The organism is Microcoleus sp. w1-18aA5 (assembly GCF_036701705.1).
In the GTDB taxonomy this organism is placed as follows: domain Bacteria; phylum Cyanobacteriota; class Cyanobacteriia; order Cyanobacteriales; family Microcoleaceae; genus Microcoleus.
In genome coordinates this window covers 1-57,671 of record NZ_JAUPTE010000011.1, presented here as the reverse complement: position 1 = coordinate 57,671, position 57,671 = coordinate 1, and the positions used below count along the sequence as shown (strand labels likewise).

Sequence of the window (57,671 nt, the reverse complement as noted above, 5' to 3'; positions counted from 1 at the left end):
ATCGCCGCCGTAAACTTTTGGTGGCGGGCTGTGGGTCAAAAACAGCTAGCTGTCGCTCAAACTCAGCGAGCGGAAATCAGTACCCTGACAGCCGCTTCTGAAGCACTTTATTTCTCAAACAACAAATTTGACGCCATGATGGAAAGTTTGAGAGCTGGTAAAAAGTGGAAACAGATCGAACACTCCCAACAAATGTCTACTCTCAAAGACACCGAAATTCTGATTTCTGCCGCCCTGCAGCAGGCAGTTTATGGAGTTAAAGAACGCAACCGCTTGGAAGGACACGGCGATGTAGTTTGGGGTCTTAGCTTCAGTCCAGACGGCGAAACAATAGCTTCTTCCAGTGTAGATAAAACAGTCAAACTTTGGCGGCGCGACGGCAGTTTGCAGGCAACTTTCAAAGGCCACACTAACAGTGTCTCCTGTGTGGCGTTCAGTCCCGACAACAAAAGCATAGCCTCGGCAAGTTTAGATAAAACTGTCAAAATTTGGCAAAATGACGGCAGTTTGCTGGCAACTTTCAAAGGGCATACTAATAGCGTTACCAGCGTTGCTTTTAGCTCGGACGGTCAAACGATCGCCAGTGGCTCTACAGACAAAACTATCAAACTTTGGAAAACCGATGGCACGCTGCTGCGAACGATCGAACAATTTGCTCCCGTAAATTGGCTAAGCTTCAGCCGCGACGGCAAAATAATCGCTGTGGCGAGCGATGACGGTACTGTGAAACTGTGGAGTTCTGACGGCCGGTTGATCGCTAATTTATGGCACAGCGAAAACAAACAACCCTCGAAAATTTACACCGTCAGTTTCTCCCCCGATGGTGAAACGATCGCCAGTGCGGGTGAAGATAAAACTGTAAAAATCTGGAGCATCGCTGCACTCAAACACCCACCAACAGAAAATTCAACACCAGCTAAAAAAGGTGAACTGCTAACCACTTTGCGGGGACACAGCAAGTGGGTATTTGGTGTCAGTTTCTCCCCCGATGGTCAAACACTTGCTTCGGGAAGTGCAGACGGGACTGTCAAACTCTGGAATCTTGCTGGTGTTGGCGACAAACGCCCAACCGATGCTAGCAACATTAAACCAGAGAGTCGCTTACTGAGAACTTTTGAGGGACACGCCGATCGAGTTACTCAGGTGAGTTTTAGCCCGGAAGGCAAAACCTTGGCTTCGGCAAGTTTTGACAAAACTATCAGGCTGTGGCGACTCGATGACGTGCCGCTCAAAACCCTCGACGGACACCAAAACCGGGTGCAAGGCGTTACTTTTAGCCCCGACGGCCAAAGGCTGGCTTCTGCTTCTACGGACAAAACTATCAAACTCTGGAGTCGCACGGGAGTTTTGCTAGAAACCTTGGAAGGACACACTCAGAGAGTCGCCAGCGTCAGTTTCAGCCTCGACGGCCAGCTACTTGCTTCTGGGAGTTACGACAAAACGGTGAAAGTCTGGAGTTTGACAGAAGATGGCATGAATAATATTCTGCCTTGTCCTTCGGCTCCGCTATTCCCGTGTTCGCCTTCTGTGCTGTTCACTCTCGACGCCCACGCCGATAGCGTGATGAGCGTGAGTTTTAGCCCCGATAGCGAGGTTCTGGCAACGGCTAGCAAGGATAAGACTGTGAAACTCTGGACTAGAAACGGCAGGCTGATTAAGACTTTGACGGGACACACAGGCTGGGTGACTGGGGTGACTTTCAGTCCCGACGGCTCGATGCTGGCTTCTGCCAGCGATGATGGTACTCTCAAACTCTGGAATCGGGATGGTCGTTTGCTGAGAACTTTTGAAGGAGCTCACAACAGTTTTGTGTTGGGGGTTGCTTTTAGCCCTGATGGCAAAATGCTGGCTTCGGCTGGTTACGACAATTCGGTGAAATTGTGGAAGGTAGATGGGACTTTGGTGGCGACGCTGCTGAAGGGTTCTAGCGACAGCGTGACTAGCGTGGGTTTTAGCCCGGATGGTTTGTTGGTTGCTTCGGGTAGTTACGATCATAAGGTGAAGCTTTGGAGTCGCAGCGGGACTTTGCTGAAAACTTTGACGGGTCACAAGGATAGCGTGATGAGCGTGAGTTTTAGCCCGGATGGGAAGGTTCTGGCTTCTGCGGGCCGAGATAATCGGGTGATTTTGTGGAATTTGGATCTTGATGATTTGTTGGTGAGGGGCTGCGACTGGGTGGGGGATTATCTGAGAACTAATCCTAATGTGAGCGATCGCGATCGGGGTCTTTGTGAGGGGGTTGGGGCAAAACCAAATCGATTTTAGATTTTCGATTTTAGATTTTCGATTGGGGGATTCAGTCGATTTTCGATTTTCGATTTTAGATTTTCGATTGGGGGATTCAGTGCATTTTAGATTTTACTCACCCCCTTGATGAGCTCGATCGCTACTTTCTCCCTCTCTCCCCCCCTCCCCCTCCCCCTTTCTCAAAAACTATTTTTTCCTTCCCCTTGCTCTCGGCTTCCTGTAAAGTAAATAATTGTAAAGAAATATGAGTTTTCTCTTATCCTCTGGTTAAGACCACCAGCTAGCATTCACAATTAAGACCCGGATTATAAGTTCCTATGTCACAGCTTTTCCCGCGAAAATTTCTAGCATCTGTTGTCGCATTTTGTCTGGCTTTGTCCGTGTGGACGATCGCACCAGCAGCCCACGCTTTCAATAATCCCGATTTGTTGCCGTCAACTCAGACGCCGATCATTGATTTAGCTAAAGCCCTCACAGATATTGAAGAACAAAATTTGGCAAAAAATTTAAAGGCATTTGAAGCCGAAACCGGCTGGAAACTGCGAGTGCTGACTCAGTACGATCGCACGCCCGGTTTGGCTGTCAAAAGCTATTGGGGGCTAGATGACAAGAGTGTGTTGCTAGTTGCTGACCCCCGAGGGGGCAATTTGCTCAATTTTAATGTGGGCGACTCGCTGTATCCGCTGCTGCCGCGCACTTTTTGGGTGGAACTGCAAACCCGCTACGGTAATCAATTTTTTGTGCGGGACAATGGGGAAGATCGAGCAATTATTGAATCTTTGGAGTCGATAGAAGGCTGTTTGCGTCAGGGCGGATGCCGCGTGGTTCCCGGTTTGCCGAGGGAACAGTGGGTTCTGACGTTAATTACCTCGGTGGTTGGCGGCGTCATCTGCGGGTTTGCGGCTCAACCTCGGAAGCCGGGACAGGTTGTGGCTTGGCAGTGGGCGCTGATTTTTTCGCCGCTGTGGGGCATTCTGTTTTTCGCCTTCGGACTTGGGCCGGTGGTGACTCGGACTTCTGACTGGTTGCCTGTGGTTCGGAATGTGGCTGGTTTTGCGATCGGAGTTTTGGTGGCATTCCTGACTCCGGTGTTGGGCAAATCTTCTTCATCGTCGGAAACTTAGTTTTCAGTTGGCAGTTGGCAGTTGGCAGTTGGCAGTTGGTAGATGTTACTCACCAGTCAACAAATGACTAAAAGCTGGTAAGCTGATACCTGACAACTCAGAGGCGACAGCTATCCAACAAATGGAATGGCACGTAAGCGATGCCCAGAGTCTGGGATTAATCGATAACGAAATTGGCGACCACGGTTTTTCCGCGGCGGAGTACGAAATAGTCCGCCGCGTGATTTATGCTACTGCTGATTTTGAGTACAAGTCTTTAATTAGTTTTTCCGATCAGGCTTTGCAGGCTGGGGCGGCGGCTTTGGCTGCTCGAACTACGATCGTGGTAGATGTGCCGATGGTGCAGGTGGGCATTACGCCACAAATCCAAAGTACCTTTGCAAATCCGGTTTACTGTTCGATGGAGGCTTTGACACGCCCCCAAAAGGAAAGGACGCGGGCGGCTTGGGGGATTGAAACTTTGGCAAGACGCTATCCTGAAGGGATTTTTGTGGTGGGCCAGGCTCAAACTGCTTTGTCGGCGATCGTGGATTTGATTGAATCGGAGGAAATTCGACCGGCTTTGGTGATTGGGACTCCTTCTGGGTTTGTGGGGGTGGACGTGGCTAAGTCGCGACTGCATGATTCGATGATTCCTCACATTCGGATTGAGGGCCGCAAGGGTTCTGCGGTGGTGGCTGTGGCTATTGTTAACGGGCTGGTGGATTTGGCTTGGCAAGCTTACGGCCAAGAGGGAAACAGTTGATCGAAAAGTTAGTCGAGTTGAGATGTTAGATTGACTCGACAGATGAATCTGAAACCTGGAACTAATACTAAATTCGGTTTCAAAACCCCCTTGGTAAGACTCGGTGGTTGAAACCCATCCTAGACTTGCCTTGCGTCTCTCTCTAAGAGACTAAAAAATAAAGGGGGTATTTAGAGCCGGATTTAGGATAATTTATGCTCTTTGAAGCCTCGATTTTTATCGAGAAATAGAGGATTAATCCAAAATTTGGTAAGTTGCCGATCGCGCGTAACATGAATGTGGGCGGGTTCGCCTCGATCGGAACTAAAAAAGATGAAACTGTAGGGGCTAACCTGAAAAACCGCAGGCATTAGCCGCTATCTTGTGAATTTTGTCAGAATTTTAACCTGCACTCGCTCTTAAATTTGTGGCTACTATCAATATTAATAATCAGCGGGCGATCGCCTTTTTACATCTCTGCTTTGATTAGTGCGATCGCGGTTTTTTTTCCTACCTTTTTTAATTTGCTGGCTCATCTCGACAAACAAATCTCTGCGTAAATAAGGATAGTCGCTCACCCACACGTCACGGCTGGGAATATAAATATCTGAAACTTTGGCAATTCTGCCTAAATCTTCTTGATTTGACATAATTAACATTAAAGCAGCTTGGCCGGGGACAATGCCTTGATGATCTTTCCGCAATGGAGCTCGAAGTGTAGTAGTAAATCCGGTTTTGTCGCCAACTTCTAAGTTGATTCGTGGTTCTAGGTTGTCAACTATTACGAGTTGTCCTTTTTGATTGACTGTTTCTTCTTGACTTGTGACTTCATCTGTAATATATATATCCAAAACTCGTCCTTGCCAAAAACCGCAGTATTGATATTTGCGGCATTCTGCATTCCGCAAACTCGCCCACAAAATCGGCCCCCACAGCCAGTACAAACCAGCTATCAATCCGGTGATTAAAACTAGCGGCCCGACATCGGAACCGACGAAGTTATAAACTACCAGGAGGAAAACTACGGTGACGGCAGAGATTAACATTCGCCTCAAAAAATCGGGCGGTTTTCCCCAGATATATTTATATTGCGCTCCCGTGGCGACGGCGGGAATTAGTTCTTGAAAGGTTTCGCGGGTTAATGGAATTAGCATAATTAGTCATTTTGCAGTTGGCGGTTGGCAGTTGGCAGTTGGCAGTTGGCAGTAGTAACAAATTACCAATTACCAATTACCAATTACCTACAAGATTTTTTCCAGACCGTAAACGAGCGATCGCAATTCAATGACTTTGCGTATAGACAGCAAGACTCCGGGCATATAACAAGCGCGATCGCTCGTATCGTGTCGTAAAGTATAAACTTGACCGGCACCGCCAAAAATTACCTCTTGGTGGGCAATTAAACCGGGTAAACGGATGCTGTGAATGCGAATCCCTTCATCCGCCAGTGAACCTCGAGCTCCGGCTAATTTTTCGGTTTCCTCAACTTCTGGAGGATTGAAAGTTTTTCCCATCTCTGCTAACATTTGGGCAGTTTGAATTGCCGTACCGCTGGGAGCGTCGGCTTTTTGATTGTGGTGCAGCTCGATAATTTCTACGTGTTCAAAATACTGAGATGCCGTGACGGCGGCTTGTTGGAGCAAAACCATGCCGATCGAGAAATTGGGTATGATCAAACACCCTGTGCTCGCTTTATCAGCAAATTCAGCTAAGTTTTCAATTTGCTTGCTGCTCAAACCAGTAGTGCCGACTACCGGGCGAATACCGTAAGCGATCGCCGATCGCACGTTTTCATAAACAGACGAAGGGTGCGTAAAATCTACCATCACCCCTAACTGCTTTTCCTGAGCTGCTAAGACCAGCATTCCTTGCAAGTCGTCAGTGATGGGAACTTCTAACGGGCCGCATCCGGCTAATTCCCCGGCATCGGCGTTGAGGCACTCAGGAGAGCGGTCTACAGCCCCAAATAAGGTCATGTCACTAGCATGGGCGATCGCCTTAATTACTTCGCGGCCCATTTTGCCTGCAGCACCGTTAACAATCACCGGAATCGGAAGTTGATTCGCCATAATCTCAAAAATATCCTGAAAGTTTGATCGACTAAATTTTAACGCTTGTGGGAATTTGGGTAAACAAGGAATGAAAGACAGGATTGGTCGGCCAATCTTCCAAAACCCGGTTCAGATTCGAGAAATATTTTGCCAAATCGAGTAATTAGCTTAAAGAAACTCGGTGGCGGCAGAAGTTCTGAAAAAATTACATTCAATCTCATATTAAGCTCAATTCTGTAAGAACAGACTGCAAAGCTAATTTGCACCGACATATTTTTTCTGTGACTGCCAAATTCTCTCGAAATCTTCGATATGTCATGTCTGTCGCAACTGGTCTCAACCTGAGTTCTCAAAACCGACGGGTTAGGATTTTGCCTGCAATGCTTGCGGGCGCGACTGTAACGCTGCTGAATATGGGAGTTCGGCAGTTGGGAGGCCTGCAAAGCCTGGAATTGGGGAGTTTTGACTCGTTAGTGCGCTTGCAGCCAGATTCGGGCCCCGATCCGCGACTGCTGGTAGTGGGAATTTCTGAGGCCGATATTCAAGCTTTAGGGAGATTTCCGATTTCCGACGGTGTGATCGCTCAAACCTTGGCAAAACTGCAAAAGTATCAGCCAAAAGTCATCGGTTTGGATTTGTACCGGGATTTGCCTCAACCGCCGGAACACGAAGAATTGCTGGCCGCGCTGAAAGCACCGAATGTGGTGGCGATCTATAAATTGAGCGATTCAGAAAGTCAGGGAGTGCCTGCACCTCCGGGGATACCGCCCGATCGGCTCGGTTTTAACGACTTCGTACTCGATCCTGATGGCGTTGTACGCCGCAATTTGCTTTCAGTCTCGCAACCCGACAAAAAGATTGCTTTATCGTTTTCTGTGCAAGTGGCTTTGCTGTATCTCAAAGACAGAGTACAGCAGAAAAATAGCCCTGTTCATCCCCACCAAATCAATTGGGGAAAGGCAGAATTTGTGCCTTTAACTTCTAACAGTGGCGGCTATGCAAATCTCGACGCCAAAGGCTACCAAATTCTGCTCAAATACCGTTCTGGTAAGGAGGTGGCGCGACAAGTCAGTATCAGGCAGGTATTGAAGGGAGAAATTGACCCAAGCTGGGTTAAGGACAAGATTGTGTTGATTGGGACGACGGCACCGAGTACCAGAGATTTGTTTTTGACGCCCTACAGCCCGGTTAAAAAGCAAAGTCCGAAAATGCCGGGGGTGTTGCTGCACGCACAAATGCTCAGCCAAATATTGAGTGCGGTTTTGGATGGGCGATCGCTATTTTGGGTGTGGCCGGAATGGGCGGAAATTTTGTGGAACGGTGCTTGGGCGATGATTGGCGGGGTTTTGGCTTGGCGGATTCAGCATCCTGTGAGGGCGGGATTGGCTGGGGCTGCGGGATTGATGGGACTGTTGGGGATTAGTTATGGGATTTTTACTGGGGGTGGGTGGATACCGCTGGTGTCGCCGACTTTGGGTTTGGTTGTGACTGGTGTGAGTGTCAGTGCTTACAGGAAGCTTTACGATGCTTTTCACGATTCTCTAACAGGTTTGCCCAACCGGGATTTGTTCGTGGATTGTCTGGGGCGGGCGATCGCCAATACTAGGGGCCGCCGCAGCTATCTGTTTGCGGTGCTGTTTCTGGATTTAGACAGGTTTAAGGTGATTAATGATTCTTTGGGTCATTTGGCGGGGGATGAACTGCTGATGGCGGTGGTGTTGCGGTTGAGGACAAGTATTGGTCGCGCCGATACGGTGGCGCGGGTGGGGGGTGATGATTTTGCGATTTTGGTGAGGAATGTTGATGTTGCTACTGCGGTGGATTTGGCCACTCGAATTCACCAAGCTTTAATTGTGCCTTTTGAGTTGAAGGGGCAGGAGGTGTTTTTGACGGCAAGCATCGGGATTGCGCTGGGGGGCGAACCGGCTGCTACTGTCAGTGAACAGCCGGAACACTTGCTGCGGGACGCCCACACGGCGATGTACCGGGCAAAGGCTTTGGGAACGGGAAGGTATCAGGTGTTTAATGCTTCGATGCACGATTTGGCGGTGGAAAGGTTGCAGTTGGAAACTGATTTGCGGATGGCCCTCAAGCGTCAGGAGTTTTTGCTGCATTACCAGCCGTTTGTATCTTTGGCAAGCGGGAAGATTATTGGGTTTGAGGCTTTGGTGCGTTGGCAGCACCCGCTGCGAGGTTTGATTTCGCCGATGAAGTTTATTCCGGTGGCTGAGGAAACGGGGGCAATTGTGCCGCTGGGTGAGTGGGTGTTGGAGGAGGCTTGCCGGCAGTTGGAGCTTTGGGAGGGAATGTTTGGTTTCGATCGAGCTTTGATTATGAGTGTAAATTTGTCGGGAAAGCAGTTTGCCCAGCCAGATTTGGTCGATCGCATTCAGGTGATTTTGGAAACAACGGGTTTGAATGCCGAGAGTTTGAAGTTGGAGATTACTGAGAGTGTGGTGATGGAGGATGTGGAGTCGGCGATCGCGGTTTTGAAGCAGATGAAAGCGTTAAATGTCAAGTTGGGAATTGATGATTTTGGTACGGGTTATTCGTCGTTGAGTTATTTGAGTCGGTTTCCTACGGATACTTTGAAGGTTGATAAGTCGTTTGTGGGGCGGATGGAACTCGAAAGCGAGGGGGAGAATGTGGCGATCGTGCGGACGATTGTAGCGCTGGCTCATGCTTTGGGTATGGATGTGATTGCTGAGGGTGTGGAGACGGCGGCACAATTAGCTAGGTTGAGGTCGATCGGCTGCGAATATGGTCAGGGTTATTTTTTTGCTAAGCCGTTACCGAGCGAGGCTGCGACTGCTTTGATGGCTTCCGATCCGCAGTGGTAGTTGTGGGTTATTAGTTATTAGTTATTGTACGTTAGAGCTAAAATTAAAAGTCCATCGGGTTCCCAAAGCAGCTCTCTAATATGTTAGGTGCTAAAATTACTGCTAGGTAAACCTGAAAAAATTGTCAGCTATCTCGTTATCGCTCCTCGAAAATTAACAGAGTATCCTCTTAATTTAGATAACGCTCTCGGTAGCGATAAAGCTGTAATATTTCAGGGTTGTTTAGGATTAAATCAATAAAACTATGACTTACTGTTAGCACAGATTTCAATTAAAACTCTTGATGCTGAAGCAATTACTTGTTATTCTACAGATATTGATCATTGCCCGATCGCCCTTAGCTCAAAAAGGTGTTTCTGCCTGTAAGTGCAGCTTTTCTCCCAACTGCGGATGCTCAAACGAAAGTTCCCGCGCGTGCAAGTGTAGGCGATTCGCAGCAGCCCGACATCCGTAAAGTCGATCGCCCAAAATCGGTATCCCTAACCCTCGAACATCCGCTGCATGAACCCTCAATTGATGAGTGCGTCCCGTCAGCGGCAAAAACTCGACGCGAGTATGATTTCCCTCTTTCACCATTACCTGAAAACGAGTAACACTGGGTTTTCCGCACTCCCAATTGACTTGCTGGTAAGGGCGGTTTTCTGGATCGCCCCAAAGTGGGAGAGCGATCGTCCCCGCATCAACTTTTACAGTACCCGAAAGCACCGCTTCATAAACTTTGTGAACCTGATTTTTTGCAAATTGCTGTCTGAGTTGACTGCTAGTTTCTTTGTCCCATGCCAAAAGCAAAATTCCCGATGTTTCCCAATCTAAACGATGCACGACTGTCAAATTAAAACTATCAGGTAACAAGTTACGCAAACGACTAAAAACACTATCTTGATTTTCAAAATAACGACCTGGAACTGACAGCAATCCCGAAGGTTTATTGACCGCAATCAACCAATTGTCTTCATAGATAATCGGTAGCATTTGCGTAACGAGTAAGATGCCCGTTCCACAAGAAAAATTATTGCTTGTGGGGAGTAAGGGTTGGGCTTCTAGCCCGCCCGTCAAACCCCCATTTATATTAGAAACAATCGGATTTTGAGCTAATCCTGACAGCAAAAAACCCATCAACGGCTGACACCGATCGCCACAAGCACCGTAAAATTCTCCCTGTATCTTATCCCCCGATGGCGGCCCCCACCAAAACTCAGCCATTGCCAGCGGTTTCAGATTGTGTACTGCAGCACAGTGAAGCAATTTTGGCGCGCAACAGTCGCCGGTGCCAGTGGGAATAGAATTAGTTGGCATCAATGAGGAGATCGATCGCGATGTCCCCAAAAAATTCACCAGAGTGTAAGCCGCGTGCATTTGCGTCTGAAGTTCGCGGGAAAGTTCTTTTCGCCGCTGTTTCAGCGCCCGCATCCGTCGATCCGCAGCTTCAATTAATTGTTTGAGTGGCTGCAATGTTTCATCCCGCTGTCGTTTCAATTGCCTGCGTTCAATTTTCTCCAAACGGCTTTCTTGATTCAGTTGTTCCAGGGCAATTTCTAGTGTTTCTGCTGGGAGAGTTTGACACAGTAACTGGCGTTTTTCATCTCGCTGCTGCTTGCAATTGCGATGCCGATCGCTCAAAACTTGCATTTGCACTTCAAACTCCCGAAATAAGGCTGCATACTCTTGTCGCTGCGGGAGTTGATTGAGTGCAATAAGTTCCTGTTTCATCGCCTCCAATTCAGTTAAGGTGCGGGCTTCCTCGAAAGCAACACGATCTCGTCCCGGAATCGGTGGCACCCAGCCCTCAACAATGCTGCAACCGTTCAGCAGCCCGGAAAATGCTTTGAGTATCCCCTGTTCCCCCGAAGGCATCTCCACCAGTAATATGCCGTACATCTTCCCTTCGCGATCGTAGGAGTCGTCAGCCGCCAGGTATTGCATCAAACCCCGCGCGAGATCCTCGGAAATTAGAGTGCGCGGCAGTCTCAGCAGTTCGCCACTTTGAGGACAACGGCCTTCGTACCAATAATTCGGCTGCGAGTCGATCGACTCCCAATGACAGTCCGTGACATCTAAAAGCGCGTGCATTTCTAACATATTAAATTTGGTTTGAAATCTGAATTAGGGCATATCTGCTTGTATTCTGGATGCTTTCGGTCAATCTATTTTAGATTTTAGATTTTAGATTTTAGATTTAAGCATTGACCCAGCACAAAAACGGATACGCTGCCACGTACAGGAGTCGTGGAAAGATAAAAATTTTCGACCCTAGTTCAAACTCCCAGATTTATCTGTGGGGTAAATCGAGAATCGAAAATCGAAAATCGAAAATCGAAAATCGAAAATCGACTGACCCCACGGATAAATTCGGGGGGCAAGTTTCATCGGATACAGGTTTTTTATTTCTGGGTCCTGAGTCTGCTTTCGGAATTAATCCGGGGGCTTGTATCCTGGATGCTTTCGGTCAATCGAAAATCGAAAATCGAAAATCGAAAATCGAAAATCGACTGACCGTATCTTACATGGGTGTACCGAAAGTGGGAAGGGTGCATAATTTTATACCTAGTAGAATTAAGTAAAAAGGATTGGTTGCACCAAGCCTGATATGCTAAATTTGTTTCAAAACAGCAGCGAGATTAAGAAAAGCATAAGTTAATATATAAGACCGCAAGCTTGTTATCCCACTAAATTTTTATGTGAAAGGCGTATGCCAGACCTCTCGACTTCGGCTCCAGAAAACTCCTCAAACCCCCAACCAGCTCTGCTGCCGCCAATTTTAAGAATTTTAGCAGCATTTCCAGATTACGATCGGGGCAATAGATTGTACGCCGCAGGAAGGTACGAAGCGGCAGTCCTTTGCTACGGAAAAGCGGTTCAAATCAAGCCGGACTGGGCCAGGGCGTGGCTGAATCTGGGCAAAGCTTACAAGCAACTGCATTCCTACGCAGAAACCGTAGCCTGCGCCGATCGAGCTACAGCAATTAATCCCGAAGAATACTGGGCTTGGATGCTGCGCGGCACAGGGCTGTTAAGTTTGCAAAATCACTCAGAAGCGATCGCCGCTTTTGACACCGCTATTCAAATCAATTCAGAAAAGCACGAAGCTTGGTATCAGCGCGGCAGAGTTTTAGAGGAATTGCAGCAGTGGGATGCAGCCGCAACCTGTTACAAAAAAGCAACCCAACTTCATCCGAATTTACCCGCCATGTGGTATCGGCAAGGCAACGTGTTGGTTCAAGCGGAGCGCTATCCTGAAGCCGTTGCCGCTTTCGAGCGCGCGCTGAAACTCGTCCCGACTAATTGGGAAGCTTGGCTGAACCGAGGTTTGGCTTTGATGAAAGCCGAACGCTACGCTGAAGCTGTAACTTCTTACGATCGCGCCATTCAACTGCAACCACAAAATAGTCTGGCTTGGTTCAATCGAGGCATTGCTTCAGCAAAATTGCACAAATATGCAGAAGCGGTGACAGCTTATGATCGCGTACTGCAAATGCAGCCCAACGACTGCGAAGCTTGGTTTTATAAAGGGATGGCCCTCAAACACCAGTGGGCAGACGCGGCAATTGCTTGTTTCGATCGGGCAATTCAAATTAATTCTTTTTATCCCGAAGCATGGATCGGGCGCGGTCAAACACTGTCAGAATCGAGAGATTTTGAAGGGGCGATCGCTGCTTTTGACCAAGCAGTTCAAATTAATCCGAATTTTCCCGAAGCTTGGCTGGGTAGAGGCATCGCCCTGGCAGGATTGGAACGCTACAAAGAGGCAATTATCGCTTACAGCAATGCCCTACAAATTGAAGGTAATTTTCTAGAAGCTTGGAACTTGCGAGGCGAAGCTTTGGAAAAATTACAGCAATACGAAGAAGCGATCGCCTGTTTTGATAAAGTAATCTCTCTGACTTCAGAAGCAGAAATTACATCAAAAGTAGGGTTGCAGCAAGGCGCCGCGCTGGAAAAATTGCAGCGTTACGAAGAAGCCGTCACAGCTTACAACCGCGTCCTAAAAATCGTGCCAGACAATTTTGAAGCTTGGTTGAAACGTGGCAACGCTTTGTCAAAATTGCAGCAGTACGAACAAGCTCTAGCATCATACGATCGAGCAATTACTGTCTGGCCCGATAACTATCAAGGCTGGGTACAGCGAGGTCTGATCCTAGGGGAAATGCAGAACTATTCCCAAGCACTCGTCGCTTTTGACCAAGTGATTCAACTCAAGCCAGACAACTGGGAAGCTTGGGCGCAGCGGGGCGACGTTTTGCAAAAATTGCAGCGAACTCAAGATGCCATTAGCTCTTACGGAGTCGCCCTCGAAATCAAACCCGATTACTACGAAGCTTTAGTCAGTCGAGAAGAATTAAGACTCAAGGGCGCGATGTCAGGAAAGTGGTAAGTGGAAATTGACGAATAGTTTGGAGTTTTGAAATTGCTTTGTTCCTCGTAACGCAGCGCTGGGGTAAAGTTTTAACCTGAACTTCCCCTGCAAATAAGCTAATCCGCATTTAAATTGCATGGTAAAATAAATTTTAACTCTTGTGGGGAGTAGGGGTTGGGCCGGAAAGACCGCCCTCAACATACAATTTAAATGCACAATTAACAATCGAATTAAGTTGATTATGCGACAAAGATAGGGATTTTATAACGCCAGATAACTTGTGATAAGCTGATGCACCTCAGCTTAGTTTTTACTTTTTTTATATAGCATTACTCGGAAATCTCTGCTTCAAAACAGGCATTATCGGACAAGGTTTTTGCTCCTGTAAATTCTCTGGTTTGTTCCAAGTAAAAGGCCCTTTTTTCTCCGCCGCCATCCACAGCAAGCTTTTTGCTCGCGTCATCGCCACATACAGCAGTCGAAACTCTTCGGCTGTTTTCAAATAACCTGCTTGTTCCCAGGCTTCGCCTAGATTTGGTAAAGGATATTTTTCGTGCAAACTTGCTCGAATTTGTGCTCGTGCTACCTCTGCTAAAGTGAAATCTCCTAAAAATCGGGTTTGTGGCAAAACTCGCAAATTTCCGGGGATGGTTTGTTCGTGCAGAAACGGCAAAAATACACAATCCCAATCCAGTCCTTTGGCTTTGTGCATGGTAATAATGGTTAGTTGACCTTTGCTGGTATAACGTTCTTCTATTTTGTCGTCTGCATCCACAGGTTCAAATCTTTCGGAACTGACAATTTCGCTTAGTACGCCCAAAATATTGTGCATTGAATTGTTGCCGGCTGTTTGGATTGCTACCCGTTCTGCTAATTTGTCGGCGGTGGCTAATTCTGTTTGGTCGTATTGCAGCGCTAAGGCTAAGAATGAAATGATTTGGTAGGGTGGCAGTTCTAAGCTAGCTTGCAGCAAACCGCAGCAAAAATAGCGACATTTGCGAACGGGGTCTGACTGCTGGGGGTCTAGGGGGCCTGGGTAAAGGAATTGTTCGGGGCTAGTCGCAAAAGCATTGTAGTCTTGTTTGGGGATCAGTTGCCGATCGCTCAAAATCTTTAACGCTGCTTTCAGGTAGTCTGGAGAGTGCGGGCGATCGAGAAATTGCAGCAGTGTTAAGATTTCCCAAGGCACTTGAGAATGTCTGTCCCGCTCTCCCACATCCTCAATTTTAATCCCGTATTTCCGCAAATCAAAGCTTAATCCGTGTTTTTGAGGATTTTCCAGCACTTCTTTGATAAACTTGCCTTGTTTGTTTTCCCGCACCAAAATAGCCATCGATTTCAGATTTTCTAACGGCAATTTTGCACTACTTTCCCCATCGGTAGCTTCTTCGCCTGAATCGATAGCTTTTTCAGTTTTTGTAAATTCAAAATCGGCTGGTAAAAATTCCTCAACTAACTCAATTACCCGCTGACCAATTAACTCTACTGTATGGTAAATATCGCGGGGAGTATGCAATTCTAAGCCTCGACCAAGGGGAGCCGGATTTGCATTCTGCTGCGGGTCATCGCTGGGTACGGGCTTAATAGTTTGGTCGCGAAAAGGCTTTTCATGTTTCGCTAATTCCGAACCATTTACCCATTGCAACATAAAGTTAGCCGCATCGATAATTACTTGGGTGCTGCGGCCGGCACCGTCCATTGTAGCTAACTTATTCTCTACTTCGCACTCATCACAAAATTGGTTAAAATAAATCGGGTCGGCGGGAGTGAAAGTAGAATTAATCGCTTGATTTGGGTCGCCAACTCTGATAAAATTGGGAGGTAAAGTAGGATGATCGGGATCGATCGCCAATGTTTCCAAAAGCCGAGTCTGCAAAGGTGTAGAATCCTGCGCTTCGTCCTCAAAAACAGCAAATACTTGCTTTTGCTCGATCGCCCTCGCCTTCGGATTGTCCAACACCCGCAAAGCTGCTAAAATCATTTCGTCGTAATCGATGAATTCCCGACTCCTCAACAAAGCCTGATATTTTTGATATAAACCCCCAGCTACCGCTAAAATCTCATAACCGTCCCCACTATCAAGAGCGCTCATTTCTAACAACTGTTCGGGAAATAAACCAGAAGATTTCGCCTCGTGAATCACAGTTTTAGCTACCTGCGGCAAAATTTCCGTCCGCAAAACCGATTGTCGCCGCAGCCTCTCCGTTTCCTCTCCGTCGAATTGCTGTCCTTCCAACAAAACTTGATATCGGCGGGGATTTTCCGCAATCCAAAGTTCTACACAGGTGCGAATTAATCGGTGACTTTGAGTAGGAGTAACTAAGGTTGAATTTTCTAAATTTAAACCCGACAAATCAGGATGGCGCATCGCAATATTCAAAGCTAAACCGTGCAAAGTGTGCACCGCAAAACCGCCTTGAGATAAAGACAATTGGGCCAATCTTTCCCGAATTTTAGCTTTAATATTAGCAGCAGCCGATCGCGTAAATGTCACGACAATTAACTGGCGACGGCTGTGAAGCTGGTTGCGGGCGATCGCAATTGCCGACGCAGCAGCCATTCCCGTAGACTTCCCGGCTCCCGGAACCGCCGAAACAGCAAGGGGGCCGCCTTGCCAATCCGCCATGTCCTGCTGGCCCGCACGCAAGCTTTCGCGAATTTTAAGGCAAGCTTGTTCTCGCAAAACTGCCGCAGAGTCTAACCCAGAGGAAATGTTGCCAGGGCGATCGATATTGGTTGTCGATCGCATAAAATCAGAATCAAATTCATCAGTCATTATTACATCCGCGTTTATCTGCGTTCATCTGCGGTTAAAAATAAAAAAATCTGCAACCTCTACCGTTTCCATTTCGGTATCGGCTAAACTAACGCTATCTATTCGAGCTTAAATTAAAACCAGCATAAAATTCAATACCCAAGCCTTTTTTAGAGGAGTCACCCAAATGAAAACTCGCCTCAAAATCAATTCCCCGCCCCACAAGCCAAACCCAAACCCAGCCAACAACAGCACAACTCGTTTTGCTGTTGCGGTATTCTTAACTTTATCTTCCACAATTGCTTTGCCTAGCTGCGGAGGAGCTCAAACGTCCAGCAGCGCTCCAGGCGGCGCCGATTCACCCAGCATCCGTGAAAACCAAGTTACCGCATCGGCTCCACAATCAGCACCAGCACCCGAGCCAGCAGCCCAGAGGTCAAAAACTTCTGGTGCATCAAAAAAAGCAGCAGAAACAACCGCAACCCGTCCCCAACTGATTAAAAAAGCCGAACTCAGCGTAGTTGTCAAATCTATTGACGCCAGCACTAAATCTGTTACCAATATTGTCGAAAAACAGCAAGGCGATATCTTGGGTTTCCAAAATCAAAAGCCGCCGGATTCGAGTGTCCGCCAAACCGCGTCTGTGGAGATTCGCGTGCCTCAAGAACGGTTAGAAACTACTTTAGACGCTTTGGCAAAACTCGGAACTGTAGAGAACCGTGCTCTGACGGCTGAGGATGTTACCGATCAATTAGTTGACAATGAGGCTAGGCTGCGGAACCTTCGCAAATCGGAGGAAATGGTGTTAAAAATTATGGAGCGATCGGGTTCTGTCGGTGATGTGCTCAAAGCTGCTCAAGAGTTGAGCAATATTCGGGAGTCGATCGAACGCATTGACGCTCAGTTAAAAAGTTTGCGAAATCAAGTAGCATATTCGACTATTAGCTTAACTCTAGAAGCAGCAGTATCGGCTCAACAAACTCAGGAACCTTCTCTAGGTTTGCGGGTACAGGAAACTTGGGGGAAAGCAACTCATTCTGTGGGTGAATTGACGCTAGGTTTGTTTGGTTTGGGTATTTGGCTGTTGGCTTACAGTCCTTATTTTCTGTTAATTTGGGCTGCGGTTTACGGCTTTAATCGATTTAAGAAACAGCATTCTGTTCCGCAAATTCAAGAACCGAAACCGCCTCAGTAGTCAGTAGTCAGTAGTCAGTAGTCAGTAGTCAGTAGTCAGTAGTCAGTAGTCAGTAGTCATTAGTCAGTAGTCAGTAGTCAGTAGTCATTAGTCAGTAGTCAGTAGTCAGTAGTCATTAGTCATTAGTCATTAGTCAGTAGTCAGTAGTCAGTAGTCAGTAGTCAGTAGTCAGTAGTCATTCCACCCACATAAAATTTATCTATTGTGGAACAGCCGGAGAAACCGTTATTAAAACCAACGACAACTGGCAACTAACAACAGTCAACTGGCAACTAACAACAGTCAACAGTCAACTGCCAACAGTCAACAGTCAACAGTCAACTGACAACTGCCAACTGACTAATCATCAATTTGCCATCCATCTTTGGTATAGTCTTCATCCACAATCTTTTTCGGACGCATCACCAGAACAACTCGGCCCAAAATAGGAATATCCGGGGATTGTTCAAACCAGTACAATTCTAAATTGCCAGCGTTATCGGCGAGGAAATAACTGTCAGCATCCCACTGTCTGTGGGCTCGATCGGCAATAATCAAAACTTCTTCAACTTTGCCTTGCAGCGGTACCGGCAATTGATCGCTCATTTCCAAAACAGCCACCGGATCTTCAGCGTTCAAAATTACCTGCCATCCGGGAATCGCCACCCAAGCTCCGGCTCCAGAAAATTTTACCATTCGGAACGGCTCGATTTCCTCCGGCAAAGGCACTGCCAGCAAATCTGTCGTAGAAAGCGGCAATTTGCCGACAACCGGGACAACGCGCGGCAATTGTTCTTCGGTATCCAGCCGATAGACGGGCAAGCGGGGCGCTTCCCGTCTGGAAACGACGGTAAAATCAACGAGCAACTGCTCGATTTGCGCCCTAGCGGTTGGGCTGCTAGCTAATTTTAAACCGCGAGCAATTAAGCGCGATCGCTCTTGCAAATCGCTTTTCTGTCTCGCTAATTGCCAGCATTGGTAAGCCATAGCATCGCCGGGAGTGTCTGTGAACCCTTGGGGGAGACTCCCGAAGTGCGAAAACTCCTTGATCGCTTTAGCAACTTGGCGAGCATCGTCAACATCCAAATTGTGGGTTAGCATCAAAGCAGCGGCCCCGGCACGCTCTACTTGAGAGAGAATCCGAAACTCGTATAAGATATCGCTACCTTTGCCTAAAAAGTGCGATCGAACTTCCTCTGAAGCCCCAGCATTTACCATGCTGGTGTAAACTTGGGCTGCTACGCTTACTTGATTTTGCTGAATTGGCTCAAAACCAGTTTCTTCAAAAATCCTTTGAGAGTTGTAGCCAGCTTTTAGCAGTGCTGTGCAGGCCTGTCCCCACTCTACCCAAGTGCCTTCTTTGCGGCGGAGCGATCGAATTAACTTTTCAGCATCCACAGCATTGGTGGAGGGTGCAGATGCAGGAGGGGAGGAATCTTGCGGTGTATCAGTCATAATTGAATCAAAAACTAGCGCTAAGTTATGTGTTATTGGATACCGGCAAGGCTCGTGTCGCGGCAGAGCGATAGATTAATAGTAAGTGAGTTATGAGACTATTGTTACAGAATAGTTGCTCGCCTAAATTTACGAAGGGGAGTTTATCGTATTGTTATGGATAATGCCATTTCAGAGCTAGATCAAATTAAACGCCAGCTCATGACCCTACACAGACCGAAAAAGCCCAAAATGCTGGTAGTAGACGACGAACCAGACAATCTGGATTTACTCTACCGCACTTTCCGACGAGATTTTAACGTTCTCAAAGCTGAGAGCGGAATTCGCGCCTTGGAAGTCCTCGGCATCGAAGGCGAGGTCGCCGTGATCATTTCCGACCAGCGGATGCCCGAAATGAAGGGAACGGAGTTTTTGAGCAAAACCGTGCCCCAGTTTCCGAATACGGTCAGAATTATCTTGACTGGTTTTACGGACATTGAAGACTTGGTAGATGCGATTAACTCAGGACAGGTTTACAAGTATATCACCAAGCCTTGGGACCCGAACGAATTGAAAATGGTGGTGCAAAAGGCAGCCGAGACTTATGAAATTCTCAAGCAGCGGACTGAGGAATTGGATCGCGCCCAAACTCAAATACAACTGTTAGCAACAATCATGCAAACGGCTGTGGATTATCCGAGTTTGGAAGCAAGTTTAGATCCAATTGCTACTGCTATAAGTGATAATTTTTTGGCGGACTCTTGCATTTTGCAACTGGTGGAAGGAAATGTTTTAATACCAGTCCAAGGCAGTCACACCACTGGTGCAACTGTGGAAAATTGGCTGGCAGATGATCCTCTGGTTCGAGAAGCAATTACCTCTCAAACAATTCAGGGTGCTGTGAATATTGCGCTCGACACCAACCTAGCGAGTCTGCCGCACTATCAGAAATCCGGCATTCAAGCTCACCTGAGCATCCCGGTGATTCACAAAGGTCGATCGATCGCCCTGATTTCCATGCAGTGGAAGCAACCTTGTTCCCTGCGCCCCGACGAACTCACAACAGTTCACCTCGCCGCTCAAGAAGTTGCTTTGGTATTGACGAGTTTTCAGGGTCATTAGTCATCAGTCATCAGTCATTAGTCATCAGTCATCAGTCATCAGTCATCAGTCATCAGTCGGCTCTGTGTCTTGAGTCGAAAATGATAGCCAACCAATGATTAAAGACAACATATCACCGATCGCTAACAAATAAAAAAGCATTAATGACTGGCGACAGCATGACATGAATGGACGGATTAATTATTAGTTCCGGCTGACAAATCACCTTTTCCCAAATCACTTTTTCACCTTTTTCGCAATGACAAATGACCAATGACTAATAACGCCGAAGAAATTAAAACTATATTTAATCGAATTGCACCAGTTTACAACCAATTGAACGACTGGTTGAGCTTTGGGCAACACCGGATTTGGAAGCAAATGGCGGTGAAATGGAGCAGTGCGGGTCCCGGAAATACTTGTTTAGATTTGTGCTGCGGTAGCGGGGATCTAGCTTTGTTGCTGGCCAAACAAGCAGGGCCGACGGGTTGCGTATTTGGAGTAGATTTTTCTGCCGAACAATTGGCCGTGGCGGCCAAACGCGCGATACCTTTTCTCACCCCTATAAGTCCCATTTCCTGGGTAGAAGCTGACGCCCTAGACTTGCCTTTTGCTGACAATTACTTCGACTGCGCCACAATGGGTTATGGCCTACGTAACGTGACTGACATCCCCCGCAGTCTTCAGGAATTGCACCGCGTACTCAAACCCGGTGCCAAAGCAGCTATTCTCGACCTCCACCGCCCCAGCAATTCCCTAATGCGGAGCTTTCAGCAGTTTTATCTAGACAGTCTCGTAGTGCCCATTGCTCAGCAATTTGGAATGACTCAAGAATATGCTTATATTAATCCTAGTTTAGAAAAATTCCCGATCGGCCAGGAGCAAGTCGCGATCGCCAACAAAGCCGGATTTGCCACCGCCACCCACTACCCCATTGCCGGAGCTATGATGGGAGTATTGGTATTAGTCCGTTGACTGTTGTCAGTTGTCAGTTGTCAGTTGTCAACAGTCAACAGTTAACAGTTAACAGTCAACAATCAACAATCAACAATTCCCAATTCCCAATTATTGATGAATCCCTCTGACATTTGGCTGTTGTTGGCCCCACCTGTAGTGGGAGGAATTATTGGCTATTTCACTAACGATATAGCTATCAAAATGCTGTTCCGTCCCTATCGAGCTATTTACATCAAAGGGCGGAAGTTGCCTTTCACTCCAGGCTTGATCCCCCGCAACCAAGAGCGTTTAGCAAAGCGAATTTCCGACACAATTATGGGTTCGCTGCTGACGCCACAGGAACTGCAAAACTTAGCGCGCCGCCTCCTGCAAACCGAGCGGATGCAGTCGGTGATTCTCTGGTTGTTGCAGTTGGCGCTGGATCAGGTAAAAGCAGACGCAGAGCAAAAAACCGCTAAAATTCTCGCTAACATTTTGCGAGATTTGCTGGGGGAATCTGTGCCACGAATTCTCAAAGTTTTGGCACGCCGGGAAGATTTTTTAGAAGCTCAGCTAAATCAAATTTTTGATCAAGTTTTGCTGGAGATTCAGCTAACGGAAGCTCAGGCGGCTCAGCTTGCTGAGTGGTTGTTGCAGGTAGTAATACCACCGGAAGTGCTGCGGCAGGCTTTAATTGACTTTTTGACGGATCGCAATATTTCGATCATCGATGAAGGGTTTCGAGAAAAAACCAGCGGCACTTATTGGGTAGTAGCAAATTTGTTTGGTTTGCGGAACACTTTAACTCGGCTGCGGACTTTTTGTCTGGATGACAGAGAAGCCACAAATCAGCGCTTAGCAGAGTTAACTATTTCTTTGGGGATTCGCGGGCGAATTCAGGAATGGCTGCAAAATTTGTCGATGCAAAATTTACCGGTTTCGACTGTGAGACAGTTGCGAAAAACTATGCGCGACAGTGTTCGCAGCTATGTTCAACAGCGGGGTACAGATGTACTTGAGGGGTTGAGCAAATCTATTGACTGGGAAAATATTTCGCGGTTGATTCTCAATCGCTTGCAAACTTCAGCGGTGATGAGCGCTTCCCTGGAAATTGTCAGCAAAGAACTGGCTTTGGTTTTAGAGCGTTATTTAGAGCGGGATTTAGAAAATATTGTAGCTCAGGCTATCCCGATTTTGAATATTGACCAGGTGATTGTCGATCGAGTCAAAGGTACTTCTCCTGAAGAGTTGGAGTTAGCAATTCAGGGAATTGTCAAAAGTGAGTTGCAGGGAATTGTAAATTTAGGAGGCATTTTGGGCGTTTTTGTCGGCTGTTTGCAGACAGTTGTGCTTTTGCTTCAGCGGTGATTTATTTCGGCAGTTGTGAGATATTTGTTGTAGTCTAATATTCACTCAACTTGCGCCCAAAGTACCAAAAACCCGGTTTTTCCCTAGTATTTGCTACCTAAGCCAGAGGATTTTTGGTATAAACCGGATTTTTGTGACCCAATCCTAATTTACTTATTTTCTAAATCTATGCCAGCCCCAAATTCGGACGATCGCACAAACATCCCCAAAAACCCGCGCAACCTCAGCCGCCAACAATACGAGCGTTTAACCGCAGAAATGGCCACTCCCTACCGGCCTCTGCGACAGTTTGTTTACGTAGCTTGTGGCGCTTCGGGCTTTATCGGCGGCTTGGTTTTCCTCGCTAAAATTGCCTCTGGCCGGGAAATTGGTTCTGCTTTGCCTAATTTTGCCATCCAAGTCGCAGTTGTGGCCCTGATGGTGTTCCTGTTTCGCTGGGAGCAGCGCGCCGAGGGCCGATCCCCGAAGTCGAAGTAACAAAAATTTACAAATCGAGACAAATATCTATGTGACGTAAGGAAAAGTTAGAAATATAAAGAAATTATTATGAAATCCTGGTTTACCAGCGATCCCTGTAATGATAATGATGTGGGTTCAATTGGGGTCAGCAAATTTAAAGGCCCTAATCATAAACCGCTTGTAATTCGTTCAATTGGGGTCAGCTTTCATAAAGACCCTAAATATATAAAATAAATTTAAGCCCAGCGCCAGCCTTCACTGATAGAAGAGCTGGCGTTCGGCATTTTGATAGGCTCAGGAGCTGGGGAGATAGAATCAGTAGGGTGTCCACCGCGTACAGAGTCAAAATCCCGTACTAGGGCCCGGAACCGAGTTTTTTGCCTAGCATCCGATACAGGTAATACCAGTTCCCAAAAATCATGCAACTCTTGGCCGATGCTGGAAACCACGATCGTCCTCACTAATCCGCAAATCTACAATCTCAAAGAGGCCAGTAGCAGCGCCCGGAACCGAGTTTTTTGCCTAGCATCCGATATAGGGAATACCAGTTCCCAAAAATCATGCAACTCTTGGCCGAGGCGGGAAACCACGATCGTCCTCACTAATTCGCAATTCTAAAATCTAAAATCTAAAATGGTATAAGTGCTGGGGCGATCGAATAATTTGGCATTTGCCGAAGACCTGAGCCTGGGCAGTAACTAATGAGATGTGTCAAAGTCGAAGTAGAAAAAGATGTTAGGAGATTTGACTATGGGTCGATCATTTTTCAAAAAGCGGTGGACGTTATTTTTAGCAGCAGGCGCGGGAATTGTATTTTACAGTAATGCTGCGGCGGCTGCCGAAAAGGTAGTGCTCAAATACAGTGCGATCCGAATGACTTTACCCGTCAGCGAATTAGAATTTTTTGCAGAAACTGGGCAAATGTCGCCCGCGTTAGAAATGCTGCTGGGAAAAGCAAAAAAAGACCCGGAAGCGGTTCGCAACAGTCTGACGAGACCAGTGAAAGTCAGTCAAAGCTTTTTGGGTCGGACGCTTAACAGCAAGGTTGGCGAAATAATTCTCGATGAAGTGGGTCAGGTAATTCGCACTCCTTCTGGGAATGCAAATCGAGAAGCTTTGAGATCTGCCTTGGTGCTGTCTGCAACTAATGATAACGAGATTACCCTGCTGGAAGCGATGAAGAATTATCCTACTCCAGAAGTTTATGTGGAGGGCGATCGCTTAGTTGAAGCTTACGGCAAACTTGTAGCTTTGTCAGAACAATTGGGCGGCGTTTCAGAACGGCTGCAAGACATTTTGAACAAGATTCGTCTGCCTCGATTGTAGTGGATTTGGTCAAGGATGGTTGATTGCTTGGAGCGATCGCAGAATGTTGCTGAACCTGCATCAATTACAGGGGAGTTACATTTTTTTGTGCAAAATTTGCCTAATTTTTACACGAGTTAAAACAAAATCTAACTCCACCCAAGCTCCAAACCTCACGGGAATCTGTCATTCCTAATTCTAAAATTAAAAATCACAAATCAGATAACTTCGCTGTCAAATCTTTCTCTGGATAGATGTTCGACATCTTACAAAAAATTTATAGAGAAAGAAAACTTTTTCTAAAAAAATATTTAAAGTAAAAAATGCGGGTAAGAGCTTGTGTATCACCCATAAACTGAAATACGATCTACTGGACATTGCAGATTCTCTATCTTAAAATATATAAATTATGTCAGGGTCAGGCGCTTGCGAAAAAACGGCTTGTCATTAGTAAGCTTGTTATACAAAAGATGCCATTACACAAGGTATTAGCAAAAGATCTGGATAAAAAACGCTGATACTGCATTCATTAACACTTCCATTTGATCAAGTTTACTTACTGGGTAAGACTAGCAACATGAACAACAATCCTATTCGTTCAAAAGACCGTTTCTTGGTTTTCGGTGCTCCGGCGATCGAAGATGCTGAAATTCAAGAAGTGGTGGCAACCATGAAAACAGGTTGGTTGGGTACAGGCCCTAAAGTCAGGAAGTTTCAAGACGAATTCAATGCTTACAAGGGTTCCCAGTACGCGATTGCAGTCAATTCCTGTACGGCGGGACTGCACTTGAGCGTCCTCGCTGCTTGCTTGGAACCGGGGGATGAAGTCATTACTACTCCGATGACTTTTTGCGCTACAGTAAATGCCATCATCCACGCCGGGGCAACACCAGTATTGGCGGATGTAGATCCGGTGACAATGAATATTGACCCGGCTCAAGTCGAAGCTAAAATCACTTCAAAAACTAAAGCAATTTTGCCGGTTCACTTCGCAGGTCGTCCCTGCGATATGGATGCGCTTTGCGAGATTGCTCGCCGTCACAACTTGAAGTTAATTGAAGACTGTGCTCACGCGATCGAAACAGAGTACAAGGGACGGAAAGCAGGCACATTTGGCGACTTCGGATGCTTCAGCTTTTATGTCACCAAAAACATTACGACCGGGGAAGGAGGAATGATTCTGGCCGCCAGTCAAGAAGACGCCGACAGGCTCAACATTTTAGCGCTGCACGGTATGAGCAAAGATGCTTGGAAGCGCTTCAGCGACTCGGGTTACAAGCACTACCAAGTGGTGGAAGTCGGTTTTAAATACAATATGATGGATCTGCAAGCTGCGATCGGCATTCATCAATTGAAACGAGTCACGCCTTATTGGCAGCGTCGGGAGCAGGTTTGGCAGCGATACAACGAAGCATTTGCGGATTTGCCGATTACTTTGCCAGCCAACCCCGAACCGGATACAATTCATGCTTATCACCTGTACACCATTCTGGTAGATGAAGCCAAAACTGGAATCAGCCGCGACGAATTTCTCGACGCTATCAATGCTGAAAATATCGGTGTCGGCGTACATTATATGAGTATGCCGGAACATCCTGTCTATCAAAAAATGTTTGGATGGCATACCGAAGATTATCCGAATGCTGGCTACATTGGGCGGCATACAGTTAGCTTGCCGATTTCGGCCAAATTAACAGATGCAGATGTGGAAGATGTAATTGCTGCTGTTAAAAAATGTTTGGCGATCGGCAAAACTAAGAATCCAGCTTTTGCAACAGCAGGCTAAAATCCTGAAATAGTTTGCCATACAAACATCCTAGCTGTTTTTGAAGAAAAGCAGCTAGGATGTTTTTTAACTCCACAACGCCCTTTGGAAGGTAATGATCTAGCAACCTTTTCGGTTCCACCGGAGGTTTTTAATAGCCCAAACCATTGATTTTATTGCATTTACCTTCTGATTCCCCCCAAGGAGGGAGCAGGGGTGGCGAACTTCTTCCTTGTTCCTTCTGCTATACCAACTCCGGGTTTAATACCCGGTCGATGGATTTGAGATTTGAAATTTGAGATTTTAGATGCCACAAAAGCGGCCTGTACCATTTTCCGTTTGATCGGATGCCCAGATGAGTCAGACCTGATCCGCGGCCGCGATCCGGGAGCTTGTACTCTGGATATTTTCGGTCAGTGATTTTAGTACGTAATATCCACTAGGAGAGTAGGTGTAGCAGCAATTTCAATCGCCACGTTATCTAAAACGCTTGAAAAGCCCTATTTAATAGTAAGCCAAACATCTTGGAAAAATTTTCAGCGCATTCTGGATGCTGCTGTTTCATTCTTTACAGTAAAAATACATAATTTTTGGTTCAGGGCCTTGTCAGTGAATTTACTTAATGTTATGTTGTCACCATACAATCACTGTCAGAGGGCAGAATCTACTTTTCAATCAAACAAGACTGGTCTCTAAACCGAGCCTCATTTTTCTATCTCCGTGTTTAGAAACAACTAGAAAAACTTTAGTTAATTCAAGATGAATCCTATGTTAAAACTGAGTGCTTTATTCCCAATTCATTGCAATGACCGAGCCATCAGCCACGTATTTTTTTCAGTATGCAAAGAATGGCAAAAACCTGAGCTGAATGCTCGCATGGTTGTCCCGAGTTGCGATCGCTCCTGCCGCAACTCAAATATAGTTGAAGCAATTCCGTCATTTCTGACAAACTTTTATTACCGCAGCCCTAGTGCTCCCAAAATCAAGGCAGAGAAGCGTTTTCTCAAAGATATCAAAAATTTTGATGTTGCCTACTTGTGGCCCGCTATATCATTAGATACTGTAAAGAGCGTTAACAAGCAAAGTAAGCCGATTTTTTGGGAGCGAGTTAATACTTGTCAAAGTCAAGCTAAGAGTATCCTTGACGATGCTTACTCTCGCTTGGAATTGCAACCTCAACACGCAATTACCCCAGAAAAAATTAAGACCGAAGAGCAAAAACTCAAGCTAGTTGACTTTCTGTTTTGTCCCAGTCCGGCAGTAGTAAAATCATTTCAAGAAGCCGGAGTTCCTGAAGAAAAACTGCTGTTAACCACTGAAGGTTGGTCGCCGTCGCGTTTCCCCAATTATCAATCCCAAAAACCGGCCTCAGAGGAAGTTAACGTCCTTTTCCTAGGTTTTGCCTGCGTCCGCAAAGGGACTCACCTGCTCTTGCAGGCTTGGGAGCGAGCTGGGATTAAGGGAAAGCTGACAATTTTTGGCTCCCTCGAACCGGCGATTGCTCACACTTGCAGCCATTTGCTGAAACGTCCTGATGTAGTTCACTTTGATTATGCCTTGGACTACAGTTCTGCCTATCGCCAAGCTGACTTTTTTGCCTTTCCCAGTCTGGAGGAAGGTAGCGCACTCGTTATCTATGAAGCAATGGGTCATGGTTTGCCGATTCTGGCTTCACCGATGGGAGGAGGTGGTGTGGTGCGTGATGGCGTTGAGGGCATAATTCTTCCTCCTTACGATACTGACGCCTGGGTGGAGGCACTACGAAAACTATCTAATTCTCCTGATTTGCGGGCTAAGATGGGAGCCGCCGCCCGCCAGCGAGCTTTGGAGTTTACTTGGCCAAAAGTTGCGGCTAGGCGCGGAGAGCAGATTCGGCAAAAAATGCAGGCAAAATAAAAACTCAATAGGAGAGGACTGACGAAGAGTCCTTATTTGTTAAAATCTTTAAGAAACGACTCTTCGTCCTCACGACTTGCCCGATGAGGGTTATATGACAGGACTAGATAGAAGTCCTACTCAAGTTTAATTAGGTTGACCTAATTATTAACTTTGTCATGAGTTATAGGCTCCAGAAGCTAGTCGTTGTTCAAATAACCACTGTTTGCTTTCAGGAGAATCATCCAGCCAGCGATCGAGCAAGTCCGCCCATTTGACATGCAGACGCAACTCCTGCCAGGTTGAGTGAGAAGCGACAGAAAGATTGTGGTAAAGCGCTGAATCCGAAATAACTTTTTCGATACATTCTGCTAAAGCCAGAGAGTTCCCCGCCTCAAAAATCATCGAATTAATACCGTGTTTTAAGTGGGTTTTAAACATCGGGTGATCCGAAGCTACTATCGGTGTTCTAGTGCGTAAAGCGTGCTGAATTGTCAGGGGAAAACCTTCGGGATATTCGTGCCTGCTAGTAACTAACACGAGATCGGATTCTCTCATTAAAGGTTCTAAAGTGTGAGTTGGCACGATTCCCAGAAAATCTACACAATCTTTAATTTGCAGCTCTTCGACTCGCTGGGCAAAAAACTCCTCTTCACCTGTACCTGCCATTTTTAAGTGAACTGATATATTATTCCGTTTTCTTAACTTTGCTACGGCGCTCAATATATCGCCCACTCCCTTACTTTGTACTAACGAGCCAGCGTAAAAAAGTTGAATTTTTTTGATGTCCGCAGGGATGGTTTTCGGCGACAAAGAGCCGGGATTGGTCTCTAAGAGAAAGTCCCAGGGAATTATTTTATCAGCTTTTACTCCTATTTCTTTGAACAATAAAGATGAAGTAATGCCGTAAGTTCCAACCCATTCTATTTGCTCGTTATTTAACAATCGGGATAGGAAATAGTTGCGGTATTTATTGCGCCAAGTTTTTGTTGCAATAGATTCGGCAAATACAGCGATGGTTTTAATTTCCTTTTTAATGACCCACTTAAAAAGGTCGGGAAAAGTCGTCCGCAGGACTAAATGAGTCGGATTTTGCTGGGCAATTAACTCGATCAATTTTTGGGAATCAATTTTGTAATTAAATCCGCAACCGATCGCCCGCACGCCGTTTTCTAGAACCCGATCGTTAAATTCGGGTGTCATGCAGCAAATAACCGTTACTGACTCAGCTCGTTTTGCCATCTCGGTGACGGCATCAACAGAATATTTTTGAGCGTAGTATGTTTCGCTTCCACCTTTGGCTAAACGCTCAAAGGCTTCTGCGTAATCGCCGGCATACTGAACTATTACTAAGCGCATTTTCCTCTACTCTGGTTGTAGACTATTTAATAGGACTTACGGTGCAAAAAGTTTGTAAGTATGTTGATGGGGACGGTTTGATGTACCGCCACAACCGCACTATTAATTTTATTTTGCTTCAGCCTTATTATAAACAGTTCCGGCAACAGGCAGATCAATAGATAGCGGCCGCAGTCGCTTTGTATGGGGGCTTTCAGGCTAATTTTCTCGGAATTTTTCAAGTGTGTGTTGCCAGTAGAATGCGGGAATTAATCCCGACTAAGTAAGGAGAAATACTGTCCCCTGCAATTTGATCTCCGAAGTTGCGATCGACACTCACTCTCGACACTCACTATCGGCACTCACTTAGCATATTGGAGGGGATGCCAGCAGAATTGGGCTATAAAATTCACAAACCGTGACAATATTTGGTTTTAGGGTACTCAATAAGCCAAAGTTTCTAAAGTTTCCCGCAGATAGGAACGAACCTGCTGATCGATGGTGGCATTTTGCTGCTGACGCTCAAAATTGAGTTCTAGCTGCCAGCGTTGAAATCCTGAACTTGCACCGATCGCGGATTTGAGACTGCCCCAGATTTCAGAATCTCCGCACAGCTCGATCGGCTCGGCGGCTTGAGGTTCTTGTGCGATGGGTAGATAATTCGCCATATTGTTATACCTCTGTTTTAATCCCTTGTAAGGATTGAAAGCTGACCTTGACACTCTCTATTATAGATTCTTCTCTCCCAAGAGCCAACATAAAATATCCACAACCTGCGATTAAAAATTAAATATTAAGACTATTAATAATCTCTATCCGAAGAGGGGCCTTACCTATTTTTTGTACAGCATACATCTGTACAAATTAAAGTAGCTTAAACTACAATTGTCCCCCTCTTAATTTTTTATTTCACTTTTTTTCGATCGACTCTTCGGGTAGAGATGTAACGCCGTTGGTGTCAGCAGGTTTTGGGTTGACAATACTGCCGACTGACAAATTCCCTATGCTGGATGCTAGCCCAATTGACTCTGCGGGTGCAGCCACAGGGGCAGTTGTCTCGGCTGCCAAAGCCGGCAAAAGTCGATCGACTTGCCAAGGCGCGATCGTAAAATCCTGCCGAATTTTTTCTAAAACATGAGGCTTTGTCGCTGCAAATTCTGATTCCGGCGTCAGCAAAACCGCCATGACACTAGCAGACACCTGCAAAAACAGATTGCTAGCTAAAAAAGCAGCAACTGCCAACAACAATCCAGCCCACCGCCAGGAAGGAGGAAAGGGAGCCACCGAAGCCGCCAGGGGAGCCAATCGGTAAAGCTGCCACAAAATTATTGCCAGCAAAACAGCGACAAATAGAGCGAGTCCTTTATTTAACTTAGTTTTAAACCGAGTCAGAATCTGCTGCTGCAAAGAAGTTAAATTCTGCGGTTTCACCGCCACAACTAAAATACTAAAAATGTAAAAAGGGCGGAACCACTGCATCCACAGCACAGGAACAATACCGGCTACAGCCACTAAAAATATTTCTAACCAGACAGGGAGCAGGGGAGAACCCACTGCGAGTCCCAGCAAGCACAGTCCCAGGAAAATCGGCAGTGTAGCCGCCCCAGAAAGGTGAATCCACAAAAAAGGATCTGACCAAAAAGAACGCACTTTAAATAATTATGAGTTATGAATTAGGAGTTTTGAATCTTGGATTTTGAGATTTTGGGATGCACTCTTGACTCTGAAATCCGATGCCAGGAGTAAATATTTAGCTATCAAACCGAGGACTTACAAGCAGAAATCTGGTTTATTTCGGTAAGTCTTATTTGAGCGAGCGAATTTTAAATTTTAAGCAAGGGTAAAGACGATTAGGAAGTTCTTAATTCCTTCTTTATTCTTCTTTCGGTCAACTGTCAACTGTCAACTGTCAGATGAGTTTGGGAGTATTGAGTGAAGAGAAGAGTTGCGAGCGATCGGCAATTTGGTTGCGATCGCTCAAAAATTCTCTTCCCCCTCAACACTCACAACTCAAAACTATTGAGAGAGAGTCCGGCGCTTAGTAACCATCCGGTAGGCTTCAATAATATCGCCATCCGCCCAGTCGCTAAATCCGCTCAAGGAAATACCGCATTCAAAGCCAGCATTGACTTCCTTTGCATCTTCCTTCATCCGTTTTAGGGAGTCGAGGACACCTTCGTAAACGACATTGTTACCCCGGCGCACCCGCACCTTACAGTTACGGATGACTTTGCCAGAGAGTACCATACATCCAGCCACAGCCCCGCGACCGATCGCAAAGACAGCGCGCACTTCGACTTGACCCAAAGGTTCTTCCACCAATTCTGGTTCCAGCAGACCTTCCATCGCCCCTTGAATATCATCCAAGAGGTTGTAGATGATGCCGTATTCCCGCACGTCTACCCCCGCTTGGTCAGCGGCGAGGCGAGCGTCGGTGGCGAGAGTAGTATTGAACCCGATAATTACAGCATTACTGGCTGCAGCGAGGTCAATATCCGTTTCGGTAATTTCCCCAGGAGCAGATAGCAGCAGTCGGAGTTGAACTTCTTTTTGAGGAAGTTGAGTCAGAGCGCCGACAATTGCTTCGAGGGAGCCTTGGACATCTGCCTTCAAGATCAAGTTGAGTTCTTTGAGAACGCCTTCCTTAGCTTGTTGAGAGAAGCCACTGAGGCTGATCCGACCGCCTTGCAGCAAGCGGGAATCTCGTTGGGAGGTAGCTCTTCCAGAGGCGATCGCTGCCGCTTCTTTTTCGTTTGCGAAGACATCAAACTCGTCTCCGGCGCGAGGAACTTCCCGCAGCCCTAGCACTTCCACCGCGAAGGATGGAGTTGCGTGCTCTACGCGATCGCCCCGGTCATCGATCATGGCGCGCACCTTGCCCAGAGCCGAGCCTGCGACCACAATATCGCCCACTCGCAGAGTGCCGTTCTGCACCAGCAGAGTTGCCACAGGCCCCCTTGCCTTGTCGAGGTGAGCTTCAATCACAGTACCCTTAGCCGGTCGGTGCGGGTTGGCGTTGAGGTCTTCCATTTCCGCCACTGTCAGAATCATTTCCAACAGAGTATCCAGGTTTTCGCCGCGGATAGCGCTGACTGGAACCATCGTGATATCACCGCCCCAGTCATCTGCCACCAAGCCGTACTCAGTAAGCTCTTGCTTCACCCGTTCCGGCTGAGCACCCTCCTTGTCAACTTTATTGATAGCCACAACAATTGGCACTTTCGCCGCTTTCGCGTGGCTGATCGCTTCAATTGTCTGGGGTCGCACGCCGTCGTCCGCCGCCACCACCAAGATGGCGATGTCCGTAACCCGTGTTCCCCGAGCCCGCATCGCTGTAAAGGCTTCGTGACCGGGCGTATCCAAAAATACCACCTGCTGGCTCTTGCCTTCGTGTACCACATCTACGTGGTAAGCACCGATGTGCTGGGTAATGCCCCCAGCTTCTCCCTGAGCCACCTTGGTTTTGCGGATCGAGTCGAGCAAGGTAGTTTTACCGTGATCCACGTGACCCATAATCGTTACGACTGGCGGACGGCGTTCGAGGTATTCCAAATCCGCTGCGTCCAGCATCTCGATCACTTTGATAGCTGGCGCTACTTTTTCTGGGGTTTCCACCTCTACGCCCATTTCTTCGGCTACCATCCTCACCGCTGGAATGTCCAGGGTTTCGGTAATATTTACCGCAATTCCTTTAGAGAACAGCCGCTTAATAATTTCGGTTTCGGGAACTGCCAAAGTAATTGCTAGTTCCTGAACGGTCATCGGTCTGCTCAGCAGCAGCTTTTCTGGACGTTCTACCTTAGCTTCGGCTGTTTTGCCCCGGTTGCCCCGTCCCCCACTAGAACTAGAAGAACTTTTATCGTGAGAAGGGCCCGGTCTTTTATTTTTTCCACTGCTTCCGGGTGCGCCCGGAGTTGGTGTTGACTTGGGTGCTGCTTGTGACTTCGCTTTAGCTGGGCGGGCTAGGGACAGGCTGACCGTGACTGGTGCTGGCATATCCAAGCCGTTTTCTAAGTCGTCGTCATCCTCATCTATTGGTTTGAGGCGAGAACGTTTTGCCTTAACAGCCTTGGCAGCTTTGGCAGCATCTGAGTTTTCGTCATCATCTTCTTCCCAAATGACCGATGTCTTTTTGGCAGGACGAGGGAGAGAGGGCCTTTCGAGGAGAGTAATCCCCAGCAACGGCGTATTATCTTCTTCATTGTCATCAGTGTCATCCCCTGCGGCTCCGGTGTCACCGCCGCGGCTACGCAGCCCGGTAGCTGACGTTGCGGGGGCAAGGCTCCGGCGCGGGCCACCGGGCTGGGGTCGATCGGCAAGTTGAGTTTTGACTGGACCACCAGCGCCTTCCCGGCGCGGTCTTTGCGCGTCGCGAGATTCGGTAGGAGATCCCGGTGCAGGTCTGCTGGGGCGGCTCGGTTTAGCCGGCGCTTCCAGAGTTTCTGACTGTCCTGATTGCTCTTGCTCGGTTTTTGCAAGTTTGAGTACCGGCTTGTTCCCCAGATTTTGTGGGGTACGGCTAGCCGAATCGGACGCCCCTCTGACGGGCGGCGACGTGAGTTTTGCCGAGGGCGCGATCGGCGCGAGTGGCGGTTGCTGGGTGCGTTCTGGAGCCTTTTCCGACGGCGGTTGAGGTGCCGACGGTGCCTGAGCCTGAGCGATGGTTTCCGGGGCGATCGCACCTACATTTTCCGACACTTCTGACGGAGCCGCCGACACAGCGACATTTGGCTTCGACAGTACAGGTCGATTGATATTCGGTTTAGCGGGAGGCTGGAGTTGTTGAGCTGCAGGCGACTTGGGAGGAGTTGCCACGGTTGCCGCCGGCTGATTTTGGTTCTCCTCGTTGCCTGCAGGCTGGGAGTTTGCACCAGCCGATCGTACTTTTGGACTGCGTATTTCTAAAATTTGCTGCTTTTTTTGTTGGTCGTTAGGGTGAGGGCCAGATTCTCTAGATGGCGCTGCTGCTCTTTCGGGTGGAGCTGGCTTGCCGGGGGAAGAGTGGCTACTGGCTACGTATTTTTCCGCCGTTTTGCGAATGCGCTCTGCTTCGGATTCTGTAATTGTGCTGCTGTGGCTCTTGACTGAAATATTGAGCCGCTCGCAAACTGCCAAGATGTCTTTATTATCCAAATTTAGTTCCCGTGATAATTCGTAAATTCTTACTTTGCCGTTGTTCATCCACTCTGCCCTCTTTTGTGCCAACCAGTTTTTACATTGTGATTTTTTGTGCTAATGACGACATCATTCGGTGTGATTGATTCAGTGTCAGGAATCGGGGTTTTGGTACTCGCTCAGCAATTTTATCTAAAAGATGCAACTCGCTGAAGTCTGCGGTTGAAGAATTCTCAAGTCTGTTTGGGAACTTGGAACTCCGAAGTCTGAGTTTTGGCAAAACCCACTCTCTCAAGCTTCAAAGTTTGCCTTTCCACCTTGAGGATACCTCTGCTAGTACCCTACCCTTATCTAATCTGACACAAATCTTTCCAGACTGGTGGGCAGATCGGATTGGGGTTTTATAGCTGGCGCTACCGGTAATTACTGGTAGGGCTGCCAAGAGGGTTTATACAGTCGATGCCGAACTATTGTCGGTTTTTCGTCCGGCTAGGCCAGAGTAAGATGTACAGTCAGATGTGGCTAAACGCTGCCAAAGTGTTTGGTACAGTTCGTCAGACACAGACGCTTTGAGCGATCGCCCAAGTCGATTTTTTTTCTGAGCTGCTTTGAGGCATTCTGCTTCCCGACAAAGGTAAGCAGAACGGCCCATGCCACGATCTAATTGTACCTGATGAGAAGGATAGAGCCTGACTACTCGCCAAAAAGCTTCCTTAGGAGCTATTTTTCGACAACTTGCACAGCACCGGTAGTTCGGTTTCATTTCTTGTGAGAGGGGGAGTAGGGGACAAATCCTCCTTGTCTGGCGAAGATAGAAAATCTTATGACAAGGAGTCAGAAGACAGAATTCAGAATTCAAAATACGCCATGCCCCAAGTCAGGGGTAAGGGTCACGGAAAGAATTTTTTCGGCTCCACGATTAAAATCGGGGGCTTTAAAGCTCGATTCTCCATCCTGTCGCACAGAACCCATGCTGGATTCTGGCTCCTGAATTCTGAATTCTTCTTCGGTAAATGTCACAGTTTTTAGACTGCGGCTTCGGTTTCCTCCGTGGCGGCTGCCTCCTCTTCCTCAAATTCTGCGGTTTCCTCGTCGTAGTCGCCTTCTAGTTCTTCGTAGTCGCCTTCTAGTTCTTCGAGCCTAGTTGCTTCTGCTGCCAATTTGCTGTCTTCGGCGGCGCGATCGTACTTAGCAATATCTTTGATATCGATTTTCCAACCGGTTAGGCGGGCTGCGAGGCGGACATTCTGACCTTCTTTGCCAATGGCAAGACTCAGTTGGTCTTCAGCGACCAAAATGTGAGCTCTCCTGCCTTCTGGAGCAACTAAACGCACTTCATCTACTCTAGCGGGACTCAGAGCGTTAGCAATATAAGTTGCTGGGTCTGGAGACCAGCGGATCACGTCGATTTTTTCGCCGCGCAATTCGTTGACTACTACCTGAATCCGCGATCCCCGCGCTCCGATGCAGGCTCCTACAGGGTCTACGTCGCGATCGAGAGTATCAACTGCTATTTTAGTCCGGGGGCCGACGTGCCGGGATGGCGGATTTGCCTCCCTGGCTACGGCGACAATCCTCACCACCCCGTCTTCTATTTCTGGTACTTCGTTAGCAAACAGGTAAACCACCAAACCTGCGTCCGCTCTAGAAACAAGTAACTGCGGCCCTCTAGTAGAGCCTTCGCCTACTTTTTTGAGATAAACCTTGAATGTAGCGTTTGCCCGGTAATTGTCGTTGGGCAACTGTTCGCGCTTAGGGAGTTCGGCATCTACTTCTGGCTGACCGAAGCTGCTGGTAACTGCTAAAATTACCGACTGCCTCTCAAACCTGAGAACTCTTGCTTGAAGAACTGTTTCTTCTAAATCTTTAAACTCTTCTTGAATCATTTTGCGCTGTTGGTCGCGCAGTTTTTGAGCTAGAACTTGTTTGGTCTGGATCGCGGCCATGCGACCAAATTCTTTTTGATTTGGTGTTACGTCTACGAGCACAATGCTCCCAGGCTGAGCTTCCGTGGCTACTTCTTGCACTTCGGAAAGTGAGATTTCGTGATCGGGATTGATGACTTCTTCGACAATAGTTTTGTTGGCTAAAACGCGGAAACCTTCTTGTTCTGCGTCTAGTTCTACATCAAAGTTGTCGAAGTATTCTTCGCTGAAGTGATCGAGTTTTTGGGTACGGCGGTAGCGTTCGTATCCTTTGAGCAGGGCTTCTCGCAAGGCTGCTTGGACGGCGTGTTTGGGTAAATTGCGTTCTTTGCTAATACCTTCGACCATTTCTTTTAGTCCGGGCAGGGGAACCATTGACATATAAAACTCTCCTTTTTTGCTGTGGTAATAAGTAACTGGTAATCGGTAATTGGTACTTGGAAATTTTCCAGAAAAAGTGATGACAGAGGAGTGATGAGTTACTGGATAGGATTAGGGAAGCTAGGTGCAGTAACAATTTATTTGTTGTTCCTCTTCAACCCGCTGCTACAGATGTGATTGTTAAAAATTAACTCGCAGCCAAGCGTTTTCAGCTTGCTGCGAGGCAATCGAAAAACTCAAAACTCAAAACTCAAAACTCAAAATTTCCTTACATCTCCTTTCCTTCGTCTAGTTCAACTTTGACAATCTGAGGGCGGGGAATTTTAACCTGTCGCCCTTTTTGATTGAGATAAACCGCTGTTTCATCCCGGCCCAGGAGTAGTCCTTTCCACTCTTTGATTCGCGAGTCCGGTTCGGTGGTTTTGGCTGTCACGGGGAAACCTTTAAAGGTAATAAATTCTCGATCGCTGCTGAGCAATCGGGATATTCCGGGACTGGAAATCTCTAGCACGTAGGCATCGGGTATGATGTCGGCTGCCTCTAACTCAGCATCGAGGGCTGTGCTCATGCGCTCGCAGTCTGCTAAACCCGTGTCTTGTTGGAGGTTGCGGATGTCTACCCGCAAGACGGGAGGATTTTGGTTGGTGTGAAACACTGCTCCCACTACTTCCAATCCCAGTGTTTCCGCAACGGGGGTAGCTAAGTCAATGATTTGTGGGATTAGGGGATGAGTCATATCGAATACTTAAGTTAAAACTCCTAAACTCGGACACGGGCAAGGAAAAATTTGGTGTTGAGATTGCTTGGCTTTGAGGTGGTTTGATTAGGTGGCTGCGACTTTCGTCTTCAACTTTGGGACTTACCCAACATCCCAGCAGGGGATCTCAAGCGGGGGGGGTACCCCTACTAAATCAGTCCTCAACTTGCAAGTCAGACGCCCTGAGCTCTTTTCCTGCGACTAATGCAACAAAAAAAGTGGGCTTGACCCACTCCTAGGTAAAACAATTTCTTCCAAGAAGTTTGAGGACTTCTTCTGATCGAAGGGAGGCCTCAGTTCTCAGTTTAGCTCGATCGCCCGCCCGGTGACAAACCGATCGCCCTCGGCCGACTGTCCGAGGGCAGAGGGGGATAGCTGACAGGGGAAATGAGGAGGACTTGATCGCCGTTTTGGAGTGGGGCGAGGGCAAATTCCTGGTGGATACCGTGATCGGGTGCGATCGATCCTAGAACAGGGGGGGAGTGACACTCAGGCGTTTTAGGACTTGCGATGCGGAGTGGCACTCAGGCGTTTTAGGACTTGCGATATGGGAGTTTCTTTGGGAAATTCTAATTTTAGTTCGGACAAGCCCTCTGCTTCTTGATAGGTGGCGAAGAGTTTGACAGTGATGGTGATTGGTAGATTAGACATGGGCGATCGCCAAATTAACGCTATATTGACCAAACAGCCAAACTAAGATTCACCATAAAAAATCCCCATTACTAATGCTGAATAGGAAGCTCAATTACAAACTCTACCCCCCATTCGGGCGAGGAAATGCAGGTCAGCGTACCACCATGTTTTGCTTCTACAATCTCACGACTAATAGACAAGCCTAAACCTGTCCCTTTACCCACTGATTTTGTAGTAAACATCGGCGTAAATAAATGCTGCATTATCTCCGGCGTTATCCCCAGCCCATTGTCAGCAATCCGAATCACCACTCTGTCGCCCTGAAGCATTGCAGTGCAGATCCGAATCTGTGGATTGTCATTGCTCTGTTGCTTTTCCCCGCAGAGCGGACAACTGATCGTAGACTCTTCTAAAGCATCAATTGCATTCGCTAATACATTCATAAACACCTGATTGATTTGCCCAGGATAGCACTCGACCAGCGGTAATTCGCCGTACTCTTTAATAACCTTAATAGCGGGGCGAGTGCCTTTACCTTTCAATCGATGACCTAAAATCAACAGGGTACTATCTAGCCCATCGTGAATATTCACTGGCGTTAGTGCCGATGTATCCAACCGAGAGAAATTACGCAGTGACATAGAAAGATTGTAAAGTCGCTCTGTTCCGACCGCCATTGAATCAATAATTTTTGGCAAATCTTCAACAATAAAATCTAACTCAATCTCCTGGCACTTATCCTCAAATTCTGATGTCGAATTAACGTTGTGCTGGCAAAGCCGGGTCATCCCGATCAAATCGGTAATATATTCCTTGGCAATAGGGATATTATTGGAGATAAAACTAACTGGATTGTTGATTTCGTGAGCCACTCCAGCTACAAGTTGACCAAGGCAAGCCATCTTTTCACTTTGAACTATTTGTACTTGAGCTTTTTTAAGATTATCCAAAGCTTGAGAAAGTTCAGCCGTTCGTTCTTCCACCCGTTTTTCTAACTCCTGCGCGAGCTGATGTAACGCTGCTTCTGCTGCGAGCCTGTCTTCAATTTCCTGTTTGAGAAGCAGATTTTGGTCGGCGAGAGTTTTAGTCAAAGAACGCAGTGTTAAATGGAGGTTGACGCGAGCTAAAACCTCCTTTTGTTCAAAAGGCTTAGTAATGTAATCCACAGCCCCTAGATTAAAGCCTTTGACCTTATCTCCTATGTCAGACAGAGCCGTCATAAAAATTACCGAAATTTCGTTCGTCAACGGACTTGCCTTCAGGCGATGACAGGTTTCAAACCCGTCAATTCCTGGCATCATCACATCTAACAGAATCAAATCAGGTTGACTATATTCAGCCTGTTCGATGGCTGTTTCGCCATCAGTTGCTACCAATATCTCCCATCCCGAACCCGCTAAAGCTTCAGAAAGCACGTCCAGATTGCTAGGATTATCATCGACGATTAAGATGCTACTTGTTTCCATATTTGCTGCCTTCATTCTTTTTCTATTCTGTGGGATGTAATAAACTCTTTGATTTTTTTGACCTGATAGCCTTGGGCTAACTGGCGCAGCTCAACAGCAAAGGACACAAATTTCTGATCCAATTTCTCTATGTGCTCAGTGCGCTTCACAATTCCTTTCACGTTGCCTCTCATCGCCAGTTCAAGTAGGAGTTCAATTTCTCCTGGCGGGGGAGCAACTACAAATTTCGATTCAGAAAGTAATTTAGCATCAGAGTAAAAGGGAATAGTGCTAATTTTTTCACTTTTTTGTTCGTCATATATCCATTCAAGTTTTAAATACTTTTGCAACATCTCAAATAGCTCTTCTGCCTGCACTGGTTTACCGAGAAAATCGTTAGCTCCCCCCTCCAAACTTTTATGTTGATCGGTAGCAAATACACTGGCAGATGAAGCAATGATTGCCACGTCTTTATAGTGTGACAAGCTTCGGATACGGCGCATCATCTCAAAGCCATCTAATACTGGCATCACCAAGTCAGTGATAATCAGATCAAACTTACACTCTTCTATTTTTTCTAAACCTTCTTGACCGTTTTTAGCTTCGGTTACTTCAAAGCCGATGGGTTCCAGGAGATTGACAATGACCGAGAGGTTTTCCCATTTGTCATCCACAACCAAAACTTTCTGCTTTCTACCTTGGTAGCCAACCAGCTTTCTTTGCTTGGCAATCGTGGCTGTATTTGCCCAGTCTGCCGCTTCCCATAAATCCAAATCTAGCCAAAAAACACTGCCTGTTCGTGACTGACTGTTTACTTGAATGGTACTACCCATCATTTCGACAATTTTCTGGCTAATTGTTAAACCTAGTCCGGTTCCTTCCGCCTGACGTTTGCTCTCTCCTACCTGTTCAAAAGGCAAAAATATTTTTTTTAATTGTTCTGGTGTCATACCAACGCCAGTATCTTCTATTTGAAACCGAATTTTGTGAATTGGTGAGGCTGGCTTTTGGTCATTGCTTTGTACCTTTTCCTCTGTCCCCTTTTCTAGATGTTCTATCTTAAAAGTCACCCCTCCACCGTCGGTAAATTTAATTGCATTGCTCAGTAAGTTAATGAGTACCTGTCGCAAGCGTTTTTCGTCAGCGTGGATGCCAGCAGGCAGGTCAGAACTGGGTTGATAAACAAAAGCAATTCCTTTTTGTTCGGCTCGGATGCGGCAGATTTCTGCGACTCCCTGTAAAAAGGAAGGAAAATGGAAATCTTTCGCGTACAGTTCCAATTTCTGGGCTTCAATTTTAGCGAGGTCTAAGATGTCATTGATCAGGGTTAGCAGGTGGGAGCCACACTGGTGAATAATACTGATGCCTTGGAGTTCCTTCGGAGCCATCGTTTTTGAGCGTTCTAGGATTTGAGCGTATCCTAAAATTCCATTGAGTGGTGTTCTCAATTCGTGACTCATATTCGCTAAAAATTCACTTTTAGCTTGGTTGGCAGTATCAGCGATTTGTTTGGCTTCCGTGAGTTGGGCGGTGCGTTCTTTTACTCGAATTTCTAGCTCGGAATTGGTCTTGGCTAGCGCCTCAAAGGATTCGCGCAACTGTTGTGCCATAAGGTTGAAAGACTGCCCCAGAACTTCTAGTTCTTCTACGCCTTTTACCTGCACATTTTTCTCTAAGTCGCCACTGGCGATCGCCCTAGAAGCTGCGCTCAAACGGAGAATCGGGCTGGTAATCCAGCGGGCGGTTAAGATTCCCAAAACGGTAGCTAGGGCCAAGGCTCCGAAACACAACAAAATGGTAGTCTGGGTATTGGCGTTAATTTGATCCATGAAATCGCTTTCAGGAACTACGACGACGATCAGCCAGTCCAATCCTCGGCTATCCTGAAATGGCATAACTTGGAGGAATTCCCGCTGGCCGGCGATCGTAAAATCCAATTGCTGAGAGCTATTAATTTTAGTGAGGTCGCCAAAGCGTTCTTTTAAATGCGCTGTTGTCAGCCGAATTAAATCATCTGTGCTATCTAAAGCATTCAGGCGATCGAGCGTGTCTTTATTGGTGATAAATGGTTCTTTGAGAGTTGAACTGGCTACTAGGAGTCCCGAACGTTCCATAATGAATGTCTGTCCCGAACGACCGATGTTTAAGCTGTGCAGGAAGTCACTGAGGAAAGAAATCAGAAAATTAGCAACGAATACCCCGCGCAGCTCGCCACTTTCGTCATAAACTGGATGTCCGGTAGGAAGCGAGAGTGTTTTCTGACCTATAAGCGAAAAAATTTCGCTCCATGTGGGCTTGCCTAAGCGTACACTGTCTTTATACCATGAACGGCTGAGTATATTGTAGTTGCGGGAGACTGTTAAGAGCTTCGTTTGATTGCCTTTGCTATCAGATTCATAAATATGAAGTTCATTCCGATGCTCTTTGTCTGCTATTTTAAAAACTACTTTGCCATTCTCTTGGCGTTCAATGGCAATGAATTCTCCAGTTTTACTAGCAAAACCCATATTGGGCAGAGAAGGAAAGGCTTGAATTTGCTCCCACAAATAGCGTTCCGTACTCTCCAATTCGTCGGGATTTAAGTACCCTAGTCGAAGGGCATTGGCATTTAGTTGATTGACGCGAGGGGCTGTGTCTAGGTATGTGTTGAGCTGCTGCTGGATGCGGGCCGTAATTTCACTCCGCAACTGGCTGGCCACTTCGTTGACTGCTTTTTGCCCGTTGCGTAAGGATAGCCAGCCTGTCAGCCCGACGGCGACAAATATTTGCAGAACGAATGGGAATACTAAAATTAGGCGCAGGGACACCTTTTTTTTAAAACGGTTTGACAGGAAAGTGGTTGCAGAGGTCTGTGACATTGATTGGTGTTACTCCTGGGGTAACGAGTTGGCTGAAAAATCTCAGGGGAGAAGAGTGAAATGAGGCTGAGGAAATATATATTGAAAAGCAATCTATAATAGTTAGTGAAAAGTTTGAAACAGTAACTTGCTTAAAGAAGAATGGCTACTTACGTATTTTTTGTGGTATGGGTATAATAATATCTGACTAAATATACTGACGCGCCTTATTTTTTTATAGAATTGGTAAATTATTTTAGCCTTTAGAAAACCAGTTAGCAATCATATCTAATAGATTACTTGGTTTAGAGCTATGTGTAGTAGTTTTTAACTTTACTTTACAGAGGGTCTCTAAAAAGTAGAATGTCATCAAACTTACATATATATTGATATAATATACGTCTAAAAAAATTGACCTTTCTCGCTAAAAACATGACACCCCAGGCCGCTGAGAAGCCTAACGGCGGTCTAACTCACTACCGCGCTGAAGATGTGATGCACAACCCTGCAGATGACTCTGGTAGAGAATGCCGATCGCACATGAAACTTTACAATCCCAGCAAGTTTCATGTGCAGGAGTTACAGCAGGGTAATTGCTAATTGCTAATTGCTAATTGGGGACGAAAAAAATCAGTAAAGCGGTGGAGACTTGCCCTAACGCGGGGCTATCCGTTGCAGTTCTTTGGCTTGTTCTAAAATTTTCTCGAAGTCTTCTTCGCTCAACCGCTGAATGTAGTTGATTTTGAACTCTTCTAGGAAGTCGCACAGCAGCAGTTGTATTTCTTGCCAGGTTTGCTGCTGTTGCAGTTCGGTTCCTAAAGCTTGCCCGAAATGTTGAACTAGCTGACTGGAGAGTTTGATGCTTATGGGGTCTTCGCTGGCGATTTTGAAGGCTTCGTAGGCATCTTGGGGGCCGAGGGTGGCTAATTTTGAGAGTTCTGCAACTAATTGCTGTGCTAGCTGTTCGGGCAGGTTTCCCAGGCCGGGTACTTGCTTCCATCCTTGATAGAGGGGGGATTGTTTGAGGAAGCTTTCAATATTGTACCGGAGGAGGGCTTCTAGGTCTGGCTGGAGTTGGGGAAGGACTTTGTAGACGGTTATTTGCACTAGATGGGTGGCGATCGCTTCTATTTCATTGATATTGTTGATGTCTAGATAGCGCTGTTTTGGGGATTTAAAAAGTTGACGAGCGAGTTCGCCTGTGGTAATTGATTGTTGCATCTGGTTGATGAGTTGAATTACTACAACTTCGGTCAATTCTTGGGCGAAGTTGGCGACGAAACCTCGGCTGATTTGGGTGCGTATGGGTTGGAGATCCGGCATTTTGGCTTGGTGGATGCGAATTGTGACGGGTAATATTCGCAACAGGCGCCAGAATGGGAGCAGCAGGAAGATGTCGTACCATCGCCAGAGCATGGCTGCTCGCCAAGTAACGCTGCGGTGGCGGCGGCTGATCAAGTAGGTACGGGCTAGAAATTCGATCGCGAATATGGCAATGAATGGCAGGTCGATTAGCCAGAAGTTATCGGTGAATTCACCGTTTTCTCCGATCGCGCGGTAATAGTTGGTGGCGATTAATGGCTGGATTTTGGAGTCAAACCACTGGATTTCTTTTTGCCAGCCTTGTTTGTTTAAATAGTCTTGGCTCCAGAATCTTTGGAATGATTGTTTAGCGGAGTCTTGCGGATTCGGGACGCGATCGCGCATCCGGTCTTTTATTTTTTCTAGGGTGCCACTTTTTGATGCTACTCGAAAGGGATCTTCGTCGATCATTTTCGCGCTCAGATTGTTTATTTCCTGCAATTTGGCTGCTACTTGGGGAGAGGGCAACCCTGTTTGCACTACTTGAATTTTTAATTCTTCTAAGGTTTCCAGATATTGCTGGGTGTCTCGGTGGGGTTTAATTCCTTTAAATGGATCGTATACTTGAGTTATAACTGGCAGTTGCCGGAGGTAGAAATCACGTCCGGGCACGTAAGTTATGTCAAATAATACTAGGCTTAAATTTCCTAGGGCGACCAGTGCCATGAACCGCTCGAACCAAGGTACTTGTTGTGATTTTTTGCGGGAGTTTGGAGTTTGAGAAGGCTGTAGTTTTAGTGTCACTGGCGATTCCTAATTAAGTAGACCGATCGAATTAGATGTAACTGGTAATAGCTGAAAAAATGGAACAGGGAAAACTGGCTAATTGTCTTGTCGCGCTCGGATTGCGATCGCGGAAGCTAGTCTTTATTTTAACGTGCGTTTGTTGGGGGTTTTTGGATTGTTGATTCCGCCTGGTTAGGTAATAATTTATGCTGCTAAAATATTAAAGCCGATCGAAGTTGACGGAAGCTGTGGCTCCCGTTAGTGTGCTTCTCTCTGGTAATAAAATTATATCTCAGGCAGAATCCTCAGTTTTTTTGGCGTTGCAGAACTAACGCGGCTGGTAATAAATTACTATTTCTGTTTGTTCTGGTGGCTCTTTGACCGCGAAATCAAATGTATTGCACGCAGTGGAGTCTAAGGTTAGATGAGGACTTCGAGTTTGAGGTCAAACCCTCAAGAGAGTTATACTTGCTCAGGGGCAGTCTGGTGAAAGCGCCCCCTCTGATCGCGAGGGTGGCTGTCGCCTCCGTAAGGTTCGAGGTCTCGCCTCTACAAAAACCAGCTCGCGATCGGACTCTTGAATAATATAAAACCCTGAGTATAATTTTGTTCGCATTTTTTTAATATATGACATACTGCCTTAATCTCGATTGCCCAAGAGACAAGCGTCAGAACCCACCAGGCACAAAGTATTGTCTTAATTGTGGTTCAAAGCTGCTACTAAAAGACCTTTATTCAGCAACTGAACCGCTACGCGATGGGGGATTTGGCAGGACTTTCCGAGCTGTTAATCATGGAAAATTTGAGGAATTGTGCGTGATCAAACAGTTGTCGCCCCCTCAAGAGTTTCAGCGGAAGCCCGGTCATTTTAAAAAATATGTTCGATTGTTTGAACAAGAGGCAAGGCGGTTATACGAACTGAAGCACCCGCAAATTCCTCAGTTAATTTCTTATTTTGAGGAAGATGGGCGCTTGTATTTGGTGCAAGAGTTTATTGATGGCAATAATTTAAAGGATGAGTTAGATAAGTACGGTGCTTATAGCGAAATTAAAACTTGCGAACTGCTGTTAGATTTGTTACCTTTATTGAAATTTGTTCACGACCGAAATGTAATTCACCGCGATATTAAGCCTGAGAATGTGATCCGCAGATCTCGCGATCGTAAGTTAGTGCTGATAGATTTTGGGGTTTCTAAACAGGTAGTAGCTGCTGCTCCCACCAAAACTGGAACGAAGTTGGGAACTCCTGGCTACGCGGCTCTAGAACAGCGTCACGGTAGGGCTGTTCCTGCTAGCGACCTTTATAGTTTGGGGGTGACTTGCATTCGCTTGCTGACTTCTGTTATGCCTTATCTGGATATCTACGGGGACATTCACGATGACCTTTACGATCCGCTTGAAGGCCGGTGGCTTTGGAGGGAGGCTTTGCCAAAAGGAACACAAATTAGCGAGGATTTAGGTCAGGTTTTGGATAAGTTGATTCAGGAATATGTTAAAGATCGCTACAAATCGGCTGTGGAAGTTTTAGATGCTTTAAAACCTCCTGTTGTTGTTGTCCCCATGCTGGAAAAGTCGCAGCAGGCAACTGTCATTAGTCCTTCGGTTCCGACTCAACCGGTGACTGATACTCCGCTAGTTTCTGTGAATTTAGAGTCCGAAAAAGGTATTGATTATTCTCACTTGGCAAGGCTGCTGGCTGCTAAAAATTGGCGTGGTGCTGATGAGGAAACTTCTGTGAAAATGCTGGAGGTGATGCAGCAAAATTCACGGGGTTATTTGAGTGAGGAAGATATTAGGAAGTTTCCAGCTAAGGATTTGCAGACTATCGATCAACTTTGGGTGCGGCACAGTCACCGCAGATTCGGTTTTTCTGTGCAAAAGGGTTTGTGGCTCAAGTTGGGGGGAAAGCCTGGTGTTTATGATGCTACAGTTTGGGAGAAGTTTGGCGATCGAGTGGGCTGGCGGGTTAACAGCCAGTGGGTATACTATTCGGAGCTGAATTTTACTTCAAAAGCAAAGCCTGGACATTTGCCGGGGGGGACTGTTTTTGGGTGGGAAGGCGGGGTTTTGTGCGGTGTTTTGGGTTTAGGTGGGATCTGGTTTCTGCTGTCGCGGCGGGATTTGTAGAAGGAAGGTAGAAGGTAGAAGGCAGAATTTATTAGTCAGGCTGCACCCCAAGCGAAGTCGAAGTTTTAGTCATGAAAGAGTTTGAGTTGCGAATTAAAGAGTTAACAAGTTTTGAGTTTAATCATCTGTTATGTAGAAAATAGCTCTAAAAAAAGCGAAAAATAAGATATAATCACAAACCATTTTTTTTGTGCTATGTTCTTAGAGAAGGGCAAGTTTGCAAAGTCAAAAGCCAGTCCTCGGCGGTGGCCAACCATGAGGACTGGCTTTGGCTCCAATTTACCAAGGAGATTTATTTAGTATGTTGCAAGAAAAACGTCTCAAGCCGTGGACTATAGTTCGCTCGCTTCCAAATGTGGAAAAGGTGGTTGTGGGTGAGTTTCGCAGTTGGTCTGATGCAGACGGTCATTTGAAAATTCTCAAGCGGATGGTGCCGGCGGATCGATTGAGTGTTGTTTTCGATCCGGTAGTTCAAGCGTAACGTCGCTGGTAAATTGATCAGCGTGCGATCGCTCTTTGAGCTAAGCGATCGCCTCTTTTTTCACATAAGCTAATCCGCATTTAAATTGCATAGTAAAATAAATTTTTCCTCTTGTGGGGTGGGCATCATGCCCGCCCTCAACATACAAATTAAATGCACAACAGCTTACGGTTTTTTTGCATAAAAAATGCGATCGCTAAACAGGCGATCGCAACTTGAATCATTGTCGTTAACTGCGGCGAATTTCAGTAATTTGGTCGGCAACATCCAAAATTCTTTGGGGCATGGATGGCCCGGTAAAAATCATATCCAAATGATGCGGCTTGTTGTCAATCAATGCCACCACTTCGGCTTCGGGAATCAAGCCAAAATTCACCGCTAAACTCAATTCATCGAGAATAACTAAGGAATAACGACCTTCGCGCACCGCCTTTTGAACATACTGCCACAATTGTTCGATCGATCGCGTCTCCAGCTCATCTAAATCGGCATTCTCAATGCAGCGTGACAAATCGCAGCGCACCCAATCTAAATTTTGCCCCAGCCGCACCGGATGCTGATGCCCTTGATTAATTCCCCCTTTGAGGAACTGCACCGCTAGCACGGGAGCTCCCTGTCCTGCAATTCTGAGGGCCTGAGCCATGACACTGGTAAAAAAGCAGCGGTGCGGGCCTGTAAAAACTTGCACCAGCCCTTGAACTGTGTAGGGCAAGCTGTGGGTTAAATTGAGTTTAGGGGTTTGTAACTGAGCAACCATAGGGCAATATTTAATCAGCAACTAAGTCTTGAGTGCAGCTCCGACCTTGGCGTGGCTGAAGCCTGCTTGACAATATATAGTGTACGGGGCCGAGTGCACATCGGATCGAACACTAGATATACAAGTTCTCAAAAGCTCGCGGCAGTGGCATTCGCAGTCGTTTGTTCGATTTTTGAACTCAATTAGCACTTAGGCAGAAACGGGGTTTTTTAGGAAAATACGGCGTGGATCTTGACATTTATACAGTTATAGGATGAAAAACCAAGATGATGAGAGTCTTGCGGCTTCCAGGGCTTTTCAGAAAAGGTACACACATCGCGTAAAATTTGAATGTCGCGGCACTAGGAGCAGGGACTTTGAGAGTGGTGATTCTGGGAGGGCCAGGAGCGGGAAAGGGAACTCAGGCTGAACTACTGTGCAGCAATTTGAGCCTTCCTTTGCTGGCTGTGGGGGACATTCTAAGGGAGGCGATCGCAGAAGACACAGATTTAGGCAAGCTGGCGGCGTCTTATGTCGAAAAAGGGGAATTAGTTCCCGACGCAACTATGATTGAATTCTTTCGCCGCCGACTGCTGCTGTGGGATGTCTTTAATGGCTGGATATTGGAGGGCTATCCGCGAACTGCTTTTCAAGCTGAGGAGTTGGATTTTTTATTAGAGGAGTTGGCGCAGGAGCTAGATTGGGCAGTTTGGCTGAAAGTGCCGATCGATGTTTTGCTGAGCAGGTCGATCGAGCGCGATCGATCAGATGATCATCCTGAAATTTTACAGCGTCGGCTCGATTTGTTCCACGAACGCACTATTCCTCTTTTAGAGTATTACGAACACCGCAACAAACTGTTAACTATTGATGGTGATAAATCCCCAGAACAAGTCCAGCAGGATATTCTAAAAATTGTCAGTAGTTCAGTAGTCAGTAGTCAGTAGTCAGTAGTCAGTAGTCAGTAGGAAGAATTACGAATCCCCGATACTTCGGCTACGCGATCGTACAACTGTTTCAATGCCCAATGCCCCATGCCCCATGCCCAATTACTAATTAGCTTATGTCTTTCCAACGTCCCGATGGCAGACAACCAAATCAAATTCGTCCGATTAGTTTCGATCGACAGTTTACCAAATTTGCTAGCGGTTCTGTACTCGCAAAAAGTGGCGATACTCAGGTACTTTGCAGCGTTACAATCAAGCCGGGAGTGCCTAGGTTTCTGGAGAATACCGGACAAGGTTGGCTGACAGCGGAATACCGAATGTTGCCGGGATCTACACCGCAGCGACAAGAGCGGGAATTTATGAAATTATCGGGACGGACTCAAGAGATTCAGCGGTTGATTGGGCGCAGTTTGCGATCGTGCTTGGATATGCAACTATTGGGAGAACGCACAATACTTGTCGATGCGGATGTTTTGCAAGCGGACGCTGGGACTCGCACAACTTCAATTACTGGCGGGTTTGTGGCTGTGGCTGATGCTTTGAATAAGTTGGTACAAAAAGGTGATTTGGTGCGATCGCCCATTATTCGTCAAGTGGCGGCCGTGTCTGTGGGACTTTTGGAAGGTGAGCCGTTTTTAGATTTGAATTATCTTGAAGATGTGGCGGCTGAAATTGATTGTAATGTGGTCATGAATGGAGATTTGAATATCATCGAAATTCAGGGAACTGCGGAAGAAGGAAGTTTCAGCCGGAGTCAGTTAAATCAAATTTTGGATGTGGCAGAAACCGGGATTCAGGAATTGTTGGAGGCTCAGCGGCAAGCTTTAGTGGAGTAGGACTTACGCATGGGAGTCAAGAAACCGGGTTTTTACGATAAAACTTCGTTTCAGTCAGTAGATTTCGTAAAAAAAACCGGGTTTCTTTGGTGCAAGTGCGACATTAAGCCCTTTTTGGGACACGTCAATGCCCATTGATTGGTGTCAACTTAATCTGAAATATCACTTAACCCCAAATACCGCCAGGGGTTTAAACCTCTGGCGGTATTTGGGGTTTGACGTTAAGTTGACACAAATTGGCCCGGCGCCGTGTCCTATATATAATAATTGCGGTGCAACCGGAAACGATATCAAGCGATCGTGTGGTGGCGGACTCGGCATAAAAAATAGTGAAAATGGCGATCGCACTCGGAACTTGCTTGCTGGCGGGCGATCGACTTTTCCCGAAAAATCATTGATATCCAACCAATCACTAATCACTAATCACTAATCACCAATCACCAAGGACTCCCAATCATCACAAAAGCCGACCAATAATAAGGATGCGACAACTTTAAATCCGCAAACCCTTGCAGCGAAGCCGGCAACTCCACCCCCTCACCCCGACTCAAACCCCGCAATCGGCCACCCTCCAAACGCACATCTCCCCGCAACATCGCAATTTGCGCTTGTCGCAGCGCCGCCCCCTTAATTCGCGCCGTCTTCAACTGCTGGTAAAACTCACTCATCAATCCCAAAGTACCTTCATCACTCACGTACCACAAACTCCCCAAAGCCGTTTGCACCCCCGCTTGCAGCGCCAAACCCCCAAAACCCAACTCCGCCTGTGCATCTCCCACCGCAGTCCGACAAGCACTTAAAACTAACATATTCACCTGCGGATCATTCAATCTCAAATCCCGCAATTCATCCAGTCGCAGCCGACTATTCCACAACTGAATAAAAGAATTATTTGGTACTCCAGGTCGAAATTCGCCGTGAGTAGCTAAGTGAATAACCCCAAAAGGTCGGCTTTGATGCTGTCGCTTCAAATTCTCCAAAGTGAAACCCTCATTTAGAAAACTCACTCCGGGCCACTCTCTAGAAATAGCTGCTATTTCAGCAGGAACCGCAGGCAAAGGATTCAACTCGGAAAATTCCGAGGCACCCATTGCTAAAACTTGAGTATTTCTGAGATCTACGTAGCGAGTATCGGTTAAATTAATGCTGGGCATCAGGCTGAGATTGTACTTTTCCACCAAAAATTGCTGTCCGTCGTGCAAAGCAGCAAAGGGCATACCTCTCAAACCTCGATCGACAACAAAGGAAATAGTATCCGTTTCGCAGCTTTTTAAACTGTCCTCTAAAGGCGCAATCATCCACTTATAAAGCTGTTGGGAAGATGGTAGATAACTCGTAGTAGCCCGGACTCCCGGTTTGGTAATCTCACCCCTGAACTCATTTACAACTTTCAGAAGTTCTTGTCGGTTCGCTGACGGCACACTTTTGTGAACCACTTCCCCGCAAGAAGTTATCAGCATTAAATTTAATTCTTCGGGCTGCGAGAACAGATAAATTAAGCTTGGTTTCGTGCCGGTTTGTGCGCCTACCGATGCTAACTTTTTTTGAATTTCCTCTGGTGATACCAACTCGTCGCTGATGTTGATGCCTAAATATTCCCCGAATTCTTGGCTGAAAGATTTGTCCAGCAGAGACAAAGCTGCCGATATTTTGCCGGCCTCCAAATTCCTGCCGATGTCGCCGCGAAATGCTGACTGAATAACAGAATCTCTGATTTTTGAATCGATGAAATTTCTGATTCCTCTGGGAAATTGCATTCTTTCGGGCGGCATCCTGTCTCCGGGTTTTCCTATATCCCGCGATATTCTATTTTGGTTCTGTCGCTGTTGACGGCTAAAGGGTTGGTTGGTATCGGGGAAAAGCGATCGCCCTCGATTTAATGGAAATCTATCTCTTGGTGATATTGGGGGCGAATTGGGGTTATTGGGATTGATGGGATTGTCGGGATTGAGGGGATTATTCGGATTGTCGGGATTGATGGGATTATTCGGATTGTCGGGATTGAGGGGATTATTCGGATTGATGGGATTGAGGGGATTATTCGGATTGATGGGATTGAGGGGATTATTCGGATTGTCGGGATTGATGGGATTATTGGGATTGTCGGGATTAGTTGGTTGGTTGGTAGTGACGATCGCACTATTGCCTTGAGTGTAAGAATTGATGAACGATCGCCCTTGAGTAATCGTACCCAAAGCATTGCTGGCGATCGCCGCAGAAGTACCATTAGTCGTCGCATCTCCCACCGCAAAAGGTATCGGCGGATTGACATCACCGCCGCCGTGGCGGATCGTAACTGTACCCGGTTGAGTGTCGCCAAGAGTCGAGATGCTAACAGGAGTGCGGTTTTGGCCAAAAGTACCCGTCACTCGAACTAAACCCGGAGTTCCGATCTCAACATTACCGCCCGGAGCATTTATGGATGCAACGCTGATATCATTTTGAGCGTTAAGATTTACTGTAGAAGTGCGATCTGCCCTAACAACAGGATTAACATTTATTTGTCCAATTCTGATTTCGTTTGCGGCTAAAATACTCACAATTTCCGCAGCATTTATATTGCCAGTGCTGACACTTCCCCTACTGCTATTAACATCAACAGCGACTCCCTGCAAATTCCCCGTATTCACATTGTCTAACGCTCTGAAAGTGATATTTTCTGTTGCAGTGATGTTGGTCATTTGCAGATTCCCGCTAGTGCTATTGACATTCACTCTCTCTCCCTGCAAATTTCCGGAACTTACATTACCAGAAGCTGTTACATTAATATTCCCAGTGGCTGTGGTATTTGCAGTTTGAATTGTTCCAGAGTTACTATTGACGTTCACTTCCACTCCCTGCAAATTTCCGGAAGTTACATCGCCAGAAGCTGTTACATTAATGTTCCCAAGGGATGTAGTATTGCCGATCGCAATTTTTCCCCCATCGCTATTGACATCAACTGATCCTCCTAGCAAATTCACTGCATTTAAGTCGCTGGATGCTCTCAAAGCAATAGTGCCAGTGCCAGCATCGATCGATAGAACTCTAATATTAGTTTGGGCATCCAAATTTACTGTAGGAATGCGATTGCTTCCGTCTGTGCTGGTGGTAGGATTTACATTAATTGTCCCTGCTGTAATTTGCTGTCCTGCCAAAAGTCTGACATCTCCATTCGTAGCGATCGCACCCGTATTGACACTCCCATTGGTGCTAGCACTGACAGTCGCAGCGGTGAGATTGCCTACCGTTAAGTCTCTAAAAGCTGTCAAATTGATATTCTCAGTTGCTGTGATATTGACTGGTGTAGTATTAGGCACAATGGTATTGGCATCAGTCAAAACTCCCAATTCACCGGAGTTACTGGTAATATCAACATTAGACCCCTGCAAAGTCCCAAAATTCACATTGCCAAAAGCTCTGAGTACGATCGACCCGGAAGTCCCAGTATCGATCGAGCCTGTTACTATATTGCCTCGAACAGTATTCAGACTAATACTGCCGTTGATATCAGCACGAGTAATGTCATTTGTCAATATAATATTGTCATTAGCTTGAATATCAATTGTCGAACTAGACGTTAATCTGCCCCCAACTAGCACTCCTGCTTCCCTGCTTTCGAGATTTATTTGACCGCCATTAATATCTCTAGTTGTGATACTTCCCGGCGCTGACAAAATTACCGGCCCGCCAGCCGAAATATTTTCAACAGAAATCAAATTGCTTGATAAAAGTGGACTTGTAAATATTGAATCTTCACCTAAACTGTTACTAACAGGATTTAGCAAATTTGCCACTCCAGCCCGCAGAATTAAGGCCGGACTGCTGGTTAAAATAGCAATATCTGGATCACCACTCACATTTTCCCTACCCAATGCAATATCGGGGCCGGTAATTGTAATATCCTCCGCAATAATGCTCCCCTGCGCCTCGACTTTCAGCGAAACTCCGGTATAATCTCCAAAGAAAACATCTCCTTCCGAACTGATAATCGGGTCAAATAAACTGACAAAGTTTCCCGGCATTCCCGACAAATTGCGAATCGAAAAATTGCCACCCGAAACAAAGTGGGCATCCCCCGAAATAACACCGTTGCTAACCAAACTCAAATTGCCGGCGCTTTGGAATTGCGGGGGAAGAGATAAGCCGCCGATCGCATTTTGAGTGAGAATATCAATAGTGCGAGATCCCTGAATGTATAAATTCCCCCCAGCCTGCGCCAAAAAAGGATTCTGGGCGCTGTCCCTGACCCGCACCGCATCCCCACCCAGCAAACTCAAATCCCCCGTAGTTTGCAGCCTAGTGCCCGCTAACGTGAGATTTTCCGCAGCCCATAAATTCGCACTTCCCGCATTCAACTGCGGCAGCCCAGACACATTAGCAGCAATCGCCACATCCCCAGAATTCACCTGCAAACCAGAATCCACAAGCCGCACAGAACCGTCATCAGCAACCGCAACACCCGCCGCCTGATTTTGCCCAGTACCTGTCAGCAACTGCGGCAAAGAAACAGGATTCAAAGTCTGTGGAGAAATACCAAAATTTCCGCCCGTTGCTATTTCCAAACTCAACAAATGCCCCGGTTGACTAATGCGGAGTACCTGATCTCCCCCAACAGCAGCAACAGTAATTTTCCCGCCCGCCGCCGACAACTGTCCGGTACTAACAACCGTACCGCCAAGCAAAGCCAAATTTTGCCCAGGAGTCACCGATAAATTGCCAGCATTAACAATACTTCCCGGTACACCCGGACTAAAATAAAAAGCATTTGGCGTACCAACCAAGGCGCTAAAATTATTTGTACCCGCAGCATTAAACCAATTTGAACCAAAACCGACACCATTCGCAGTAGTTGCAGTAAAAGCCGCCGGCACATTCAAACTCGCGTTCGGGCCAAACACAATCCCCGCAGGATTTATTAGAAAAAGATTAGAATTGCCGCCCGTCACAGTAATTAAACCGTTAATTAGCGAAGCGTCCCCGCCAGCAATTCGAGCTAATATATTCTGAATAGCCGAATTAGTCAGAAAATTAGCAATTTGACCTTGATTCAAGCCAAACTGCCCAAAACTGTGAAAAAGATTCGCGCCGTCTCCCGACAAACTGCCACCGTTGATATCGTAGCGGTTGCCGCTGGGGGTGACAACAGTACCCGTACCGTCAGCAGCAGGCACTATCGGCTGTGCTTGCGCGAAAGTATTAAAAATTAACAAAGAAAACGGACAAATAAATAGCCCGACCTTTTTAATCTTTAAGTTGGCATTTTTCATAGCAGCAAGTAAAACTATCCTAATTGCCTTAATTATCGCACTTGCAAACAACTTACCTCTAAATGACAAATTAATTCGCTCATGACAACTCCCAAAATCAAAAGCCTCTACACAGACGGCGCTTGTTCCGGCAACCCAGGCCCAGGCGGCTGGGGTGCAGTAGTTTGTTTCGCCGACGGCAATTGTCACGAACTCGGGGGTGGAGACCCCCAAACTACTAACAACCGCATGGAAATGCAGGCAGCAGTCGCTGCGCTGGAATTTTTTGCCAATTCCGGTCAAACCGAACCAGTCACCGTTTACACCGACAGCGAATACGTTAAAAACGGCATCACTAAATGGATACAAGGCTGGAAAAATAAAGGCTGGAAAACCTCAACGGGCAAAGATGTTGTCAACCAAGACCTTTGGCATCTGCTAGACAAGCTGAATTCCCGGCACATCAAGTGGGAACACGTCCGCGGCCACTCCGGCGACTTCTACAACGACAGATGCGATGAAATCGCCCGCAGCTTCTCGCACAATCTCACTCCCCAACTGCAACAGCAGAAACCAACGGGAGACGAGGCCGGGGCGGGCACGGGGGCATCGCCCCTACACTTTGAAAACACAATTGTTTCGGAAGAAACGGACGCAACTGGTAACAAAACGATAGAATCCTATGTCATAACTTCTGACCTTCCGATCTCCAACTCTACCATGATGGATTCAACTGCCGATACCCTGGAGAACTTGCCCCGCGAGGTGAGGGTTCAAGACCTCCGCAATCTGATCGAAACGTTGCACATCGCCGACGAGGTTGCTACGAAAGGCTACTTGATTACCAGTTCTGAACTGGCTGATTTGATGGATGTAAATGCCAGCGCTGTCACCAGTCGCGGAGACAACTGGGTTTGGCGAAATTGGGTAGTGTCGCGGGTGCGGCGCGAAGGCAACCAAATTCTCTGGCAATTAGAGAGAATCGACCACGTTAGTACAACTGATTAGTGGTTAGTCATGAGTTATTGGTTGATTAATGACTGATGACTAATGACTGTCTCAAAGCAAAATTTGGCAAAGTTCCGTAGGGACACAACATGAGTTGTGTCCTTTTAGTCATCAGTTGAGTAAACAGATTACTTAACATCAGTCCCAGTTAAAAGAAAGAATCCAACTGTCTGTAAGCCCGTGCTCAAAACCCTCATAAAATCAGTGATTTCCCATCTAAAATCTCAAATTGCAAATCGAAAATAGCATGAGTATCAGCTTGCGAACAGTCACTGCTACCAGATATGTCACTCCCTTGCGCGAGGGCGGGTCGCTACCCGCGATTGTCGAAGCAGATGATGATGGTATGTACGTGCTCAAATTTCGCGGTGCCGGCCAGGGAGCCAAATCTCTGATCGCCGAGCTAGTGGCGGGAGAGATTGCTCGCGCCTCCGGGCTGCCAATCCCCGAACTCGTCTTTGTTGAACTCGATCCCGAACTGGCTCGCACTGAGCCTGACCCGGAAATTCAAGATTTGATCCGAGCAAGTGCTGGCCTCAACCTAGCCCTTGACTATCTCCCCGGTTCCATCACATTTGACCCGATCGCGGGGAAGTCCGAAGCGGATTTGGCCTCAGAAATCGTCTGGTTCGATGCTTTTGTGACCAACATCGATCGCACCCCGCGCAATGCAAATATGCTGGTATGGCACCGCCGGCTTTGGCTGATCGATCACGGTGCAGCCCTCTACTTCCACCACACTTGGAAAGATTATCTCTCGCGCAGCCGCGATCGTTTTCCGCCAATCAAAGACCACGTTCTGCTGCGTTTTGCCAGTACGCTGGAAGCGGCCAATTCAAAGATGACTCAAAGGCTAACCCCGGACATCATTCGCAACATTGTTAAACTAATTCCTGATACTTGGCTGGTGGGAGATTCTCCTTTCAGCGATAGCAACCAACATCGCAATGCTTATATCGAGTACCTGCTAAATCGGCTAGAATCACCACATATTTTTTTGGAGGAAGCGATTAGTGCCCGATCGATTTCTTTATGATTATGCGATTATCCGCGTCGTTCCCAAAGTTGAACGCGAGGAGTTTATCAACGTGGGGGCGATCGTTTCCTGCGGTACGAAAAAATTCCTCGAAGCCCGTATCGAAATTGATGAACAGCGCTTGATGGCGATCGACTCAACGTTGGATCTGGAAATGATTCGCAATCACCTAGCAGTCATTCCCATCATTTGTGCAGGCGGCAAGGAATCTGGCGCGATCGGTCAACTTCCCCACAGAGATCGCTTTCACTGGCTCGTAGCACCCCGCAGCACGATCGTTCAGACATCGCGGGTACACACTGGTTTTTGCCACAGTCTACCGGGTGCGATCGAACACTTGCTCGATACAATGGTGCGATCGTCAAGTCGATTTTAGATTTTAGATTCTAGATTTTAGATTTACTCATTTTAGCTAAAGATGAGAACGCCAGAGCAAAAGTCCTGACTGGTAATATCAAATCTGTTAGCATCGGAATTATTCCTATCTCTTTTCTCGACAAGAGCGTGAATCCGCGTCTATCCATTGTCATCTGCGGTTATTCTCTTTTTTTAACCGCAGATACAGGCAGATAAACACAGATTAACGCAGATGAGTGGACGATGCTAACGGATTTGATATAACTTTTCTAAAGTCTTAACCGCAGTTTCGCAAGGTAGAAAGATGATTCAAATTGAACCGACAAATATGACTTTCCCCCTCTGGGGTTTAGCAATTTTCATCCTGTGGACGATCGCAGTCGTTATCCTCTTGCTAGCAGTCAGGATTCGGCATCTATCTGCGGGCGGATCTGTAAAAGATTTTGGCACACAAAACGACGACAGTTTGCTGTGGCGACTATTTCGAGTACAATCCAACTTGATAGAAAACCTGCCTTTGTATTTGGGAGTTGTTTTTCTTCTAACAGTTAGGGATGTTTCAGGAACAGCAGTAGATGTGCTGATTGTTGTGTACATTCTATTTCGGCTTTTACATTCAGGGATTCACATCGCTGGCCTCGATCCAAAGTTTCGGTTGTTCAGCTTAGTAATTCAGTTAAGCTGTTTGGTCGCGTTAACTATTATGGCAGTTTTGTAGGTGAGAAATTACACGGCACATATATAGTAGGGTGCGTCAGGGGCAAACCCTAATCGTTTCTTACACAGCGTAAGTCAGACGCACCTTACAACTGTACTTTAGACTAAATAAAGATGAGAACGGTGGCTTTGAGAAGAACTAAAGCCACCGCGCCGGGAGAGAATAA

43 protein-coding genes (1 of these 43 running past the window's edge) are annotated in these 57,671 nt (G+C 46.7%); 23 read left to right on the top strand and 20 right to left on the bottom strand.

The features are described from left to right. From Q5691_RS06035 to Q5691_RS06025, 3 genes are all read left to right on the top strand, one after another. On the top strand, positions 1-2,265 hold the final stretch of the coding sequence (locus tag Q5691_RS06035; protein WP_333213126.1) for a WD40 domain-containing protein. 3,210 nt of this gene lie to the left of the window's left edge; 2,265 of the gene's 5,475 nt are visible here — the last part of the coding sequence; its start codon lies beyond the left edge, outside the window; its stop codon occupies positions 2,263-2,265. A 299-nt stretch (positions 2,266-2,564) separates the two neighbouring features. Further along, positions 2,565-3,371, top strand: coding sequence for a TPM domain-containing protein (locus Q5691_RS06030; protein WP_333082425.1), 807 nt, complete (start codon positions 2,565-2,567; stop codon positions 3,369-3,371). Between the two features lie 121 nt (positions 3,372-3,492). Further along, a complete protein-coding gene (locus Q5691_RS06025; protein ID WP_333152258.1) occupies positions 3,493-4,116 on the top strand; it encodes a precorrin-8X methylmutase in 624 nt (207 codons plus the stop codon). 182 nt (positions 4,117-4,298) lie between these two features. Here the strand turns inward: Q5691_RS06025 and Q5691_RS06020 are convergent, their stop codons facing one another. The 3 genes from Q5691_RS06020 to dapB all read right to left on the bottom strand — a co-directional run bounded on the left by Q5691_RS06020 (position 4,299) and on the right by dapB (position 6,164). Further along, positions 4,299-4,466: a DUF4160 domain-containing protein gene (locus tag Q5691_RS06020; RefSeq protein ID WP_333344163.1), complete on the bottom strand. Its 168-nt coding sequence runs from the start codon at positions 4,464-4,466 to the stop codon at positions 4,299-4,301. Between the two features lie 72 nt (positions 4,467-4,538). After that, positions 4,539-5,249 (bottom strand): phosphate ABC transporter permease, encoded by a 711-nt coding sequence (locus tag Q5691_RS06015; RefSeq protein ID WP_333213000.1) that lies wholly within the window; start codon positions 5,247-5,249, stop codon positions 4,539-4,541. 87 nt (positions 5,250-5,336) lie between these two features. Next, a complete protein-coding gene (dapB, locus tag Q5691_RS06010) occupies positions 5,337-6,164 on the bottom strand; it encodes a 4-hydroxy-tetrahydrodipicolinate reductase (RefSeq protein WP_333344162.1) in 828 nt (275 codons plus the stop codon). Between the two features lie 299 nt (positions 6,165-6,463). Between dapB and Q5691_RS06005 the strand changes: the two genes are divergently transcribed. Together Q5691_RS06005 and Q5691_RS27655 are read left to right on the top strand one after the other, a co-directional pair. Next, positions 6,464-8,986 (top strand): EAL domain-containing protein, encoded by a 2,523-nt coding sequence (locus Q5691_RS06005; RefSeq protein ID WP_333344161.1) that lies wholly within the window; start codon positions 6,464-6,466, stop codon positions 8,984-8,986. Between the two features lie 87 nt (positions 8,987-9,073). Continuing rightward, a complete protein-coding gene (locus Q5691_RS27655; protein ID WP_445242603.1) occupies positions 9,074-9,226 on the top strand; it encodes a DUF6883 domain-containing protein in 153 nt (50 codons plus the stop codon). A 102-nt stretch (positions 9,227-9,328) separates the two neighbouring features. Here the strand turns inward: Q5691_RS27655 and Q5691_RS06000 are convergent, their stop codons facing one another. After that, entirely contained in the window at positions 9,329-11,065 is a 1,737-nt protein-coding gene (locus Q5691_RS06000; RefSeq protein WP_333344159.1) for a pseudouridine synthase, read from the bottom strand. 610 nt (positions 11,066-11,675) lie between these two features. On the opposite strand from Q5691_RS06000, the gene Q5691_RS05995 reads away from it, so the two are divergent. Further along, positions 11,676-13,358, top strand: coding sequence for a tetratricopeptide repeat protein (locus Q5691_RS05995; RefSeq protein WP_333311842.1), 1,683 nt, complete (start codon positions 11,676-11,678; stop codon positions 13,356-13,358). 301 nt (positions 13,359-13,659) lie between these two features. Here the strand turns inward: Q5691_RS05995 and Q5691_RS05990 are convergent, their stop codons facing one another. After that, positions 13,660-16,116, bottom strand: coding sequence for an ATP-dependent helicase (locus tag Q5691_RS05990; RefSeq protein ID WP_333213005.1), 2,457 nt, complete (start codon positions 16,114-16,116; stop codon positions 13,660-13,662). A gap of 166 nt (positions 16,117-16,282) precedes the next feature. On the opposite strand from Q5691_RS05990, the gene Q5691_RS05985 reads away from it, so the two are divergent. Further along, a complete protein-coding gene (locus Q5691_RS05985; RefSeq protein WP_333213006.1) occupies positions 16,283-17,290 on the top strand; it encodes a DUF4349 domain-containing protein in 1,008 nt (335 codons plus the stop codon). Positions 17,291-17,629: 339 nt separating this feature from the next. Here Q5691_RS05985 and Q5691_RS05980 read toward each other — a convergent pair whose 3' ends face one another. Continuing rightward, positions 17,630-18,724, bottom strand: a complete 1,095-nt coding sequence (locus Q5691_RS05980; RefSeq protein WP_333213007.1) for a RuBisCO accumulation factor 1 — start codon at positions 18,722-18,724, stop codon at positions 17,630-17,632. A gap of 156 nt (positions 18,725-18,880) precedes the next feature. On the opposite strand from Q5691_RS05980, the gene Q5691_RS05975 reads away from it, so the two are divergent. The 7 genes from Q5691_RS05975 (at position 18,881) to Q5691_RS05945 (ending at position 27,533) form a co-directional block, all read left to right on the top strand. Then, positions 18,881-19,825: a response regulator gene (locus Q5691_RS05975; RefSeq protein WP_333213008.1), complete on the top strand. Its 945-nt coding sequence runs from the start codon at positions 18,881-18,883 to the stop codon at positions 19,823-19,825. 252 nt (positions 19,826-20,077) lie between these two features. Next, the gene (gene ubiE / locus Q5691_RS05970; protein ID WP_333213009.1) at positions 20,078-20,779 is read left to right on the top strand and encodes a bifunctional demethylmenaquinone methyltransferase/2-methoxy-6-polyprenyl-1,4-benzoquinol methylase UbiE; all 702 of its coding nucleotides are present in this window, start codon (positions 20,078-20,080) and stop codon (positions 20,777-20,779) included. A 96-nt stretch (positions 20,780-20,875) separates the two neighbouring features. Beyond that, a complete protein-coding gene (locus Q5691_RS05965; protein WP_333213010.1) occupies positions 20,876-22,108 on the top strand; it encodes a DUF445 family protein in 1,233 nt (410 codons plus the stop codon). A 168-nt stretch (positions 22,109-22,276) separates the two neighbouring features. After that, positions 22,277-22,585, top strand: coding sequence for a DUF3493 domain-containing protein (locus Q5691_RS05960; RefSeq protein WP_333213011.1), 309 nt, complete (start codon positions 22,277-22,279; stop codon positions 22,583-22,585). 732 nt (positions 22,586-23,317) lie between these two features. Then, the gene (locus Q5691_RS05955) at positions 23,318-23,893 is read left to right on the top strand and encodes an alpha/beta hydrolase (RefSeq protein WP_333213012.1); all 576 of its coding nucleotides are present in this window, start codon (positions 23,318-23,320) and stop codon (positions 23,891-23,893) included. 556 nt (positions 23,894-24,449) lie between these two features. Further along, complete coding sequence (locus Q5691_RS05950) at positions 24,450-25,658, top strand: DegT/DnrJ/EryC1/StrS family aminotransferase (protein WP_333213013.1); 1,209 nt, start codon at positions 24,450-24,452, stop codon at positions 25,656-25,658. A 747-nt stretch (positions 25,659-26,405) separates the two neighbouring features. Continuing rightward, a complete protein-coding gene (locus Q5691_RS05945; protein WP_333213014.1) occupies positions 26,406-27,533 on the top strand; it encodes a glycosyltransferase family 4 protein in 1,128 nt (375 codons plus the stop codon). Between the two features lie 156 nt (positions 27,534-27,689). Here the strand turns inward: Q5691_RS05945 and Q5691_RS05940 are convergent, their stop codons facing one another. The 11 genes from Q5691_RS05940 to Q5691_RS05890 form a co-directional block, all read right to left on the bottom strand. Continuing rightward, positions 27,690-28,871 carry a glycosyltransferase family 4 protein gene (locus tag Q5691_RS05940; protein WP_333344157.1) on the bottom strand — a complete coding sequence of 394 codons (1,182 nt, stop codon included), beginning with the start codon at positions 28,869-28,871 and terminating at the stop codon, positions 27,690-27,692. A 422-nt stretch (positions 28,872-29,293) separates the two neighbouring features. Further along, positions 29,294-29,518: a hypothetical protein gene (locus Q5691_RS05935; RefSeq protein WP_333213016.1), complete on the bottom strand. Its 225-nt coding sequence runs from the start codon at positions 29,516-29,518 to the stop codon at positions 29,294-29,296. A gap of 241 nt (positions 29,519-29,759) precedes the next feature. Continuing rightward, positions 29,760-30,500, bottom strand: coding sequence for a low-complexity tail membrane protein (locus tag Q5691_RS05930; protein WP_333344156.1), 741 nt, complete (start codon positions 30,498-30,500; stop codon positions 29,760-29,762). 366 nt (positions 30,501-30,866) lie between these two features. Next, positions 30,867-34,031 (bottom strand): translation initiation factor IF-2, encoded by a 3,165-nt coding sequence (gene infB, locus Q5691_RS05925; RefSeq protein ID WP_333344155.1) that lies wholly within the window; start codon positions 34,029-34,031, stop codon positions 30,867-30,869. 382 nt (positions 34,032-34,413) lie between these two features. Beyond that, positions 34,414-34,728, bottom strand: coding sequence for a YlxR family protein (locus Q5691_RS05920; protein WP_333152294.1), 315 nt, complete (start codon positions 34,726-34,728; stop codon positions 34,414-34,416). Positions 34,729-34,990: 262 nt separating this feature from the next. Further along, the gene (gene nusA, locus Q5691_RS05915; protein WP_333213019.1) at positions 34,991-36,271 is read right to left on the bottom strand and encodes a transcription termination factor NusA; all 1,281 of its coding nucleotides are present in this window, start codon (positions 36,269-36,271) and stop codon (positions 34,991-34,993) included. 268 nt (positions 36,272-36,539) lie between these two features. Then, positions 36,540-37,007: a ribosome maturation factor RimP gene (gene rimP, locus Q5691_RS05910; RefSeq protein WP_333040953.1), complete on the bottom strand. Its 468-nt coding sequence runs from the start codon at positions 37,005-37,007 to the stop codon at positions 36,540-36,542. 326 nt (positions 37,008-37,333) lie between these two features. Beyond that, positions 37,334-37,552, bottom strand: coding sequence for a hypothetical protein (locus Q5691_RS05905; RefSeq protein WP_333213020.1), 219 nt, complete (start codon positions 37,550-37,552; stop codon positions 37,334-37,336). Beyond that, positions 37,527-37,679 (bottom strand): thiamine S protein, encoded by a 153-nt coding sequence (locus Q5691_RS05900; RefSeq protein WP_333213021.1) that lies wholly within the window; start codon positions 37,677-37,679, stop codon positions 37,527-37,529. The genes Q5691_RS05905 and Q5691_RS05900 overlap by 26 nt, the downstream gene beginning before the upstream one ends. A 71-nt stretch (positions 37,680-37,750) precedes the next feature. Then, complete coding sequence (locus tag Q5691_RS05895) at positions 37,751-39,127, bottom strand: response regulator (RefSeq protein WP_333344154.1); 1,377 nt, start codon at positions 39,125-39,127, stop codon at positions 37,751-37,753. Positions 39,128-39,138: 11 nt separating this feature from the next. Beyond that, positions 39,139-41,964 carry an ATP-binding protein gene (locus Q5691_RS05890; RefSeq protein WP_333213023.1) on the bottom strand — a complete coding sequence of 942 codons (2,826 nt, stop codon included), beginning with the start codon at positions 41,962-41,964 and terminating at the stop codon, positions 39,139-39,141. A 411-nt stretch (positions 41,965-42,375) separates the two neighbouring features. Between Q5691_RS05890 and Q5691_RS05885 the strand changes: the two genes are divergently transcribed. Continuing rightward, a complete protein-coding gene (locus Q5691_RS05885; protein ID WP_333344152.1) occupies positions 42,376-42,543 on the top strand; it encodes a hypothetical protein in 168 nt (55 codons plus the stop codon). 54 nt (positions 42,544-42,597) lie between these two features. On the opposite strand, the gene Q5691_RS05880 is transcribed toward Q5691_RS05885, so the two are convergent. Continuing rightward, positions 42,598-44,049 (bottom strand): hypothetical protein, encoded by a 1,452-nt coding sequence (locus Q5691_RS05880; RefSeq protein WP_333344150.1) that lies wholly within the window; start codon positions 44,047-44,049, stop codon positions 42,598-42,600. A gap of 609 nt (positions 44,050-44,658) precedes the next feature. On the opposite strand from Q5691_RS05880, the gene Q5691_RS05875 reads away from it, so the two are divergent. Both Q5691_RS05875 and Q5691_RS05870 read left to right on the top strand, forming a co-directional pair. Next, on the top strand, positions 44,659-46,158 hold the full coding sequence (locus Q5691_RS05875; protein WP_333082456.1) for a GUN4 domain-containing protein: 1,500 nt from the start codon (positions 44,659-44,661) through the stop codon (positions 46,156-46,158). Positions 46,159-46,426: 268 nt separating this feature from the next. Next, positions 46,427-46,639 carry a hypothetical protein gene (locus Q5691_RS05870; protein ID WP_333213026.1) on the top strand — a complete coding sequence of 71 codons (213 nt, stop codon included), beginning with the start codon at positions 46,427-46,429 and terminating at the stop codon, positions 46,637-46,639. Between the two features lie 229 nt (positions 46,640-46,868). Here the strand turns inward: Q5691_RS05870 and Q5691_RS05865 are convergent, their stop codons facing one another. Next, the gene (locus tag Q5691_RS05865) at positions 46,869-47,396 is read right to left on the bottom strand and encodes a P-loop NTPase family protein (protein WP_333312016.1); all 528 of its coding nucleotides are present in this window, start codon (positions 47,394-47,396) and stop codon (positions 46,869-46,871) included. Positions 47,397-47,752: 356 nt separating this feature from the next. On the opposite strand from Q5691_RS05865, the gene Q5691_RS05860 reads away from it, so the two are divergent. Further along, a complete protein-coding gene (locus Q5691_RS05860; RefSeq protein WP_333344192.1) occupies positions 47,753-48,322 on the top strand; it encodes a nucleoside monophosphate kinase in 570 nt (189 codons plus the stop codon). A gap of 116 nt (positions 48,323-48,438) precedes the next feature. Continuing rightward, positions 48,439-49,158 (top strand): ribonuclease PH, encoded by a 720-nt coding sequence (gene rph, locus Q5691_RS05855; RefSeq protein WP_333152318.1) that lies wholly within the window; start codon positions 48,439-48,441, stop codon positions 49,156-49,158. 437 nt (positions 49,159-49,595) lie between these two features. Here the strand turns inward: rph and Q5691_RS05850 are convergent, their stop codons facing one another. Continuing rightward, entirely contained in the window at positions 49,596-54,407 is a 4,812-nt protein-coding gene (locus Q5691_RS05850) for a CHAT domain-containing protein (protein WP_333344149.1), read from the bottom strand. A gap of 81 nt (positions 54,408-54,488) precedes the next feature. On the opposite strand from Q5691_RS05850, the gene rnhA reads away from it, so the two are divergent. From rnhA to Q5691_RS05830, 4 genes are all read left to right on the top strand, one after another. Next, positions 54,489-55,394: a ribonuclease HI gene (gene rnhA, locus Q5691_RS05845; RefSeq protein ID WP_333213029.1), complete on the top strand. Its 906-nt coding sequence runs from the start codon at positions 54,489-54,491 to the stop codon at positions 55,392-55,394. Between the two features lie 247 nt (positions 55,395-55,641). Beyond that, positions 55,642-56,430, top strand: coding sequence for a HipA family kinase (locus tag Q5691_RS05840; RefSeq protein ID WP_333312019.1), 789 nt, complete (start codon positions 55,642-55,644; stop codon positions 56,428-56,430). Continuing rightward, the gene (locus Q5691_RS05835) at positions 56,408-56,806 is read left to right on the top strand and encodes a DUF3037 domain-containing protein (RefSeq protein WP_333344148.1); all 399 of its coding nucleotides are present in this window, start codon (positions 56,408-56,410) and stop codon (positions 56,804-56,806) included. Before Q5691_RS05840 ends, Q5691_RS05835 begins: the two co-directional genes overlap by 23 nt. A gap of 285 nt (positions 56,807-57,091) precedes the next feature. Beyond that, on the top strand, positions 57,092-57,505 hold the full coding sequence (locus Q5691_RS05830) for an MAPEG family protein (protein WP_333312021.1): 414 nt from the start codon (positions 57,092-57,094) through the stop codon (positions 57,503-57,505). Positions 57,506-57,671: the final 166 nt, after the last annotated feature.

Coding starts and splice junctions, on each gene's coding strand:
- nusA (WP_333213019.1), bottom strand. CDS start 36,271: ATGTCAATGGTTCCCCTGCCCGGACTAAAAGAAATGGTCGAAGGTATT.
- Q5691_RS05940 (WP_333344157.1), bottom strand. CDS start 28,871: ATGCGCTTAGTAATAGTTCAGTATGCCGGCGATTACGCAGAAGCCTTT.
- Q5691_RS05840 (WP_333312019.1), top strand. CDS start 55,642: ATGAGTATCAGCTTGCGAACAGTCACTGCTACCAGATATGTCACTCCC.
- Q5691_RS05875 (WP_333082456.1), top strand. CDS start 44,659: ATGACATACTGCCTTAATCTCGATTGCCCAAGAGACAAGCGTCAGAAC.
- Q5691_RS05985 (WP_333213006.1), top strand. CDS start 16,283: ATGAAAACTCGCCTCAAAATCAATTCCCCGCCCCACAAGCCAAACCCA.
- Q5691_RS05980 (WP_333213007.1), bottom strand. CDS start 18,724: ATGACTGATACACCGCAAGATTCCTCCCCTCCTGCATCTGCACCCTCC.
- Q5691_RS05950 (WP_333213013.1), top strand. CDS start 24,450: ATGAACAACAATCCTATTCGTTCAAAAGACCGTTTCTTGGTTTTCGGT.
- rimP (WP_333040953.1), bottom strand. CDS start 37,007: ATGACTCATCCCCTAATCCCACAAATCATTGACTTAGCTACCCCCGTT.
- Q5691_RS05935 (WP_333213016.1), bottom strand. CDS start 29,518: ATGGCGAATTATCTACCCATCGCACAAGAACCTCAAGCCGCCGAGCCG.
- Q5691_RS06015 (WP_333213000.1), bottom strand. CDS start 5,249: ATGCTAATTCCATTAACCCGCGAAACCTTTCAAGAACTAATTCCCGCC.
- Q5691_RS05945 (WP_333213014.1), top strand. CDS start 26,406: ATGTTAAAACTGAGTGCTTTATTCCCAATTCATTGCAATGACCGAGCC.
- rnhA (WP_333213029.1), top strand. CDS start 54,489: ATGACAACTCCCAAAATCAAAAGCCTCTACACAGACGGCGCTTGTTCC.
- Q5691_RS06000 (WP_333344159.1), bottom strand. CDS start 11,065: ATGTTAGAAATGCACGCGCTTTTAGATGTCACGGACTGTCATTGGGAG.
- Q5691_RS05850 (WP_333344149.1), bottom strand. CDS start 54,407: ATGAAAAATGCCAACTTAAAGATTAAAAAGGTCGGGCTATTTATTTGT.
- Q5691_RS05995 (WP_333311842.1), top strand. CDS start 11,676: ATGCCAGACCTCTCGACTTCGGCTCCAGAAAACTCCTCAAACCCCCAA.
- rph (WP_333152318.1), top strand. CDS start 48,439: ATGTCTTTCCAACGTCCCGATGGCAGACAACCAAATCAAATTCGTCCG.
- Q5691_RS05885 (WP_333344152.1), top strand. CDS start 42,376: ATGACACCCCAGGCCGCTGAGAAGCCTAACGGCGGTCTAACTCACTAC.
- Q5691_RS06005 (WP_333344161.1), top strand. CDS start 6,464: ATGTCTGTCGCAACTGGTCTCAACCTGAGTTCTCAAAACCGACGGGTT.
- ubiE (WP_333213009.1), top strand. CDS start 20,078: ATGACTAATAACGCCGAAGAAATTAAAACTATATTTAATCGAATTGCA.
- infB (WP_333344155.1), bottom strand. CDS start 34,031: ATGAACAACGGCAAAGTAAGAATTTACGAATTATCACGGGAACTAAAT.
- Q5691_RS05975 (WP_333213008.1), top strand. CDS start 18,881: ATGGATAATGCCATTTCAGAGCTAGATCAAATTAAACGCCAGCTCATG.
- Q5691_RS05830 (WP_333312021.1), top strand. CDS start 57,092: ATGATTCAAATTGAACCGACAAATATGACTTTCCCCCTCTGGGGTTTA.
- Q5691_RS05865 (WP_333312016.1), bottom strand. CDS start 47,396: ATGGTTGCTCAGTTACAAACCCCTAAACTCAATTTAACCCACAGCTTG.
- Q5691_RS05955 (WP_333213012.1), top strand. CDS start 23,318: ATGGGTCGATCATTTTTCAAAAAGCGGTGGACGTTATTTTTAGCAGCA.
- Q5691_RS06030 (WP_333082425.1), top strand. CDS start 2,565: ATGTCACAGCTTTTCCCGCGAAAATTTCTAGCATCTGTTGTCGCATTT.
- Q5691_RS05965 (WP_333213010.1), top strand. CDS start 20,876: ATGAATCCCTCTGACATTTGGCTGTTGTTGGCCCCACCTGTAGTGGGA.
- Q5691_RS06025 (WP_333152258.1), top strand. CDS start 3,493: ATGGAATGGCACGTAAGCGATGCCCAGAGTCTGGGATTAATCGATAAC.
- Q5691_RS05920 (WP_333152294.1), bottom strand. CDS start 34,728: ATGAAACCGAACTACCGGTGCTGTGCAAGTTGTCGAAAAATAGCTCCT.
- Q5691_RS05890 (WP_333213023.1), bottom strand. CDS start 41,964: ATGTCACAGACCTCTGCAACCACTTTCCTGTCAAACCGTTTTAAAAAA.
- Q5691_RS05960 (WP_333213011.1), top strand. CDS start 22,277: ATGCCAGCCCCAAATTCGGACGATCGCACAAACATCCCCAAAAACCCG.
- Q5691_RS06020 (WP_333344163.1), bottom strand. CDS start 4,466: ATGCCTGCGGTTTTTCAGGTTAGCCCCTACAGTTTCATCTTTTTTAGT.
- Q5691_RS05900 (WP_333213021.1), bottom strand. CDS start 37,679: ATGTCTAATCTACCAATCACCATCACTGTCAAACTCTTCGCCACCTAT.
- dapB (WP_333344162.1), bottom strand. CDS start 6,164: ATGGCGAATCAACTTCCGATTCCGGTGATTGTTAACGGTGCTGCAGGC.
- Q5691_RS05990 (WP_333213005.1), bottom strand. CDS start 16,116: ATGACTGATGAATTTGATTCTGATTTTATGCGATCGACAACCAATATC.
- Q5691_RS05895 (WP_333344154.1), bottom strand. CDS start 39,127: ATGGAAACAAGTAGCATCTTAATCGTCGATGATAATCCTAGCAATCTG.